This is a genomic window from Novosphingobium lentum NBRC 107847 (genome assembly GCF_001590965.1).
GTDB classification, from domain to species: Bacteria; Pseudomonadota; Alphaproteobacteria; order Sphingomonadales; family Sphingomonadaceae; genus Novosphingobium; species Novosphingobium lentum.
Map to the genome: position 1 here is coordinate 56,186 of NZ_BCTW01000019.1, position 41,200 is coordinate 97,385.

Genomic DNA, 41,200 nt, shown 5'->3' on the forward strand with positions numbered 1-41,200 from the left:
GCGCATCGAAATCATAGTTCATCGCGGCAACCCCAGGATGCGCTCGCCGATGATGTTGCGCTGGATTTCGGACGATCCGGAGTAGATCGAAAACGCGCGCGACTGGAGGTAGCTCAACTGGAAGCGCCCTCCCCCCACTGCCAGCGGATCATGGCCCGCCAGCGGCGCCAGCGGCCCCAGCGCGTCGATCGCGCGTTCGAAAAAGTCCTGCGCCACGTGGCTCCAGTACAGCTTGTTGGCCGACGCTTCGGCGCCGCGCGCCATGCCGTTTTCATACTGGCTGAGCTGGCGCAGCGCGCTGAGCCGCATGATGTCCAATTCGATCACCGACTGCGCCAGCTTCTGCCGCACATTCGCCTGCTCGATCACCGGGCGGCCATCGCGTTGCAGGCCGGACAGCGTTTCGAGCAGCAGTTCCAGTTCCTGCTTGAAGCGGATCTGGCGGCCCAGCGCATCTTCGGGACCACGCTCGTGCGCCAGCGTGGTCATGGCGATGCGCCAGCCGCCATTGATCTCGCCCACGACGTTTTCGACGGGCACGCGCACATTGTCGAAGAACGTCTCGTTGAATTCATTCTCGCCCGAAATCTGCTTGAGCGGGCGGGTCGATACGCCGGGCGATGTCATGTCGATCAGCAGGAAGGTCAGCCCGGCGTGCTTCTTGACCGATGGATCGGTGCGCACCAGCGCGAAGCACCACTGCGAATACTGCGCATAGCTGGTCCAGACTTTCTGCCCGTTGACCACGAAGTGATCGCCATCAAGTTCGGCCCGGGTGCGGACGGACGCCAGATCCGATCCGGCCCCGGGTTCGGAAAATCCCTGGCACCACACTTCCTCGCAAGCGATGATCCGGGGCAGGAAACGCTGCTTCTGGGCTTCGGTGCCATGCGCCAGCAGGGTCGATCCGGCCAGGTTGCGACCGATGATGTTGATGCCTTCGGGCACGCGGGCGCGCGCCAATTCTTCGGCATAGATCGCCTGCTCCACCTGGCTGGCATCGCGGCCGCCATATTCGCGCGGCCAGTGGATGCACGCCCAGCCACCGCGATGGAGCGTCTTTTCCCATTCGATGCGGAATTGCGCGCGCGCATCCTCGCCTTCCGGCTCGAACACCGTTTCGCCCCAGCCCGCCGGCAGTGCGCCAGCGAGCCACGTGCGCAGCGCGGTGCGGAACTCTTCTTCGGCAGGCGTTCGCGCAAAATCCACCGATCAGCCTCGCGCCGCTGCGGCGGCAAAGTCGGGCGCGCGCTTCTCGATGAAGGCCTGCACGCCTTCCTCGTATTCAGGCGTCAGGTAGGCCACCGTCTGCGCATAGCTTTCGTATTCGAGCATCTGGTCGAGCGTCGCCGAGGCCGACTTGTTGAGCAGCGTCTTGGTCATGGCGATGGCGGTGGGCGCGCCGGAGGCGATGCGGGCGGCCATCGCGCGCGCTTCGGCCAGCAGATCGTCATGCGGCACGACGTAATTGGCGATGCCCAGCGCCAGCGCTTCGGCCGCATCGACCTTGCGCGCGGTGAAGCACAGTTCCTTGGCGCGGTTGACGCCGATCACCCGCGACAGGAAGAACAGCCCGCCCAGATCGGGCACCAGCCCGACTTTCGCGAAAGCCTGGACAAAGCTCGCCTTTTCGCTGGCGATGATGAAGTCGCACGACAATGCGATGTTGAACCCGGCCCCGGCCGCCGCACCGTTGACCGCCGCTATCACCGGCTTTTCGAGGCGATAGAGCGGTTCGAGGACGTCCTTGAGGATCCAGCGATGCCTCGCCCGGCGTTGCAGCGGGGTCATGTCGGCCTTGCGCGCCTTCAGGTCCGCGCCCGCGCAGAAGCCCCGACCCGCGCCAGTAAGGATGACGCAGGCGACATCGCGATCAGCCGCGACCTGCGGCAACAGTCCTTGCAGTTCGGTGTACATCTCGTCGGTGGTCGCGTTCATCGCGTCGGGCCGGTTGAGCGTGAGCGTGCCGATGCGGTCGCTGACGTCGTAGGTGATCGTCTGGTAGCTCATGGTCGCCTTTCAGTCAGCGCCGGGCGGAGGAACATGGGCGAGGTCGTCGGCGGTGGATTCGGGGATCGCATACCATTGCTCGGGCATCCGCACGGGGATGCGGAAATCGTGCGCGGGCACGACGATGTCGCAATTGTCGAGCACCCGCTGCATCGCGCGCTGCCAGTCGCGCTCGCTCTCGCTGCGGATGTTGCCGGTGATGAATGCGCCGGTCAGCGACCGCTGCGGACGATCGGTCGCCCGCAGATCGGCGGGAAACCAGTAGCGGTAGTGGTCGCCCAGATCGGACACCAGCGCGACGCGGCCCTTTGCCGTGGTCACCACAACCACCTGCATGCCCTCGGTGTGGCTGGGCACGCTCAGCAGGCGGATGCCGGGCAGAAAATCGGTGTCGCCGTCAACCAGGCGAAGCTGCGCCGGGCGCTTGCGCTCGGTCAGGTTGGAGAGCGTCGATTTCCAGTAGTAAATCCGCTGCGACGGCACCGGATCGACCGCCGCCATCAGTTCGCCGCGCTGCACCACCACGCACGCGTCGGGAAACAGATCGAGATTGTCGGCATGGTCGAAGTGCAGGTGCGTCAGCAGGATGTGGCTGATGTCACCGGGGGCCAGCCCCTCCTTCGCCAGTTCCTCGCACAGCGCGGCATGGCCGCCGCGCGTTCCCGTCACCCGCAGCCGCTGGTGGACGGTGGCGATGTCCGCCATCCCGCTGTCGACCAGGATGTTCAGCCGCTTGCCACCAACATCGCCACGCAGCAGCCAGACATGCACCGGATCGCGCAGGAGCGCGCCACCATGCGGCAGGTACAGCTCACCGATACGGAGCGAGGTGACGGTCCACAGGCTCACGCGTCGATAACCTCGAACCGTTCGATGTCCGACACAGCGCCCTTGCGCTCGCCCTTGGTCCAGATCGCCCGCACCCGCGTGCCGGGCTTGATCGACTTTTTCGCGGATTCGAGATCGTCGATATCGATCATGTGGATCATCCGGGTCGAAGCGCCGTCGAGCACGATTTCGGCGTAGACGTACGGCACCGGTCGGGTTTGCCCATAGACTTCCATGTTGATGATCGAGCACGCGCGGATCGTGCCGGTATCGGCGCAGGCCTTCCACGTACCGGTGCGCTTGTGGGTGATGTCGTCGATCTCGCGCGGAGGCAGCAGCGCATCGTCGCCGCCCGAACCGCGCACGCCCATGACCCGGCCGCCCTCGCGGATTTCGTCGAACATCCGGCCGTAGTAGGGGCCGTAGGCATGCTCGTAGTTGAGCGCCATCGCGTAGGGGATGACCCCGAGCGGCTCCGCTGGCCCCACCAGCGGCTTTACCTCGCCCTGCGGCGCATCGGGTGCGGGAACGAAGCCTTCGATCGCCAGGATCGAGGTGCCCTTGTCGTCATCGCTCCACCGCGCGGCGACGCGCATGCCGACCGCGATCGCCGGCAGGTCGGCCAAAATGCGGTGCGGGAATTCATTCGCACAGCCATCGAGCCGGATCAGGCCGATGACATCGGTGCCGACCCGGGTGAAACCGGTCAGCGTGCCCGTTTCCGGTGCCTGGACGAGCGCTTCGGGTTCCTCGCCATCGAGCGACGAGAAGTCCTGCGCGGGGCAGACCACAGAGCCATCGGCAAACCGCGAGCCGACGATCCGCCGGTTGGGCATTTCGGCCAGGAACGTCCCCGCGCAGCGCCCCGGGGTCAGCGTATATGGCAGCGAGATCACGCTGTGGAACGTCGGCAGATCGATGGGAGAGGTATCCGGTGCATACAACATCTGCGTTCCTCCTCAGGCGCTCAGCACGGCGCAGCCGCGCAAGTTGGCCCAGCCGCCGCCGGATTGGACGAGCGCCATCTTCGCGTCCTTGATCTGGTGGGTTTCGTTGCGGCCCATGATCTGCGTCGCGGCCTCGATCAGCCGGATCACCCCGACCGCGCCGATCGGGTTGGCGCCCATGCAGCCGCCCGATGGATTGACCGGAATATCGCCATCGAGCTGCGTCGCGCCCGACGCGACGAGTTCGGCGGCCTGCCCCGGCGGACACAGGCCAAGGCTTTCGTAATAGTTGAGCTCGAAGCAGGAATAGGGCTCCTGCACCTCGACCACATCGAACTGGCGGCGCGGGTTGGTGATACCGGCGGCGCGGTAGACCTGGCGCGAGGCGATCGCGAGCGGTTCTGACAGCAATAGCGATCGTTCGGCGGCATTGTCCGCTTCGCAGCAATAGGCGATCCCGCGGATCCACGCCGGACGCGACGTGGAATGGTGCGCGACCTTGTCGTTCGCCAGAACGATCGCTGCCGCGCCGTCGGAAATCGGCGGCACATCGAGCAGCTTGATCGGCCAGCACAGCGGCTTGGACTTGAGCACGTCCTCGACCGTCACCGCCTTCTTCTGGTGGGCGTAGGGGTTGGCGAGAGCGTTGTTGCGGTTCTTGGCCGCAACCATCGCCGCCGCTTCCTCGGTATGGCCCAGAACATCCATCCGGGCGCGCCAGTACGCGGCGGAAAAGCCCATGATGCCGACCGCGAATTCGCGCCCCCAGAACGGATCGTACAGCGTCGAGATCGAATACTGCAGCTGCCCTTCGGACAGCTTGTCGTACGCCACCACCAGCGTTCGATCAGAATAACCGCCCGCAACCTGATAGTACCCCGCCAGCGCGCCCGCGAACCCGGCACCGCCGCCGCTGGTCAGGCGCACGACCGACTTGCCTTGCGCGCCGATCGCATCGACCACCCACTTTTCGGGCTGGTTCACTGCGGCGAACAACACGGGACCGCTGGCGATGACCACGGTATCGATGTCGTCCATCGACAGCCTGGCATCGGCGAGCGCGCGATCGACCGCTTCCCGGACCAGCCCCGCCTGGCTGACGTCGGTGCGGCGGCGGGCGTGGTTCGTCTGTCCGACGCCGACAATTCCTACTTCACGGCCCATGATCAAACCTCGAGAGTGAAAGCGCAGTTGGTCTGCATCGCAACACCGCCAGTGCCGTGGACAAGTGCCTTTGCCGGACCCGCCAGCCCTGCGCGAGCCGGCGCGGCGAGCTGCTTCGCCGCTTCGGCCAGGCGCACCAAGCCCGTCGCCATGATCGGATCGGCGGGCAACGCACCGCCGGAGCGGTTCACCTTGTCGTCCATCGCGGCGTCGATCCCCCTGCCCGCAGCGGCAAGCCCCAGACCTTCGAGCGTCAGCAGTTCGCCGATCACCGAGCTTCCGCTGATTTCGACCACATCGGCTGCGGCTCCGCTGGCCCACCCGGCCTTGCCGCACGCCATGGCTGCGGCCTTTTCGACCGAGTCCAGCCGATTGACGCTACGTGCGGCAAAGCTGTGCGTTTCCAGACTGGTGCCCATGCCGGTGACGTAGACCGGCGGACGACCGCTGCGGCGGGCAATGTCGCCATCGCACAGCAGCACCGCGACCGCGCCGTCGACCGGCCGCGAGATCATCAAGTTTGTGAGCGGCAGCGCCGCCTCGCCCGAACCGAGCACGGCGTCTGCATCGGGCGCCTTGCCCATCGCCACCTTGTCGTTCGCCGCAGCCGCTGCCCAGCGGCGTGCGACCACATCGGCAAGCGCGCGATCGGTGATGCCGTGCGCGGCGAGATAACGCTGTGCCTGAATGCCCAGCGCCGCCTTCTGGCCGAACCCGACCGGGCGCTGGTAGAACGGATCGACCATCGACGACCAGTAAAGGTCGACGTCCGATTCCGACGGCTTGGAATAGGCGACGATCAACCCGACCGACGAGGCGCCCGAACGGATCTTGTTCACGCCATACAGCGCGGCCCACAACCCGTCCTCCTCGACCCGCGCCTCTTCCTTGTGGTGCGCGCCCAGCGCGCCGAGGAAGCCGCAGTTCGAAATCGACCGGCCATCGAGCACGTCGCTACCCGAATCGATCACGAAATCGACGTCGTCGAGCGTGAGACCGGTGCCCTTGAACACATTGCCGACCACCGCCGAGATCAGGTCGATATGCTGCGCATCATTCCACGCGGGACGTAATTGCGTCTGCGCGGAGGCCAGCACCGCCACCTGACTATAACCCATCAGAAACCCCGCTCCAGCGATCCCGAACATCCGACCAGCGACATCGCGATCCGATTCAACACTCCATCGACACTAGGTCCATGGAATTCGACCTGTCAAAGAAAATTCGACAGTTTGTCGGAAAATTGTTCGCGAGTGTTATGACGCTGGTTTATGGCTCGCTCCGCCGTTAGCATAGTACATCCGGCGTTTCGGGACCGGGGTCAGACCCGAATCATAATCGGATCGACCGGTAAACGGAGAGGGATCTGCATGGCACTCGACGTCACCGGGCGGTATCGCTACCCGTCGCCCGATCAGCGCTGGCTGGACCAGCGCACCGAGGATGTGATCGACCCCGACCAGCCGATCATCGACCCGCACCATCATCTGTGGGTGCAGGATGGCGCACCCTACCTGCTCGACCAGATCCGCGCCGATACCGAAGACGGCCACCGCATCGTCGCGACCGTGTTTGTCGAGGCGCACTACGGCTATTCCGGCGATGGCCCGGCACACCTCGCCCCGGTGGGTGAAACCGCCAAAGTCGCCGCCATCGCCGCCGACGGCCGAAAGCACAGGGCAGCCGCGCGCATCGCCGAAGCGATCGTCGCGCGTGCCGACCTGACCCTGGGCGACCGGGTGCGCGACGTCCTCGATGCCCATGCGCTCGCCGCCGGTGGTGCGTTGCGCGGCATCCGCCACAGCGTGTCGAACGACCCCGCCTTTCCCGACGGCATCGTCGTGCGCCCCGCCCCCGCCGGATTGCTGGGCGATGCCCGCTATCGCGAAGGCCTGCGCGCCCTCGCCGCCGCCGGGCTGAGCTACGACGCGATGCTTTATTCAGGACAGATCGGCGAGTTGACCGCGATGGCGCGCGCGCTGCCCGATCTCGCCATCGTGCTCGATCACGTGGGGTGCGTGCTGGGCGTCGGTCCTTACGAACATGCCGCGCCGGAACAGTTCGCCCGCTGGCGCCGCGACATGGTCGAGCTGGCGGCCTGCCCCAATGTCGGCGTGAAAGTCGGCGGGTTCGGCATGATCATCACCGGCGCGCGCTGGCACGAAGCGGCGCTGCCACCCACCTCGCAAATGCTCGCCGACAGCTGGCGGCCATGGGTCGAAAGCTGCATCGAACTGTTCGGCGCCAGACGCTGCATGTTCGAAAGCAATTTCCCGGTCGACAAGGCGATGGTGTCGTACCGCACGCTGTGGAACGCGTTCAAGCGACTGGCCCGTCAGGCCAGCGATGACGAACGCCACGCGCTGTTTGCCGGTACCGCGGCGCGGACCTATCGCATCACCGATCCCGCGCCCGGACTGCGGCCATGACCAACCGTGTCACCGGCCTGCTGCGCCAGGCGCGCGAACGGCCCGATGCCACCGCGATCATCGACCACGGCCGGCCCATCGCCTTTGCCGAGTTGGCCGAACGGGTGTTGGCGGCGGCAGGGGGACTAGCCGCGTTCGGCATTGTGAAAGGTTCGCGGGTCGGGCTGATGATGCCGACCCAGCCGGAATTCATCGTGGTCCAGCAGGCGCTGTTCCTGCTCGGCGCGGTGGTTTCGCCGCTCAACGTGTTCTACCGGTCCGGCGAAGTGGCGCACGCCGTGAACAGCTGCGAACTGCAGTTCGTCGTCATCGCCGACGCCTTGTGCGATCGGCTGGCATTGGCTGATCGGGCAGCGATGCCGTCGCTCGTGGCGGTGATCGTCGCCGATGCCGCTGGCCCGCCGGCGGGGTTCGTCGCGCTGGCGGATGCTTGCGCGCAGTCGCAGCCGATCCGCGATCCGGTAGCCGTTGCGGATCATGATCTCGCCATGCTGCTGCACACCAGCGCGACCACGGGCAAATCGAAAGGCGTGATGCTCACGGCGGGCAATCTTGCCGCCAATTACGATCGCACGCCCGGCTGGCTGGGGCTGGACGCCAGCGGCGTGATCCTGTGCGCGCTGCCGCTCTACAACACCTTCGGCCTCAACCAGTGCATCAACGCGATGACGCACACTGGCGCCGCGCTGGTGCTGCTGCCGCGCTTCGATGCGGCTGCCTGCATCGCCGCGATCCGCGACCACCAGTGCACATTCATGCCTGCGGTGCCAACAATGCTGCAAAAGATTGTCGATCATCCGGGACTCATGCCGGGTGACCTGGCCTCGCTGCGCCGGGTGATGACCGGTGGCGCGCCCGTGCCCGCTGCGCTGCTCGCTCGAGTGCTGGCGATCGCGGACGACCGTGTCGAAGTGCTGACCGGATATGGCCTGACCGAAGCCACCGCGCTCGTCACGCTCACCCGCGTCACGCTGGGCGACGACGGTGACGTCGTCCGGGGCCGCACGATCGGACGCGTGCTCGATGGCATGGAACTGGGCGTGGTCGACGATGCCGGCCGGGCCGTTGCCAGCGGCGAAATCGGGGAGTTCGTGGTGCGCGGGCCCAATCTGATGGCCGGATACTACCAAGCGCCTGCCGACACGGCGGCGGCGCTGCAAGGCGGCTGGCTGCACACCGGCGATCTCGGCACGATCGATGCCGATGGTTTTGCCTTCATCGTCGATCGCAAGAAGGACGTGATCATCCGCGGCGGCCAGAACATCTACCCGGCCGACATCGAGGAAGTGCTGTACCGCGTGGCGGGCGTCGCCGAAGCCGCCGTGATCGGCGAACCCGACGAGATGTTGGGCGAAGTGCCGGTCGCGTTCGTCGCCTTGCGCGCGGGCGACCGCGTCTCGGGTGAAACGTTGCTGGAGGCGTGCACAGCGGAACTCGCCCGTTTCAAGCTGCCAAGGTCGATCCACATCCTGCCCGAACTGCCCAAGGGCCCGACCGGCAAGATCCTGCGGCGCGCGCTGCGCGGCGCCGTACCAGCGCCCTGACGGCGCTACATCAGGCCTCTGCCCGAATAGCTGTCGAGCGGGCGGTTTTCCTGCGCCAGCCCGTGGCCCACCCGCGCGCCCGAATTCCAGCGTACGGTGGAATTGATCGCCATGGTGTTGCTGTAGCAGGCCCACGGGGTCTGGTTCACCACGGTCCCGGTAAAGCGGTATTCGCGGCCCGCAGGATCGGTCAGCAGCATGTCGTATCCGACGGGGAACACGCCATCGCCGCGCAGTGCGAGCAGGCGACCGCCGTTCAATCCGCGAACTTCGCCATCGACCAGGACATAGCCATGGGCAAAGCCGAACTGCGCCTCACCGGTGGCGAACGGATCGAGCGTCCAGATCGTGCTGAAAGCATGGTCGGTGTCGAAATTGCCGTTGATCCAGCCCATTGCGCGCATGCCGCTTTCGTTGCGCGGGCCCCAGCTGTGATCCATCGTCGTGACGCAATCGACCGGATACGTCGTGCCGCGAATCCGGGCGGTGCCGGTGACGTGCACGGTCATGTCGTAATGGTTGGCATAGCTTTGGCCGAAGCCGCTGAGGTTCGGGTCGGTCGATGCCAGCGGATCCATCGCCGGATCGTGAATGTCGAACGGCTCCATCACGCCGCGCACGTCCCAGTGAAACGCAGTGTCGTCGCTGCCGGTGTAATCGATGCGGTAATCGCGTGGTGCGTTGACCGCTTTCAGCGAAAGCCCGTTGATGAGCGTGAAGTCATCGAAACGTGCGGGCAGCGGCATATGCTGGCGGAAATCGAAATAGCGCGACTGCACGGTATAGCGCTGGATGCGGTCGATCGCCTCGATATCGCAGACCATCACGCCCAGCCCGGACCGGGCGACCAGGTACGTCCACACGGTCAGGTTGGCTTCGGGAATGTGGATCGAAAGCCAGGTCGTTTCGGCCCAGTCGTAAGCAACATCGGCCGGCGTGTGGAATTCGACGTCGCGCGCAGTAATCATGGCCAGTCCTCTTGCGGCAGGGCCGGCCGACCGGGTCGCGCCAGGCGACCCGGTCCTTCCGCACCCGTCAGTACTTGATGGCGACCGTGACACCGTAGGTCGCCGGTTTGCCGGCGAAACGCGCCGACGAATCCGACGCCGGGATGACGGCGGTCCAGTAGTACTTGTTGAACACGTTCTTGCCCCACAGCATCACGCGCCAGCGGCCTTCGGGGCCGTCGAAGCCAAGACGCGCATCGACCGTGGCATAGCCGTCGATCGTGTAGGGCGTGTTCGAAACGCCGGGCGCGAGCCGATAGCGCGGACCCACCGGGATCGGGGTGTTCCCGCCACCGATCGCGGCGTCCTGCTTCGATCGCGCGCTGACGGTGAAGCCGAAGAACGGCGTCGCTTCACCGCCCGGGTGAACCTTGTAATCGACGTTGATCGAGCCCGAATACTTCGGCGTGTAGGGGATCGGATTGCCCGACAGATCCTCGCGGTTGTCTCCGGTGGGGTTGAAGTTGGCGTTGCTGGCGCCTCCGAAGATGTCGTAGCCGAAGAACTTGTCGATCTTGGAATTGAGGTATGTCCCCGCCAGTTCGATCGTCAGTCCGGGCGTCGGGCGCAAGGTCAGGTCACCCTCGAGACCGTAAATGCGCGACTTGGGCACGTTGACCAGCGTGTCGAGCGTGCCGAAGATGAAATCGAACAGCTTGCCGCGGATCTGCTTGTTTTTGTAGTCGTAGTAGAACCCGGCGGCGTTGAACTGCACCTTTCCATCCGCCAGCGTGGCCTTGAAGCCCGCTTCATACGCCGTGACCGATTCCTGCGTTACCGGCAGAGCCGAGATATACGCAGCAGCGGCCAGTGCCGGGTAGCTGCCCGCCTTGTACCCACGGCTGATGTTGGCATAAACCAGCAAGTCCTTCGACGCCTTGTAGTCGAGCCCGACGCGCCACGAGAAGTTGTGCTCCTTCAGCGTGGAACTTAGCGGAATGCCGGGGATGCCGATGCCGGCGATGCCTGCCGACTGCGGGCTGTTGATCGTCACGCCGTTGGGAATCGACGCTGCCGGAACGGTGGAATTGAGCGTGTAGCTGTCGCCCGGGCCGATCGGCGTGAACGGCAGGCCGCCGATGCCGCCGATGATGTTGAACAGCTTGTCGACGTTGCCGTTGCTCTGCGTGTACGCGGTGTTGAGCGCATCGATCTTCGAATTGGTATAACGTCCACCCGCCTTGAAGGTCAGCTGGGGGGTGATTTCGAATTCGGCGTTGGCAAATCCCGCATAGTTGCGGATGTCCTGGTTCAGGATATCGCCGCTGGCGTTGATGTAGAGGTTGTTGGGATAGTAGTTCGAGTTGGCGAAATAGCGCAGCAGCTGGTTTTCGAACGTCTTGCTCTTCTCATAATTGCCGCCCAGCACCCAGCGGAACCGGTTGTGCGGATCGTTGGACAGCCGCAGCTCTTGCGTGAAGCTGGTGATCTTGCCGGTCCCGAGCTGAAGGTCATAGGCCACCAGTGCCATGCCATCGCCGTCGGTGCGCTGCTTCTGGGTGTAATGCGAATACGAGGTCAGCGAAGTCAGCGTCAGCGTGCCCAGTTCGATGTCGGCGCGGCCGGCCAGCTGCCAGAACTTGCGATTGCCGAACGGCGTGAAATCGGTCGTCGTCGCCGAACCGATCGGGATCGCGCCGCTGGGCCCGGCCGTGCTGGTCTGTGGATCGAGCCTGATACCCGACCAGTCCGCCGAACGCGGGTTGAGCGACGCAAACGGCGTGGTCAGCTGACCGGACAGGCCGCCCGCAACATACGGCGGCGAGATATAATTGCGCAGCGGATCGTTGATCGGCGCGGCGCTGATCGGGCCGGGACCCGTCGCGGTCACCTGTTCGTGAATCGCGATCAGCTGCTGCGCCTGCGGCTGGCTCTTGTCCTGCCACGCGTTGCCCGACAGGTTGATCTTCACCGTATCGGACGCCTTGATGTCGAACTGCAGGCGACCGGCGTAATATTCCGACTTGCCGTTGGTATCGCCGGGGCGCGTCACGCTCTGCTGCCAGCCATCCGAGTGGAGCCCCGTGACCGACAGACGCGCGTTGACCATCTCGCCCAGCGGGCCGCTGACGTAGGCATTGCCATCGACCTGGTTGAAGCGGCCATAGCTGAGATCGGCACCTGCGTGGAGTTCGTCGGTGGGCTTGGCGGCGATGTAGTTGATCGCACCACCGGTCGAGTTCTGGCCGAACAGGGTGCCCTGCGGACCCTTGAGCACTTCGACGCGCTCAAGATCGTAGGCGGAATGGCTGGCGAGTACGGGGAAGCTCAGCGGCACCTGGTCCATGTAGACGCTGACCGCGGGATAGACGCCCAGCGAGCTTTCGTTGAAGCCGACGCCGCGCAACGTGAAGATCGGGGTGTTGGTCGTGCTCGGGGTGTAGACCAGCCCGGGTACAGTCCCGGCGAGGTCTTCCAGCGAGACGACCTTGCGTTCCTGCAGCGCCTGCGCGCCCAGCGCGGTGAGCGTCATGCCGACGTCGTTGAGGTTCTGTTCGCGCTTGTTGGCGGTAACGATGATCTCGTTGCTGCCGGTGGCGGCGCCCTCCGCTTCCGGAGCTTCGGCCATGGCCGGCATGCTGCTTGCCAGAAGCGCCAGCATCGAACCGCAGGCGAGCATATAGGACCGAGTCATCATCTGAATTTCCCCTCCACATGGATTGTCCTGCGTTGGCTGCAAGACTTTTCCGACGTTTTGTTAGTTAAAATATCGTGCGGCGATGTCAACCTGAAATGCCTCACAAGTGCAATATAATATACTGATTTACCATTATCCTGCCTTGCCAGACCTCCTTGCGGGCCGGCATCGCGCCATAACGCGCGGAATTGTAAGGCCGGATCGGCAGACGGATCGTGCCACCCGGCGCACTCCGACTGTTGCCGGTCAGCACCGATTTGCAGGCATCGCAATCCGCTGCTCGATATATTCGGACGCGCCGTCCAGGCGGGCTGCCAGCAGAACCTGAAAACCCGCAAGCCAATTTACGATTGTAAGAATTCACCGAAAATGATTCGACTTACGGCTTTGACCCGGCAATTTACCTCGCAAAGCCAACTGTTACCGGAGACGCCCGTGCCTGCTCGCCTGTCCGATCCGCTTGTCCTGCCTTGTGGCACCGTGCTGCCCAACCGCCTGGCCAAGGCCGCCATGACCGAAGGTCTCGCCGACGTTGAAGGCCGCGCGACGCAGCGCAACGTCCGCCTTTACGAGCGATGGGGCGCCAGCGGCGCCGGCCTGCTGCTGACCGGCAACGTGCTGATCGATCACCGCTTCCTCGAACGGCCGCGCAACGTTGTGGTCGAACGCGGCCGCGATACCGGGATGCTGCGCGAAGTTGCGCAGGCGGCCACCGCGCACGGGGCGCAGTGCTGGGTACAGATCAATCACCCCGGGCGACAGGCCGGGCTCGGCGCCGAGCAGTTCGTCGGTCCGTCGGCGGTCCCGGTGGCAACCGGCAGCGCGGTGATGACCCGCGCGCTGTCGACCGCCGAGATCGGCGATCTGGTCGATCGGTTCAGCTATGTTGCCGAAACGGTGCAGGCCTGCGGGTTCACCGGGGTGCAAGTCCACGCCGCGCACGGCTACCTCAACTCGCAGTTCCTGTCGCCGCTGACCAACTTGCGCACCGATGAATGGGGCGGATCGCTGGAAAATCGCGCGCGCCTGCTGCTGTCGTCGGTTCGGGCGGTGCGCAAGGCGGTCGGCCCGGATTTCGCCGTGTCGGTCAAGCTCAACTCCGCCGATTTCCAGAAGGGCGGCTTCACCGAGGACGAGTCGCTGACCGTGATCGGCTGGCTCGAGGAGGCTGGCATCGATTTGCTCGAGATTTCGGGCGGCAACTATGAATCGATGGAGATGGTGGGGTTCAGCAACGATGGCTCGCCGCAGCCCGAAAGGCGTGCCAGCACCGTGGCGCGCGAGGCCTATTTCGTCACGTTTGCCGACCGGATCCGCCCCCATACCCGCGTGCCGCTGATGGTCACCGGCGGCTTTCGCTCGCGCGCCGCGATGGACGCGGCGCTGGTTTCGGGCGCGCTGGACGTGGTCGGGCTCGGCCGCCCGTTCTGTGCCGATCCGGCGGTGGCCACCCGGCTGCTCAGCGGCGCAATCAGCGAAGCGTCGTTCCCCGATCGCGCGCCGCATATCCCGCGCGAGGCGATGCCCGAAGCCGACGACATGACGCATTTCATCGCGCAAGTGCAGAGCGGCATCTGCTACAATTACAACCGCATACGCGACATGGCCGATGGCACCGCGACCGCCAGTGAAAGCGACTGGCTGCATAACTTGCGCAACCACGAAGCGGTCGAAGGCACCGGCGCCGCCGACTATCACGCGCGGTTCGGCGGCTGACTGCCTTGCAATCCGAATATTTTTCGGGTTATCGTCGAAAAAATAAAAATCGAGAGGACAGCGCTCCATGGAAATGGTCTACACTCCGGTCTGGCAGGATCCCGGCGTCACCCGCAGCGCGCACCAGTTCGTCCAGGACGAAATCTGGCTGATGGAGCAGGTGGAGAGCCTCGGCTTCGACTTGTGCTGTTCGCCCGAACACCATTTCGACATCGATTATTCGGCCTGCCCCGACAACTTCATGCCGCTTGCGTGGCTCGCTGCCCGCACCAGCCGGATCAAGCTGTGCCTGGCCGCCGTGATCCTGCCGTGGAACGATCCGCTGCGCGTCGCTGAAAAGCTGGCGATGCTCGATCACCTCAGCGACGGGCGCTGCGTCGCCGGGTTCGGCCGTGGCCTGTCGAAGATGGAATACGCCCACTTCGGCATCCCGATGGACGAATCGCGCGGCCGCTTCGATGAAGCGCTGCCGATGGTGCTCGGTGCGCTGCGCACCGGCGTGATCCAGGGCGACGGGCCGTTCTACAGGCAGGTGCCCACGCCGGTTCACCCCCAGCCGCGCGCCAGCCTTGCCGATGACTTCTGCTCGGTGGGCATGTCACCCGATTCGGCCACTGTCGCGGGCCAGATCGGTGCCCGGTTGCTCAGCTTCATCACCAAGCCGACGGCCGACATGATGCCGCTGTTCAACTGCTACCTCGATGCGTTCCGCGCGCACCACCCGCACAGGACCCCGCACATCATCATGGACGATTTCTATCTCGTCCGCGACAGCGCCGACGAGGCGTTCGAGCTGGGGATGAAGTACACCGCCAACTACTATCGCACCGTCGTGCGCCATTACGAATTCGACGGCGATCATTTCGCCAAGACCAAGGGCTACACCGCCTACGCCGAAGGCGCGGAACAGTTGCGCGCCGCCGGGATCGATGCCGCCGCCGAAGCCTATGTGAAGTGCCAGCTCGGCGTGGGGTCCCCAAGCCAGATCCTCGAGCGGCTGGAGGAACGCTTCGCCTATCTCGGCGCGGAGATCAGCATGGCCGGGTGTTTTTTCTACGGCGGGATGACGCGCGACGAGGCGCACACCTCGCTCAAGCTGTTCAGCAGCGCGGTGATGCCGCAGGCGCGGTCGATGGCGGCCGCGCACAGGCAACGCGCGGACGCCGCCTGATGGTCAGCCCCGAGCACGCCCGGGCGCTCGACTTGTTCAAGCGCACCATTCCCGGGGTGGACGACCCCATTTCCGAATGGCGGCGGCTGTTCGATGACATGTGCGGCAGCTTCGCGGTACCAGACGCCGCGACGATCGAGCCGATCGATGCCGATGGCGTGCCCTGCCTCAAGGTTGCCATGCCCGGCGCGGCGGCCGACAAGCTGCTGATCCACTATCACAGCGGTGGCTACGTGATGGGCTCGGCCAAGGGCTATCGCGAATTCGCCTGCCGGTTGTCGGCTGCGACCGGGGCGACCGTGCTGCTGCCCGATTACCGGCTTGCGCCCGATCATGCGTATCCCGCCGCCGCGGACGACGCCTTGACTGCCTACAACTGGGCGGCGCGCCACTGGCCGCCTGCCAGCATCATCGTCAGCGGCGATTCCGCCGGTGGCGGGCTGTGCGTGGCGACGCTGATGGCAGTGCGCGATGCCGGCGGGCCCGTGCCTGCGGGCGGCATCGCCATCTCGCCGCTGCTCGATCTGGCGGGCGAGGGTCAGTCCTGCGACACCAACAAGGCGCTCGATCCGCTGATCGACCGGAACATGATCGTGTCGATGGGCCAGGTCTATATCGGCGATATCGATCCGCACGACCACCCCCGCGCCTCACCACTGTGGGGCCGCCACCACGGGCTGCCACCGCTGTTCCTGACGGTCAGCAACACCGAAGTGCTGCGCGATGATGTCGTGCGGCTGGCGGAAAGCGTGGGCGCCGCAGGGGGCAGCGCACGCACCAGCTATCCCGAAGGCATGGTCCACATCTGGACGATTTTCCCGTTCCTGCCCGAAGCGGCGACCAGCCTGGCCGAGATCGGCGCGTTTGCCCGGCAGCAATGGGCGGCGGCCTGATGGCGACGCCTGCACAGCCGAGCGGGGCGTCGTGGAGCGGCCGCATCCTCGGCCTGTCGTTGCTCCTGATCGGCGCGGCGATCGCGCTGGGCGGTGCATACCTGATCACGCTGGGCGGATCGGCGTATTACCTCGCTGGCGGGGCTGCGACGGCCGCAGCGGGCTGGTTCACCCGGCGCGCACGGCCGATGGGCGGGCTGCTGTATGGCGGGTTCCTGCTGGTGACGCTGCTGTGGTCGCTGTGGGAGGCGGGCTTCGACGGCTGGCAACTGATGCCACGAATGATCGGGCCGGCGGTGTTCGGGCTGGCGTTCGTGTTGCCCGGCATCCGTCGCGCGATGGGCCGCGCCGCGTGGCTCCCTGCAGCGGTGGGTGCGGTGATGATCGCGGTCACGCTGGCCACCGCGATCGGCCCCGGCCCGAACGATGTCGCCGCCGTCACCTTGCCGATGCAGCACATCGCCACGCCCGGCACCGACGGCGAATGGGCGGCCTTCGGGCGTGACGCGGCGGGCACGCGGTTCTCGCCGCTCGCGCAGATCACCCCGGCCAATGTCAGCCGCCTCCAACCGGCGTGGACGTTCCACACGGGCGTGGTGCAGGGCGAGATGAAAAGCCCGCTGGAAGCGACCCCGATCATGGTCGGCGGGCTGCTGACGCTGTGCACGCAAACCAACGTGGTGATCGCGCTCGATCCCGAAACCGGCAAGCAGGTGTGGCGTTATGACCCCAAGGTCGATCCGACCGGGGCCTCGACCGTCACCACCTGCCGCGGGGTCGCGCATTTCAGTGCGCCGGGGGCCAGGGATTGCCCCGAACGCATCATCACCGCGACGTTCGACGCGCGACTGATCGCGCTCGACGCGCGCACCGGCCAGCTTTGCGCCGGGTTCGGCAACGGCGGCACGGTCGATCTCAAGCAGGGCCTGGGCACGGTCCTGCCTGGCTTCTACTACGTCAGTTCCGCGCCGACGATCGTGCGCGGCAACATCGTGCTGGGCGGGTGGGTCGCCGACAACCAGAGCACCGACGAACCATCGGGCGTGATCCGCGCGTTCGATGCCGTAACCGGCAAGTTCGCGTGGGCGTGGGACGCCGGCAACCCGGCCAATGCCAAGGGTCCCCCGCCGGGCCAGTGGTACACCCGGTCCACCCCCAACAGCTGGGCACCGATGAGCGCGGACGAGGCGCTGGGGCTGGTCTTTGTGCCCACGGGCAATTCCACCCCCGACCATTTCGGCGCTCAGCGATCGGCCGCCAGCCTGAAATACGGCAGCTCGGTGGTGGCGCTCGATGCGGCAACCGGGGCGCTCAAGTGGTCGTTCCAGACGACGCACAATGATCTGTGGGACTATGACGTGCCCGCGCAGCCAACGCTGTTCGACGCCACCATCAACGGCCAGCAGGTGCCTGCACTGGCGCAGGCGACCAAACGCGGCGAACTGTTCCTGCTCGATCGCCGCACCGGCGTTCCGCTGACCCGCGTCGACGAACTGGCCGTTCCCCAGCGCGGCCACGTGCCCGAGGAAAAGCTATCGCCGACCCAGCCGTTTTCCACGGGCATGCCCAATTTTCGGGGCGAACGGCTGACCGAGCGGTTGATGTGGGGCATCACCCCGATCGATCAGCTGTGGTGCCGCATCCGCTTCCGCCAGTTGCGCTACGATGGACCGGCCACGCCGCCAGGTCTCGATGAGGCGTTGCTTTATCCCAGCATCGGCGGCGGCCAGAACTATGGCGGCGTCGCGATCGATCCCGAACGCGGGGTGATGATCGTCAACACGCTGTACTACGGCACGATCGCGCAGATGGTGCCGCGCGCCGAGACCGACCGCCTGCACGCCCACGCCAAGGGCATGCACGACTGGAGCCTGCCTTTGCCGATGAAGGGCACGCCCTACGGCATCCGCCTGTCGGGCCTGCTCTCCCCGCTCGACATCCCGTGCCATGCGCCCCCGTTCGGGACGTTGCACGGCATCGACCTGAAAACCCGCAAACTGTTATGGTCGCGCCCATTCGGGACGACTCAGGACAGCGGACCGCTCGGCTTTTCGCTCGGCCTGCCGCTGCCGATGGGCATGCACAATTTCGGCGGGGCGATGACCACGCGCAGCGGTCTGACGTTCATCGGCAGCGTCAAGGAGCACGCGTTCCGCGCATTCGATACCGCCACCGGCAAGGAACTGTGGAAGGCACGGCTGCCCGCCAGCGCCAACGCCAATCCGATGACCTACACCAGCCCGGCCAGCGGGCGGCAGTTCGTGGTCGTGGCGGCGGGCGGGCATGTGAACCTGCAATCCATGCCGCTGAGCGACACGTTCGTCGCCTATGCCTTGCCGCGATCGGCCAAGTGACCATGCTGCGCGATCCGCTGGCGCTGAAAGAGCTGTTCATCGCCCGGTCGGATGCCGACGATGAACGCCTCTGGGTTCCCGTCAGCCCGATCACCGCGTTTCGGCCGATGTTCCTGTCCGCCTCGCAAGGCTACTGGATCTCGCTGACGCGCGTGCGCGGGCATGGTGTGATCTCGCGCCACCGGCATCCCGGGCTGGTCCATGGCATGACGCTGAAGGGCAGCTGGCGCTATCTGGAACACGACTGGGTCGCGCAGGCGGGCAGCTACATCTTCGAACCGCCGGGCGACGTCCACACGCTGGTAGTCGATGAAGGGCCCGAAGAGATGGTGACGATGTTCCAGATCCACGGCGCGATGGTCTATCTCGACGATGCCGGTGCGGTCACCGCCGTCGACGATGTGTTCACGCGCATCGAACAATGCCGCGCCCACTTCGCGGCGGTCGGGCTGGGAGCGGACTATGTCGATCAATTCGTCCGTTAGGGGCGTGCGCCTCATCGTCGCGGCGCTGGCGGTGACGGTCGCCACTGCGGGCGCGAACGGCAAGGACGCGCGCTCGCCCGGCCGCACCGCCTATCTCGCCAACTGTGCGGGCTGCCACGGCGAAAGCCTTGTCGGCCAGTTCGGCAAGCCGCTGACCGGGCCGGATTTCGTCGCCAGGTGGGTGGCCAAACCGGCGGAACTGCGCGCCTACATCGGCAAGGCGATGCCGCCCTCCAACCCTGGCGGGCTGCCGGCCCAGACTTACGACGCCATCGTCGCCTACCTGCTCGCTGCCAATGGCACGACCGCCCCGGCGGGGCACGAAGCGGCGACGCGCACGGTCAGCGAAGTGCCCGGCCCGATGCCGCCGGTGCTCGCCTCGGTCGACAACAGGGACGCTGGCTACAAGGCCGCGCTGCAACGCCGCGCCGACCGGCTGGCCCGGCTCTCCCCCGTCACCGACGCCATGCTGCGCGATCCCCCGACTGGCGACTGGCTCGCGTTTCGCCGCACCGACGATGCCCACGGTTTCAGCCCGCTCAAGGCCATAGACCGCGGCAATGTCCACGCGCTGACGCTGGCGTGGGCGCAAGCGCTCGATCCGGGCACCAACGGCATCACCCCGCTGGCGCATGACGGCGTGATCTTCGTCAACAGCAACGGCACCGTCACCGCGACCGACGCCGTGACCGGCGACCAGTTGTGGTCGTTCGAACGGCGGGTCGATACGGTGATGATCGGCCCGCCGGTGAGCCAGCCGGCAGGCATGGCGCTGGGCGGCCAGACGCTGTTCGTGCCGACCAACGACCACCACATGATCGCGCTCGAAATGCGCACCGGCAAATTGTTGTGGGACCATGACGTCACCGGGTTCCACAAGACGCTGAAAATGTCGGCCGCGCCGCTGATCGTCGGCGGCAAGGTTATCCAGGGCATGTCGGGCTGTGCCGGCGGCGGTGAACCGGGCGGTTGCTTCATCGTCGCGCTCGACGCCGCAGATGGCCACGAGCTGTGGCGCCTGAACACGCTGCAGCGCCCCGGCAGCGGGGCCGACAGCTGGAACAACGCCCCGCTCGACCAGCGTTTCGGCGGGTCGGTGTGGGCGACGGGCAGCTACGATCCGGAAACCGGGCTGGTCTATTTCGGTGCGGGCCAAACGTACCACACCACGCCCCTGCTCGCCCCTGCCCCGAAATCGAAAGCGTCGGCGGCGGGGCTGTACACTGACAGCACGCTGGCAATCGACCCGGCCACCGGCAAGCTGGTGTGGTATTACCAGCACCTGCCGCGCGACATCTGGGACCTCGATTTCGCGTTCGAACGGACGCTGGCGACCATCCCGCTGGGCGGGCGCATGCGGCACGTGGTGATGACCATGGGCAAGATGGCGCTGATGGACATTCTCGATGCGCGGACGGGCGAATACCTCGGCTCGCGCGATCTCGGGCTGCAGGACGTCGTCACCGCGATCGACCCCAGGACCGGTGCGAAGACCACCAATCCGGCGTTCGATCCGGTTGCGGGCAAGGCGGTCAACGTCTGCCCGCACGCGGTCGGCGCGCGCAACCGCCCGGCGACCTCGTTCGATGCGGGGTCGGGCCTGCTGTATGTCACCCTGTTCAAGGGCTGCATGTCGCACGTGTGGACGCCGGGGCTGGAGTTCGACGTGAACTGGGGGATGCAGCTGCCCAAGAATTCCGACGGCAACTTCGGCGAAGTGGTCGCGCTCGATGTCGCCACCGGCAAGAACCGCTGGGTGCACGAGCATCGCGCCTCGGAATCGAGTGCCGCGCTCGCGACGGCCGGCGGCCTGTTGTTCGAAGGCGGTCGCGACTTCGCCTTCCGCGCCTCGGACAGCGCGACGGGCGAGGTGCTGTGGCAGACCCGGCTGAGCAATTCGCCCAGTTCGGCGCCGATCACCTTCACCGCCGGCGGCGACCAGTATGTCGCGGTGACGACGGGTGGCGGCAACCCGCACGACGCGACCGTCAGCCTACTGACCCCGGAAATCGATCCGGTCCGTGGCGGCACGATGCTGTGGGTGTTCAAGCTCGGCCAGTAGGATGCCGGCTGGAATTTCGGCTTGAGGCGGTTGGCAGAGATGGTCAGTCCCGCCGCAACCAGCCTCCCGTGCCGAAAACGGTGTTCTCACCGCTTTACGGCAGTCCATGACGCATCGGTGACCGGCTCGTCCTGCCGACTGAAGCGATCTGGCCGGAAGCCTCGTGGGCCCGGACCGCCATGGCCCGGACCCGCGTGACGATCAGAACTTGACGCCGGCCGCGATGCCGTAGCGGCGTGGCTCGAGCGTGAAGATGTTGGTGAACAGCCCCGACGACTGATCGGTGACGTACAGGCCGGTGGTGGCGTTGTTGTCGCCGATGTTCTGGATGAAGCCACGGATGAACCAGCGGTCCTCACCGCCGTTGATCTGCACTTGCGCGTTCATCACCGTGTAGCCGGGGATGCGATCGACGTTGCCGTTGAAGATCGTGCCGTAGCTGTTGCCGGTATAGGCGATGTCGAACCGGGGCACGATGCTCATCGCACCGGCCGGGATCGCGTATTGCACGCCCGCCGACCACTTGAATTCCGGCGCCTGCGGCAGCTGGTTTCCGCGCAAGTTGACCGGCACGCCGGACGTCACACTGATGCCTCCCAGTGCGTTGGCTGCTGCGCTCCCGGAATTGAGATTGAGCACGTTGCAGATGCTGAAGGCGCCGGTGGTGCTGGTGCCGGGGATCGGCGTGGTCGGCTTGAGCCCGATCGATGCGTTGACCGCGTTGACGAAGCCGTTGGCGGCGGCCGCGCTGCCCACCTTCGACTGGACCGCGCAGTTGGAACCCAGCGTCAGGTCCTTGATGATCACCGCATCGGACCGGCCGCCCGACACATCGCGCGGATTGATCAGGAACTGGTCGCCCGCAACTTTCGACTTCAGGTACGACGCGCTGAGGTTGATCTGCAGCCGGCGGACCGGGGTGATCAGCGCTTCGGCCTCTACGCCATAGATGTTGGCGCTGATGTTGTCGTTGACCGAGGTGCGCGACACGATGCGGCTGAGCTGCAGGTCCTTGTACTTGTAGTAGAACGCCGAAAGGTTGAGCTGCAGCGCGCCGAACGTGTTCTTCGACCCAATTTCGAACGAGTCCACCGATTCAGGCCGGAAGCTGGCGTTGACCGCCCCGACCGACAGCGGCGGGTTGATGCCGCCCGACTTGTAGCCGCGCGCGTAGGACACGTAGAGCAGGTTGTCCGGCGTGATCTGGTAGTCCAGCACCGCGCGCCCGGTGAGCTTGTTGAAGCTGACCGTGCTGTCGGCAAACGCCTGGACCCCGGCGATCGACTTGTCGAAATCGGCCGTCGCGTAGTTGAGCGCCTGGCTGATGTCGGTCGCACCGAACGGGGCATAGATCGCGTTGCCGCCGGTGAACTCGGTCGAAAGACCGTCGCTCAGCAGCGTGGTGCGGGCATGCAGGAACTTCTTGTCGTGGTTGTAGCGCAGGCCCAGCGTGAGCTTCAGCTTGTCGTTGAACTTGAAATAGCTTTCGCCGAAAATGCCGAAGCTGTTGAGCGTCGCCTTCTCCTGGTTGTTGCGATAGAACGGCGAAGGCCGGAACACCGGAACCCCGCCTGTCCCGCCCGCCGCCCCTGCCGCCGCGCCGAGGATGCCCGAGGCATAGTCGAGGCCGAAGCTGTTGACGTAGTAGTTGTTCTGGTCGGTCTCGCCGCGCAGGTATGTCGCGCCGAGCAGGAAGTTGAACATCCCGTCGAACGAGCTGGCGATGTGCGCTTCGGCCGACCACTGCTTGAACGTCTGGCTCGATTCATCGAAGTCGAGCGACGACGGTGCGCAGATCTTGGCCCCGCCCGCGCCATAGACGCCGACGTTGTTGGGATCATTGGTCGACTGGCACACGTTGCCGCCCGGGCCGTTGGGGATCAGCGCGGCCGCGATCGGCGCGAAGAACTTGCCCAGCCCCGGCGCGCCCGAGAATGCCGCCAGCGCGAACAGCCCGGGGTTGTTGGTCAGGGGGCGCTCGACCGCCAGATTGTAGTCGGTGCGGCTGACGATGGTGTTGCGCGAATAGCCGCCGATCACGTCGAGCTTGAGGTGGCTGCCCAGCTCCTGCGAAATCCGGCCCTGATAGATTTCCTCGGTGGCGTAGTAGGTTGGTGCATAATCGACGTTGACCGTGCGCACGTCGGTCGGGTTGACCGCTGCGGAAAACGCATCGGGGGCATAGATGCTGCCAAGGCCCAGCGGCGCAAACTTGGGGCTGACCGCGATGCCGAAGAATTCGTTCGACGACAGCAGCGAGGCCAGCGTCGAGTTGGCGTTGGTGGTTTCGTTGGCCAGCTTGTCGGGCAGGCAGCCCAGCACGCCGGTGGGATCGCGATGGCACAGCTGCTTCTGGATGCGGCTGCGATTGTCGTTCTCGTGGAAGTAGTAGCCCATCAGGTCGATCGTGGTGTTCGGGCCCGGCTCCCACCGCAGCGAGCCACGGATCGCGTAAAGATCGCGCCCGTCGATCGCGCTGTTGGTGAACAGGTTGTGGGTGTAGCCGTCGCGCTTGTTGTACAGCCCGCTGATGCGGACCGCCACGGTGTTGCCCAGCGGCACGTTGACCATGCCCTTGATCTTGTACGAATTGTAGTTGCCGTACTCGCCCTCGCCCGATGCGGCGAAGGTTTCCATCTGCGGGCGCGCGGTGATGACGTTGACGACACCCGACGTGGCGTTGCGGCCAAACAGCGTGCCCTGCGGCCCGCGCAGCACTTCGACGCGTTCGAGATCGAAGAACTCGGTTTCGAACAGCCGGCTCGACACCAGCGGCATGTCGTTGATGTGGATGCCGGTGGCGGCATCGCATGACACGCCGACGCAAAGATCGCCGATGCCGCGAATGGTGAAGCTGGAACTGGTGAAGTTGGTCTTGGTGAAGGTCACGTTGGGCAGCGTCAGCTGCAGGTCGCTCGAATTCGAGATCTGCTTCTTTTCCAGCGTCTCTGCCGAAAACGCCGAGACCGCGATCGGCACGTCCTGAATGGATTGCGCCTGGCGCTGCGCGGTGACGATGATCGGCGCAGTATCGAAACCTTCTTCCGAAGCAGTCGATTGCGCGAAGACCGGGTTGGACATGGCACCGACACAAACGCCGGCCAACAGAAGCAGCTTGCCCCTCATAAGATCAGTCCTCTCTCTCCAGCGGTGCCCGATCGTTTGGCGGGCTACCGGAACAGAGGACATAACGGCCTGATTCGGTTGTCAACCGTCATTTGCAAATCGCGCCTTGCCGTAACGGCAGGTAGCGTCCGTCCGAGGCGCGGAAGCCACACTTTGGCGAGAATCGGTCGTTTTCGACTGTGAATTTGAGTGTGAACATAGCCATTGCAATTCACATCACAGTGTGAAATACCGTGGCCATGGCAAACGATCTCATCGAAAAAATCCGCAACCTCGTCACCGAGGGCGGCATGTCGCGGTCCGGGCTCGCGCGTGCGGCCGGACTTCACGCCAACTCGCTGCGCGACCTGACGCTGCCCGGCTGGAACCCCACCGCCGACACGCTGCTGAAGCTGGAGCGGGTGCTGACCGAAAGCGACGATGTCCCGTCGCTGGTGCCGATCGAGGAAATCATCGACGAAGCGCGCAATGGCCGCATGTACATCCTGGTCGATGATGAGGACCGCGAGAACGAAGGCGACCTGATCATCCCGGCGCAGATGGCCACGCCCGACGCGATCAACTTCATGGCCACCCACGGTCGCGGGTTGATCTGCCTGGCGCTCGGTCGCCAGCGGGTTGAGCAGCTCGGGCTGGAACCGATGAGCCGCAAGAACGGCACGCGCCACGAAACCGCGTTCACCGTCTCGATCGAGGCGCGCGACGGCGTGACCACGGGCATCTCGGCGGGCGACCGCGCGCGCACCGTGGCGGTGGCAATCGATGCCTCCAAGGGGCAGGACGAAATCGTCACGCCGGGCCATGTCTTCCCGCTGATCGCGCGCGACGGCGGCGTGCTGGTGCGCGCCGGCCATACCGAGGCGGCGGTCGACATCTCGCGCCTGGCCGGGCTCAACCCCGCCGGCGTGATCTGCGAGATCATGAAGGACGACGGCACGATGGCGCGGATGGACGACCTCGTCCCGTTCGCCCGCCGCCACGGCCTGAAAATCGGCACGATCCGCGATCTGATCGAATATCGCCGCCGCCATGATCATCTCGTCCAGAAGGTCTCGGACGTGCCGTTCTCGTCGGATTACGGCGGCGACTGGCGCATGATTACCTATCGCAACAAGATCGACGGCAGCCAGAGCTTCGTCCTGCAAAAAGGCCAGGTGGTGGCAGGCGAGCCGACCTTGGCGCGCGTCCACACCATTTCGGTGTTCGACGACATGCTCGGCCGCCCCGGCCCCAAGAAGCGCACGCTGCAGCGCGCGATGGTCGAAGTGGGCAAGGCGGGTGCGGGGCTGCTGGTGCTGCTGATCAGCCCGGCCGAAGGCGATCCCGAACAGGGCGGCGGCATCGCGCCGGACATGGACTTGCGCAGCTATGGCATCGGCGCGCAGATCCTTGCGGATCTGGGCGTGCACGACATGATCCTGTTGACCAACGCGCATCGCAACGTTGTCGCAATCGAAGGCTACGGCCTCAACATCGTCGGCGAACGGCCGATACCGGCGGAGTAAGTCAGCATGGCCAAGATCCTCATCGTGGAAGCGCGCTTCTACGACCACCTGAACGACATGCTGATCGCGGGCGCCAAGGCCGCGATCAAGGCGGCGGGCCACAAGTCGGAGGTGATCACGGTCCCCGGCGCGCTGGAAATCCCGGCGGCGATCGCGCTGGCCGACCAGAGCGACATGTACGACGGGTTCGTCGCGATCGGCGTGGTGATTCGCGGCGAAACCTATCATTTCGAGATCGTCGCGGGCGAAAGCGCGCGCGGGATCATGGCGCTGACCATGGACGGCGTGCCGATCGGCAACGGCATTCTCACGGTCGAGAACGAAGCACAGGCGCTGGTGCGCGCCGATCCTGCGCAGAAGGACAAGGGCGGTGAGGCGGCCAAGGCCGCGCTGGCGCTGATGGCGTTGCGCGAAAAGCTCGCCTGACCACCAGCTTGCGGTTTCGGGGAACGAAACCGGCGCGGGGATGATTGGTCTCCCGCACGCCAACGGGGGATTTTACGCCATGAACGGACCGCTCGAATGGTTCGGCGCGATCGGGGCGATCATCGCCGCCGCCATGATCGCGGCCGACCTTGGCCGGCGCTGGACCGGCTGGGGCTTCGTGCTGTTCGTCGCGACCTCGATCGCGTGGGTAACCTCGGGCCTCGTCAACGGCACGATGCCGATCGCGGTGCAGAACGGCCTGCTGCTCGCGGTCAACGCCTGGGGCGTGTGGCAATATTTGCTCAGCCCGAAGAAGAAGCGCGAGATCGACCGGGCCGAGCAGATCGAGGCCGAGGCCAAGGAAGAGGTCGCGGCCGAAACCGCCTGACCCCTGCCCTGCCCCCTTTCCCCGGCGGCAATTTCTACCAGACCTTCACGCGCTTTTCCGGTGCCAGATACAGCTTGTCGCCCGGCTGCACGTCGAACGCCTTGTACCACGCATCGAGGTTGCGCACCGTCAGCGCGCGATACTGGCCCGGCGCGTGGCCGTCGGTGGCGAGACGCCCGCGCAGCGCCTCGTCGCGGGTCTTGGTCGCCCAGCTTTGCGCGAACGCGATGAAGAACCGCTGGTCGCCGGACAATCCGTCGATCACCGGCGCCTCCTTGCCGCCGAGCGAGGCGTGATAGGCATCGTACGATGCTGACAGGCCGGCCACGTCGGCGATGTTCTCACCCAGCGTCAGCTTGCCGTTGACGTGCATGCCGGGGAACGGGGTGTAGGTGTCGAACTGCTGCGCCAGCGCGTCGCCCGCCGCGTTGAACCGCGCCAGGTCCGATGCGGTCCACCAGTTGCGCATCGCGCCGGTCGAATCGAACGCCGCGCCGTTGTTGTCGAAGCTGTGGCTGATCTCGTGGCCGATCGTCGCGCCGATCCCGCCGTAGTTGTAGGCCGCGTCGGCGGCCGGATCGAAGAACGGGCGCTGCAGGATCGCGGCGGGGAAGTTCAGCGCGTTCTGCACCGGCAGGTTGACCGCGTTGACCAGCTGCGCGTTCATCCACCATTCGCGCTTGTCCAGCGGCTTGCCGATCTTGGACAGTTGCTGCGCGTAGTTGGCCTTTTCCGCCGCCTGCACATCGGCATAGGCGTTGTCGGGCGTCACCGTCAGGCCGCCATACTCGACCCACTTTTCGGGATAGCCGACGCCGACCTCGATCGTCTCTACCTTCTTGAGCGCTTCCTGCTTCGTCGCGGGCGCGAGCCAGTCGATCGCGCTCACGCGCTTCGAGAACGCCGCCTTGATGTTGGTGACCATGCCCTGCACTTCGGCCTTGGCCGACGCCGGGAAATACTTGTCGACATACAGCTTGCCCATCGCATCGCCGAGCAGCGCGTTGACTGCGCCCAGCGCGCGCTTGTCGCGCGGGCGCTGCGCGGTCGTGCCCTGCAACGCGGTGCCGTAGAATGCGAAGTGATCGTGGTCGATCGTGCTGGGCAGCACCGATGCGTTGCTGTTGATCTGGTGGAACGTCAGCCAGTCCTTCCACGCCTCCAGCGGTTGCGAGGCGACCAGTGCGGACAGCTTGGGGATGGCCCCGGCGTGGTAAGCGGCAAACTTCTGCTGGTTCCCCAGCTGCGCCGCCGACAGGAACGCGTCCCAGTCGATGCCGGGGGCCTTGGTGGCGAAATCGGCCTTGGACCACACCGCCGCCGAATGCTGGAAATCCTCGCTCTGCTCGCGCGTGGCGTGGGCCTGCGCGATCTTCGTCTCGAGGTCGAAAATGCGCTGCGCCTTCGCCGGCGCATCGGCGATGGCCGCGTCGGTCAGCACTTGCGCGATGTGGGCTTTGTACTTGGTGCGCAGTTCGACCATCTTGGGGTCGGCGGACAGGTAATATTCGCGCTCGGGCATGCCCAGCCCGCCCTGCAGGATGTACGGGACCACCTCGCCACCCGCCAGCGCCTGCGTCACGAACACGCCGAACAGGTTCTCGGTCTGGAAGTTGGTGGCGTTGAGCGGATCGACGTCGGCGCGAATCTGGCTGCCCAGCACGCTCGACAGCGACTTCACGTCGTTGATCGCGGCAAAACGGTCGAGCTCAGGCTGGACCGGCTTCATGCCTGCCGCGTCGATCGCGGCGGTGTTCATGAACGCGTTGTAGAACGCCTTGATCCGCGCGCCGTCGCTGTCTGCCGCTGGGTCGGACTTGAGCAAGTCGGCCATCAGTTCGCCGATCTGCTTTTCGGTCTGCTGGTCGGCGATGAAGAAGCCGCCCACGCTTGAGCGATCGGCCGGAATCTCGGTGGTCTTCATCCAGTTGCCGTTGGCATAGCCGTAGAAATCGTCGCCCGGCTTGATCGTCTTGTCCATCGCCTTGGGATCGATCCCCAGCGCGTTGCCCGCGCTGGCGGTGGCGGTCGGCGTGGTCCCCGCCATCTTGCAAGCGGCAGGCCCGGCGAGCACCGAGGCGCCCAGCAGCAAAGCGGCAAACATGCGGCGACGGCGCGCGGATCGATCAATCATCTGTGACGGCATCCTTTATGGGCGCGCGCCGACGTCCCGCGCGCGCGCTGGTTTCATTGGCAACCGTTTAGGAGCGCAAGGATGAACCGCCAACAACCATTTGTCGGCGGTCATCGGGCGTTGGTCGAATGCTAACGTTCGAACGCGATGACACAGCCTCGACCCGCTCATCCCGAGCGAAGTCGAGGGATGCTTCGCCACGTTCAAACTGTAGCGCACGTGTCTCGACTTCGCTCGACATGAGCGGGGATAGCGTGGAGCAACCAAATGCCGGCAGGAACTACCCGGCCAGCCGACCGAACGCCCCCGCGCCGGCATACTTTGCCGCACTGCCCAGCTCTTCCTCGATGCGGATCAGCTGGTTGTACTTGGCCAGCCGGTCCGACCGGGCAAGGCTGCCGGTCTTGATCTGGCCGCAGTTGGTGGCGACCGCGAGATCGGCGATCGTCGCGTCTTCGGTCTCGCCCGAACGGTGCGACATCACCGCAGTATAGCCCGCGCGCTGGGCGATGCTGACCGCTTCCAATGTTTCGGTCAGCGTGCCGATCTGGTTGACCTTGACCAGCAGCGAGTTGGCCAGCCCCTTGCCGATGCCCATGGTCAGGCGCTTGGGGTTGGTCACGAACAGATCGTCGCCGACCAGCTGGACTTTGTCGCCCACTTTGGCGGTGATCGCGGCCCAGCCCTCGAAATCGTCCTCGCTCATGCCGTCCTCGATCGAGCGGATCGGGTAGGCGGTGGTCAAGTCGGCGAGGTAATCGGCCATCTGCACCGGCGACAGGCTGAGGCCTTCGCCGCTGATCTCGTACTTGCCGTTCTTGAAGAACTCGGTCGCCGCGCAATCGAGCGCCAGCGCGATCTCGCTGCCCGGCTTGAACCCCGCTTTCTCGATCGAGGCCATGATGAAGTCGAGCGCGTCGCGCGTGCTGGCCAGGTTGGGCGCAAAGCCGCCTTCATCGCCCACCGCCGTCGCCAGGCCCTTTTCATGAAGGCCTTTCTTCAGCGTGTGGAAAATCTCCGATCCCCAGCGCACGGCTTCGGCCAGGCTGGGTGCGCCGACCGGCATGATCATGAATTCCTGGAAATCGATCGGGTTGTCGGCATGTTCGCCGCCGTTGATGATGTTCATCATCGGCACCGGCAGGACATGCGCCGAAACGCCGCCGACGTAGCTGTACAGCGGCAGCCCGCGCGCGTCCGCCGCCGCCTTGGCCACGGCCAGGCTGACGCCGAGGATGGCATTGGCGCCAAGCCGCGCCTTGTTCTCGGTGCCGTCGAGCTGGATCATCGACAGATCGACATCGCGCTGGTCTTCGGCATCGAGGCCGAGGATCGCGTCCGAAATCTCGCCGTTGACGGCTTCCACCGCCAGCCGCACGCCCTTGCCCATGTAACGCGACTTGTCGCCGTCGCGCAGTTCGACCGCCTCGTGCGCGCCGGTCGATGCACCCGATGGCACGGCGGCACGGCCGAAGCTGCCGTCGTCGAGCAGTACGTCGACTTCGACCGTGGGATTGCCCCGGCTGTCGAGAATTTCACGCGCGTGAATGTCAATGATCGCGGTCATGGTAGGGCTCCCTGGAAACGAGCTGGGTAGGCCGGCTGGGCCGGCTACCTTACGGATTCGGCGCTTTTCGCGGCGTTGCTCCGGCTCCTATCGGCTGGAACCATGGCAGGCAAGCAGCGTTGCATGGCCGAGAAGAACATGGGGCGGACCGGGATGGTGCAGTGCAACTTGCGATTGCCGCGATCCGTTCTATCTAATGGACTTGGCTCTTGCGCCACAGGCGCGGGGCGGACCAGGGCAAAGGAACGACACGATGGCCGATACCACTGAAACGACCGATGGCACCGCCGCCAAGAGCGCAGCCACTGCCCGCAAGAAAATCGCCGAAGCCACCTCCAGCGTCGAGACGGCCATGACCGACGGCATCGGTGAGGCCAAGTCGCGCTTCAACAAGGCCATCGAGGAAGCCAAGGCCGGTGCCGAGGCGCTCAAGGACGAAGCGCTGGGCCGCACCACCGCTTACAAGGAAAAGGTTGCCGGCAGCGCCAGCGACTGGACCGAAGATGCCAAGGTCTACGCTGGGCAAGCCAAGGACAAGGCCGCCGATCTGGCCAACCAGGGCAAATCCAAGGCCAGCGACGCGCTGACCGGCCTGGGCAAGACGCTGGCCGATACGTCTTCCACCATCGATGAAAAGCTGGGCGTGCAGTACGGCGATTATGCCCGCAGCGCCGCCCGATCGATCCAGGAAGCGGCCGCCAAGCTGGAATCGAAAGATCTCAACGAACTGGGCGAAGAAGCCAAGGAGCTTGTCCGCAAGAGCCCTGGCGTGGCGATCGGCATTGCCGCTGTCGCCGGTTTTATGCTGTCGCGCTTGTTCCGTGGGTCCAGCGATTGACAGCAGCGGTTCGCGCCGGTCTTGCTGTCGGGACATGAACGAACTTTTGTCGCCTGAAACCGCCGTTGCAGATGGCGCGGACAGCGCCGTGGCGGAAGCTGCGGAGCCGCCCGCGCTGTTCGACAGCCTGCGCGCGCTGATCGACGATGGCCAGACGCTGGCCGAAGCCGAGATCGCCTTCCAGAAAGTGCGCGCCCGCTATGTGCTCGGCCGGGCCAAGGGCATTGCCGCGCTGGCGGTGCTGGGCCTGTTCCTGGCGTTCTTCACGCTGGTCGCGCTGGTGGTGGGGCTGCTCCTCGCGCTGACGCCGCTGGTCGGCCCATGGGGCGCGCTGGCGATCGTCGGTGCGGCGCTGCTGGCCGGCACGGCGCTGTGCGCGCTGGTGATCGCGCGGCGGGTTGCGCGGATCAAGGCGGTGCTGTTCCACAAGGGGCCTGACGCATGAGCATCGCGGCATGAGCGAAAGCAGCGATGCCGCCAGCCTGGCCGAAGCGCGCGACTTGCGCGAGCAGGCGTGGGCGCTGGTCAAACATGACATTTCCGGCCTGCGCGAAGGAATTGGCGAACGCCCGATCGGCCGGCGGATCAAGGATGCCGCCGCCGAGGAAGTGGTCGAGGCGATCGACACCGCGCGCGAAGTTGCCAGCGAACACAAAGCGATAGTGGCGGGAACGATGCTGGCGCTCGCGGCTTGGGTACTACGAGGTCCGATCGGATCGGTCCTGCACGGGTTTTTCGGGGGCGAAGAACGGGGCGGGCATGATGAGGAAGGACAAGATAGTGACTGACAAGCGCACACGCCGCGTTCGCGACAGGATCGAAGCCGCGCACGAGCGCAACGAAGCTGCTGCCGCCGCGCAGCAGCCACCCAAGTCGCGCGTGCGCCAGCTGGCGGAAGATCACCCGATCGCCATGCTGGCTGGCGGGATCGTGGTCGGCGCGCTGGTCGCCCGCTTTGTCCCAGTCGGGCGGCTGCTGCCGGCCGGTCTGGGTCGCAAGGTGCGGCGCAATGCGCTGTCGCTGGCCACGGTCGCCACCGAACTGGCCGCCGCTTACGGCGCCGGAGCGGGCGAATTCGCCGCTGTCGCGGGCGCCAAGGCGGCAGACTTTGCCTCCGAAGCCGGACGCGAAGGCCGCGAGCGGATCGAGGACCTGGGCGAAGTGGTCAGCGAAGCGGGCACCGAAGCGCGGCGTCGCGCAGCAGACTTTGCCGAAGTCGCGGTCAACGGCGCGCGCGGCGCAGGTGTTGCAGCGATGCGTCGGGTCGGCGAAATAGCGTCGCGCGTGCGCCACTGATCGGGCATCGGCGCGGGCCCCGGGCTTGCGCCGACGGCCTCATCCTGTCAGGGCGCGGGCGATTTCTCTCCCCAGGAAAGTGTCGCCATGCAAAAACTCCACCTCGTGATGGGCGGACGGGTCAAAGATCCGCAGGGCCTTGAATTCACGGATCTCGACGCCATCGATCTCGTCGGCGTCTATCCCGATTATGCCACCGCCGAAGAAGCGTGGCGCGGCAAGGCCCAGCGCACGGTCGACGATGCCGAAATGAAGTACGTCATCGTCCACATGCACAAGCTGCTGCAGCCCGATCTGCCGGTAGCATAGGAAACCAACAAGGCGCGCGATCCATTCCGGTCGCGCGCCTTGATTTTGTCCGGCGAGTCCGTGCCCATGCCGCCCCAGGCGACCGGACACGCCCCGAATACGGGGTTGCCGTGATCAGATGAACTCTATCTTCTCAACCACATAGAAGCGGTCCCCCGACGGCACCGTAACTTCGATCTCTTCCTCGACCTTGCGCCCGATCAGGGCGCGGCCGAGCGGGGAGTTGTAGCTGATCCGGCCGACTTTGGCATCGGCTTCGGTCTGGCCGACGATCTGGTAGCGGACCGGCTTTTCGGCATCGTCGAGCAGCGTCACGGTCGCACCGAACACGATGCGATCGCCCGACAGCGTGGTCGGGTCGATGATCTGCGCGCGGCTGATCCGATCCTCCAGATCGCCGACCATCGCCTCGACCTGGCCCTGCCGTTCCTTGGCCGAATGGTATTCCGCGTTTTCCGACAAATCGCCGTGCGCGCGCGCTTCCTCGATCGCTTCAACGATGCGGGGCCGCTCTTCCCGCAGTGCCTTCAGCTCGGCAGTCAGCTTTTCATAGCCTTCCTGCAGCATCGGCATCTTTTCGACACTCGCCATTCGTAAACCTCTTGCCTGCCGCTCCGACGGATCGATCGGGGAAAGTCCTTCCCTGCCGCCGAATGCTCCCGCATCCGAACCGGCACCTGATCGTTCACAATGTCGGAAACGCGTGGATCAATGACTATAATAGTCCTGCAGCGACCGCACCGCAAGGTCGGCGCTGCGCAAAGCCTCGATCGCCTCGGATGCGGCAACCGAAGCCGCCGCCGTGGTGAAGTACGGAACTTTGCCGTTCAGCGCGGACCGGCGGATCGACGCGGAGTCCTTGTGGCTCTGCCAGCCTTCGGTGGTGTTGAAGATCAGCGCGATATCGCCGTCGATGATCCGGTCGACGATATGCGGGCGGCCTTCCGCGACTTTGTTGACGCGTTCCACCACCACGCCGGAATCGGCAAGGTAGCGCGCGGTGCCGCCGGTCGCGACGATGCGGAAGCCCAGCCCCGCCAGCCGCTGCACCGCCGGCAGCACGATGGCCTTGTCGGTATCCTTGACCGAGACGAACAGGTTGCCGCCCTGCGGCAGGATGACCCCTGCCCCCAGTTGCGACTTGGCGAATGCCACAGGGAAATTCGCATCGATTCCCATGACTTCGCCGGTAGACTTCATCTCGGGTGATAGCACCGGATCGACCCCGGGGAAGCGCGCGAACGGGAACACCGCTTCCTTCACCGCCATGTACGGAATGTCGCGGATGATCGGCGGCAGGTCCTTGAGCTTTTCACCCGCCATGATCCGCGCGGCGAACTTGGCGATGGGCTGGCCGATCGCCTTGGCCACGAACGGCACGGTGCGGCTGGCGCGCGGGTTGACCTCGATCAGGTAGACCTCCTGGCCTTCCGGGCTGTCCTTCACCGCGAACTGGATGTTCATCAGCCCGCGCACTTCCAGCGCCCGCGCCAGCAGCACGGCCTGGCGTTCCATCTCGTCGATGATCTCGCGCGAGAGGCTGTAGGGCGGCAGGGTGCAGGCGCTGTCGCCCGAATGGATGCCCGCTTCCTCGATGTGCTGGAGTACGCCAGCCACCACCACGTCGTCGCCATCGGCCAGCGCATCGACGTCGCATTCGATCGCGTCGCGCAAGTACTGGTCGATCAGCACCGGGCTGTCGCCCGATACACGCACCGCGGTGGCGATGTAATCGTCCAGCTGCGCCAGGCTATCGACGATTTCCATCGCCCGCCCGCCCAGCACATAGCTTGGCCGGATCAGCACCGGATAACCGATGCGCTCGGCCACCGCGACCGCCTCGTCGCGGCTGCGCGCGATGCCGTTCTCGGGCTGTTTCAGGCCCAGCTTCTCGACCAGCTTGGCAAACCGCTCGCGGTCTTCGGCCAGGTCGATCGCGTCGGGCGAGGTGCCCAGGATCGGGATGCCCGCGTCTTCCAGGGCCTGCGCCAGCTTGAGCGGGGTCTGCCCGCCGAACTGCACGATCACGCCGACCAGCTCGCCGGTGGACTTCTCGACATCGAGGATTTCCAGCACGTCCTCGGCGGTCAGCGGCTCGAAATACAGGCGGTCGGACGTGTCATAATCGGTGCTGACCGTTTCCGGGTTGCAGTTGATCATGATCGTCTCGAACCCGGCGTCGCCCAGCGCGAAGCACGCGTGGCAGCAGCAGTAATCGAACTCGATGCCCTGCCCGATGCGGTTGGGCCCGCCGCCCAGGATCACGATCTTGCGCCGGTCGGTCGGCACCGCCTCGTTCTCCGCATCCCCGAACATCGGCGCTTCGTAGGTCGAGTACATGTACGGCGTGATCGCCTCGAACTCGGCGGCGCAGCTGTCGATGCGCTTGAACACCGGGCGCACGCCCAGCTTGTGGCGAAGGCTGCGCACTTCGGCCTCGCTGGTGGCGCCGGCCATGGCGCGCAGCGTGTCGTGGAGCAGGCCCGAGCGCTTGGCCTGCGTTTCCGCCAAGCCCCCGGCCACCCCGACCGAGCGCACCGCCAGCGTGGCGAGGCGCTTGTCCGAAAAGCCCATCGCTTTCAGCCGGCGCAGGCCAACGGCATCGTTGGGCAGCCCGTCACGCGAAATGGCCTGCTCTTCGGCGATGATCTCGGCGATCTGGCGCAGGAACCACGGATCGTATTTGGTGACCGCATGGACATCGTCCACGCTCAGCCCCTCGCGGAAGGCCTGACCGACCACCAGAATGCGCTCGGGCGTCGCACGGCTGAGCGCGGCGGTAAGCTCGTCGCGGCTGGCGCCTTCGAGTTCGACCACGCGGTTGAACCCGTCAAGCCCGGTTTCCAGCCCGCGCAGCGCCTTCTGCATCGATTCCTTGAAGTTGCGGCCGATCGCCATGACCTCGCCCACCGATTTCATCGCGGTGGACAGCAGCGGCGAGGAGCCCTTGAACTTTTCGAACGCAAAGCGCGGAATCTTGGTGACGACGTAATCGATCGTCGGCTCGAAGCTGGCCGGGGTGGCGCCGGTGATGTCGTTCGTGATCTCGTCGAGCGTGTAGCCCACCGCCAGCTTGGCCGCGACTTTGGCGATGGGAAAGCCGGTGGCCTTGGACGCCAGCGCCGATGACCGCGACACGCGCGGATTCATCTCGATCACGATCAGTCGCCCATCCTTGGGATTGACTGCGAACTGTACGTTGGAACCACCTGTTTCGACGCCGATTTCCCGCAGGACCGCGATCGATGCATTGCGCATGATCTGGTATTCCTTGTCGGTCAGCGTCAGCGCCGGGGCGACCGTGATCGAATCGCCGGTGTGCACGCCCATCGGATCGACATTCTCGATCGAGCAGATGATGATCGCGTTGTCGGCACGATCGCGCACGACTTCCATCTCGAACTCTTTCCAGCCGAGCAGCGATTCCTCGATCAGCACTTCGGTGGTGGGCGATGCTTCCAGCCCGCCGCGCACGATGGTGAGGAATTCCTCGCGGTTGTAGGCGATGCCGCCGCCGGTGCCGCCCATGGTGAAACTGGGCCGGATGATCGAGGGCAAGCCGGTGCGTTCGAGCACGGCCAGCGCCTCGGCCTCGGTTTGCGCGATGCCGGAACGGGCGGATTCCAGCCCGATCTTGTCCATCGCGTCGCGGAACTTCATCCGGTCCTCGGCCTTGTCGATCGCCTCAGCATCGGCGCCGATCATGATGCAGCCGTACTTGGCGAGCGTGCCGTCCTGCGCCAGCGCGAGCGCGGTGTTGAGCGCGGTCTGCCCGCCCATCGTCGGCAGCACCGCATCGGGGCGCTCCTTCTCGATGATCTTGGCGACGATCTCGGGCGTGATCGGCTCTATATAGGTGGCGTCGGCCATGTCGGGATCGGTCATGATCGTCGCCGGGTTCGAATTGACCAGGACGATGCGATACCCCTCTTCCTTCAACGCCTTGATGGCCTGCGTGCCCGAATAATCGAACTCGCAAGCCTGGCCGATGACGATCGGCCCGGCGCCGATGATCAGGATCGAGGAGATGTCAGTGCGTTTGGGCATAGTGTGCCTTGTGCGATGAAGGATAAGCCCTCTCACCCTTCAGGGGGAGAGGGTTGGGAGAGGGGGCAGGGTGAAACGCCACGTCGAGACGAGAGCGCGAGCAAAATCGCTCCGCTCTGACATGACTCCGCCGGAGCAGGCGCTGTGGTCGCGACTGCGCGGCAACCGGCTTGGAGTGAAGTTCCAGCGACAAGTCGTGCTGGCGCCGTTCATCGCCGATTTTGCGAGCAGATCCGAACGACTGGTGATCGAACTCGACGGAGACAGCCATGCAGCCACCGAAGCCTATGACACCGCCCGCACCGCGTCGCTCGTGAAACGCGGATACAGGGTGATCCGCTTCACCAACGCCGACGTCCTGAGCAACATCGAGGGAGTACTGCGGGTGATCCTGATCGAGCTTGGGCGCGATCCTGAAGGCCCCCTCTCCCCGACCCTCTCCCCCTGAAGGGTGAGAGGGAGAAGATGAACGCTGGCTCACCCCAACATCCCCACAAACCGCTCGAACAGGTAGAAACTGTCCTGCGGGCCCGGGCTGGCCTCGGGGTGGTACTGGACGCCGAACGCGCGTTTGCCCTTGATCGAAATGCCGCAGTTGGAGCCGTCGAACAGCGAGACGTGGGTCTGTTCCACGGTGTCGGGCAGCGTCGCGGCGTCGACCGCGAAGCCGTGGTTCATGCTGGTGATCTCGACCACGTCGTCAGCCAGTCGCTTGACCGGGTGGTTGGCGCCGCGGTGGCCCTGATGCATCTTGGTGGTCTTCGCGCCTGCCGCCAGCGCGAGCATCTGGTGGCCCAGGCAGATGCCGAACAGCGGTACGTCGCGCTCCAGCAAACCCGCGATCACCGGCACGGCGTAGGCCCCGGTCGCCGCCGGATCGCCCGGCCCGTTCGACAGGAACACGCCCGCCGGATTGAGCCCGAGGATCGTGTCGAGCGATGTTTCTGCCGGAACCACCGTCACTTGCGCACCGGCTTTGACCAGGTTCCTGAAGATGTTGTCCTTCGCGCCATAATCGATCGCGACGACGTGCGGGCGGGTGTCTCGCGGGCTCCGGCCATAGCCCGAACCCAGCCGCCACACGCCGCCTTCCCAGCTTTCCTGCGCATCGCGCGTGACGACGCGAGCAAGGTCCATGCCTTCCAGCCCGGACCATTCGCGCGCGCGCTTGACCAGCGCGTCGATATCGAACTGGCCGGCGGGATCGTGCGCGATCACCGCGTTGGGCGCGCCTACCATGCGGATGCGGCGGGTGAGCGCGCGGGTGTCGATCCCGGCGAGGCCGATCTTGCCTTGCGCGGCCAGCCATGCGGGAAAGCCGCCGACGCTGCGGAAGTTGGACGGTTCGGTCACGTCCTCGCGCACGATGCAGCCGACCGCGCCCTGCACGCTGCCTTCCATGTCTTCGGGATTGGTGCCGACGTTGCCGATGTGCGGGAACGTGAACGTAACGATCTGCGCCGCGTAAGACGGATCGGTCATCACTTCCTGATAGCCGGTCATCGCGGTGTTGAAACACACTTCACCCACCGCCGCCCCGGTCGCGCCGAAGCCCCTGCCCCACGCCACGCTGCCATCCGCCAGCACCAGAACGCCCGTCGCGCCCTTTGGCCCGATCACGGCCGAAGAGTACGCGTGCGTGGTGGCGGGGTCGGCCATGATAGGGGGCGCTCCGTAAGCAGGTTTTCTGGCGATGTCGCTAAGGGGCGGCAGCTAGACCCGACGCGCTGCACCGTCAACCTAGCGGCGGCCAAAAGTTTGTCCTACATTGCCGGTCCGGGCTGCGTATGCCGCAGCCGTCCACAGGAAATGCGAAACACACCATGATCCGCGACTCGATAAAGTCCGCGCAAGTCACCGCCATGAAGGCCGGCGACAAGCCCCGCCTCGCCGCCGTGCGCCTGATCCTTGCCAAGCTGAAGGACAAGGACATCGAACTGCGCACTGCGTCCTCCGTGCCCGACGACGACGTGCTGGTGGTCGACGTGCTGCAGAAGATGGCCAAGCAGCGCCGCGAATCGATCGCGCTGTACGAACAGGGCAACCGCCAGGAACTCGCCGACGCCGAAGCCGCCGAAATCGCGGTGATCGAGGAATTCTTGCCGACGCAGCTGAGCGAGGCCGACACCACCGCAGCGATCCTGGCGATCAAGGCCGAACTTGGCGCGAGCACCATGAAGGACATGGGCAAGGTCATCGCCGAACTGAAGGCGCGCCATGGCAGCCAGCTCGACATGAGCAAGGCCAGCGGGCTGGTGAAGGCGGCTTTGGGCTGATGATGCGGGGGCGTGTCTCGACATCGGCCCACAAGGCGGCAGTTTATGCTCCGCTCGCCGATGGGCTCGACATGAGCGGAAATGGGAGCGGTTTTTCCAACCTCACCCGCTCAACCCACACCTCCACCCGCTTGACTCGAACCCTCACCCGCTCATCCCGAGCGAAGTCGAGGGATGCCGAGCCCGGCTCTGGGTGATGGCATTCTGGGCTTATATGCTGCGCTGTGCCGACGGCAAATATTACACTGGACATACCGATGATCTGGAGCGACGCTTCGCCGAGCATTGCCACGGCGGCTTTTGCGATTTCACATCCAGCCGCCGACCTGTCGAGCTTGTTTGGCAGGAGTGGTTTCAGACGCGCGATGACGCATTCGCAGCGGAATTTCGGATCAAGAGCTGGTCCCGAGCCAAAAAGGAAGCCTTGATCGCAGGCGACTGGGACCGAGTTTCCCACTTCGCCCGGCCACCCAAAGAACGTGTCTCGACTTCGCTCGACATGAGCGGAGGTGGGGTACTAGGGGACGGCTCATGTCCCTGACCCCTCAATGGCTGGACGAACTGCGGTCGCGCGTCACGCTGTCGGGCGTGATCGGGCGGACCACGCGGCTGACCAAGGCGGGGCGCGAGTTCAAGGCGTGCTGTCCGTTCCACAACGAGAAATCGCCCAGCTTCACCGTCAACGATGAAAAGGGCTTCTATCACTGCTTTGGCTGCGGCGCGCACGGCGACGCGATCCGCTGGCTGACTGACCAGCGCGGGCTATCGTTCATGGATGCGGTCAAGGAACTGGCGGTCGAGGCGGGCATGGAAATCCCCGCGCCCGATCCGCGCGCGGCCGCCGTGGCCGAGCAGCAGAAGTCGCTGCATGACGTCATGGCGGCGGCGCAGGCATTCTTCGTCCACAGCCTGACGACCGACGCAGGCGCCGAAGCGCGGCGGTATCTGGCGTCGCGCGGATTTCCGGCGCGCACAGTGGAGGACTTCGGCTTCGGCTTTGCCCCCGACAGCCGCACCGCGATCAAGGACGCGCTGGCGCAGTTTCCCGAGGCCATGCTGATCGAGGCAGGCCTGCGCATCGTCGTGGAGGGCAAGGACCCTTACGACCGCTTCCGCAACCGCCTGATGCTGCCGATCTGCGATGCGCGCGGGCGGCCGATCGCGTTCGGGGGGCGTATCTTGGACGCGGCCAAAGTGGATGCCCCCAAGTACCTCAATTCGCCCGACACGCCGTTGTTCGACAAAGGGCGCACCGTCTATAACCTGCACCGCGCCGCGCCGGCCTCGCGCCAGTCGGGCCGGGTGGTGGTGGTCGAAGGCTATATGGACGTGGTCGCGCTGGCCGCAGCCGGGATCGGCGAGGCGGTCGCCCCGCTCGGCACCGCGCTGACCGAACACCAGATCGAGCGGTTGTGGCGCATCGTCGAATGCCCGGTGCTGTGCTTCGATGGCGATGCCGCCGGCCGGCGCGCCGCCTTGCGCGCCTGCCTGCGCGCGCTGCCGCTGCTGCGCCCCGGCCATTCGCTGCGAATCGCCACGCTGCCTGCGGGGATGGACCCCGACGATGTGGTCAAGCGCGACGGTCCGCAGGCGATGGAAGACCTGCTGGGGTCGGCGCGCAACCTGGTCGAGGTGCTGTGGGATGCCGAACGCGAGGCCGCCCCGCTCGCCACGCCCGAGGACAAGGCCGGGCTGAAAGCGCGGCTGATGACGCATGTCGATACCATCGCCGATCCCGACATCAAGCCGCTGTACCGGCGCGACCTGCTCGAGCGATTCGACGCGCTGGCCTTTGCCCGGCGCGAGCGGCCCGCGTTCAAGCCCGGCGCGCGGAGCAACCGCAGCGGGCCGTGGAAGCCGGCCCCGCCGCCGCTGGCATCGGCCACGGCGGCGCGGCTGCAGTCGCGCGTCGGCAGCGGCGATGCCTTGTTGGCGGCGGTGATCGCCGGGTTCATCGCGATGCCGCACGAAATCGCCCGCCACGCCGAATCGCTGGCGCGGCTGGTGCCCGCCGATCCGATGCTGGGCGCGACGATCGAC

The 41,200-nt window shown here is 65.6% G+C and carries 35 protein-coding genes (1 of these 35 only partly in view); 20 read left to right on the forward strand and 15 right to left on the reverse strand.

Annotated elements, in window-relative coordinates; all coding sequences use genetic code 11:
• The 7 genes in view from NL2_RS16100 to NL2_RS16130 are tightly spaced (at most 12 nt apart) and all read right to left on the reverse strand, a layout consistent with a single transcriptional unit that may run on beyond the window.
• On the reverse strand, positions 1–22 hold the beginning of the coding sequence (locus tag NL2_RS16100; protein ID WP_068076715.1) for an acyl-CoA dehydrogenase family protein. It extends 1,118 nt beyond the left edge of the window; only the first 22 of its 1,140 coding nucleotides appear in the window; its start codon is at positions 20–22; the stop codon falls past the left edge of the window.
• Entirely contained in the window at positions 19–1,209 is a 1,191-nt protein-coding gene (locus tag NL2_RS16105; protein ID WP_068076716.1) for an acyl-CoA dehydrogenase family protein, read from the reverse strand. Before NL2_RS16105 ends, NL2_RS16100 begins: the two co-directional genes overlap by 4 nt.
• A gap of 3 nt (positions 1,210–1,212) precedes the next feature.
• Positions 1,213–2,010, reverse strand: a complete 798-nt coding sequence (locus tag NL2_RS16110) for an enoyl-CoA hydratase/isomerase family protein (RefSeq protein ID WP_068076717.1) — start codon at positions 2,008–2,010, stop codon at positions 1,213–1,215.
• Between the two features lie 9 nt (positions 2,011–2,019).
• A complete protein-coding gene (locus tag NL2_RS16115) occupies positions 2,020–2,859 on the reverse strand; it encodes an N-acyl homoserine lactonase family protein (protein WP_068076718.1) in 840 nt (279 codons plus the stop codon).
• The gene (locus tag NL2_RS16120; RefSeq protein ID WP_068076719.1) at positions 2,856–3,785 is read right to left on the reverse strand and encodes an OB-fold domain-containing protein; all 930 of its coding nucleotides are present in this window, start codon (positions 3,783–3,785) and stop codon (positions 2,856–2,858) included. The genes NL2_RS16115 and NL2_RS16120 overlap by 4 nt, the downstream gene beginning before the upstream one ends.
• Before the next feature lie 12 nt (positions 3,786–3,797).
• Positions 3,798–4,949: a thiolase C-terminal domain-containing protein gene (locus NL2_RS16125; RefSeq protein WP_068076720.1), complete on the reverse strand. Its 1,152-nt coding sequence runs from the start codon at positions 4,947–4,949 to the stop codon at positions 3,798–3,800.
• Positions 4,950–4,951: 2 nt separating this feature from the next.
• A complete protein-coding gene (locus tag NL2_RS16130; RefSeq protein ID WP_068076748.1) occupies positions 4,952–6,067 on the reverse strand; it encodes a thiolase C-terminal domain-containing protein in 1,116 nt (371 codons plus the stop codon).
• A gap of 252 nt (positions 6,068–6,319) precedes the next feature.
• Between NL2_RS16130 and NL2_RS16135 the strand changes: the two genes are divergently transcribed.
• Positions 6,320–7,378: an amidohydrolase family protein gene (locus NL2_RS16135; RefSeq protein WP_068076721.1), complete on the forward strand. Its 1,059-nt coding sequence runs from the start codon at positions 6,320–6,322 to the stop codon at positions 7,376–7,378.
• Complete coding sequence (locus tag NL2_RS16140) at positions 7,375–8,922, forward strand: class I adenylate-forming enzyme family protein (RefSeq protein ID WP_084356144.1); 1,548 nt, start codon at positions 7,375–7,377, stop codon at positions 8,920–8,922. The genes NL2_RS16135 and NL2_RS16140 overlap by 4 nt, the downstream gene beginning before the upstream one ends.
• A 5-nt stretch (positions 8,923–8,927) precedes the next feature.
• On the opposite strand, the gene NL2_RS16145 is transcribed toward NL2_RS16140, so the two are convergent.
• Both NL2_RS16145 and NL2_RS16150 read right to left on the reverse strand, forming a co-directional pair.
• Positions 8,928–9,890, reverse strand: a complete 963-nt coding sequence (locus NL2_RS16145) for a DUF7064 domain-containing protein (protein ID WP_068076722.1) — start codon at positions 9,888–9,890, stop codon at positions 8,928–8,930.
• A gap of 67 nt (positions 9,891–9,957) precedes the next feature.
• A complete protein-coding gene (locus NL2_RS16150) occupies positions 9,958–12,564 on the reverse strand; it encodes a TonB-dependent receptor (protein WP_084356149.1) in 2,607 nt (868 codons plus the stop codon).
• 438 nt (positions 12,565–13,002) lie between these two features.
• Here NL2_RS16150 and NL2_RS16155 point away from each other — a divergent pair, with 438 nt between their 5' ends.
• From NL2_RS16155 to NL2_RS16180, 6 genes are all read left to right on the forward strand, one after another.
• Complete coding sequence (locus NL2_RS16155; protein WP_068076724.1) at positions 13,003–14,283, forward strand: NADH:flavin oxidoreductase/NADH oxidase family protein; 1,281 nt, start codon at positions 13,003–13,005, stop codon at positions 14,281–14,283.
• A gap of 67 nt (positions 14,284–14,350) precedes the next feature.
• The gene (locus NL2_RS16160) at positions 14,351–15,454 is read left to right on the forward strand and encodes an LLM class flavin-dependent oxidoreductase (RefSeq protein WP_068076725.1); all 1,104 of its coding nucleotides are present in this window, start codon (positions 14,351–14,353) and stop codon (positions 15,452–15,454) included.
• Positions 15,454–16,347 (forward strand): alpha/beta hydrolase, encoded by an 894-nt coding sequence (locus tag NL2_RS16165; RefSeq protein ID WP_068076726.1) that lies wholly within the window; start codon positions 15,454–15,456, stop codon positions 16,345–16,347. Before NL2_RS16160 ends, NL2_RS16165 begins: the two co-directional genes overlap by 1 nt.
• Positions 16,347–18,701: a membrane-bound PQQ-dependent dehydrogenase, glucose/quinate/shikimate family gene (locus NL2_RS16170; RefSeq protein WP_068076750.1), complete on the forward strand. Its 2,355-nt coding sequence runs from the start codon at positions 16,347–16,349 to the stop codon at positions 18,699–18,701. The genes NL2_RS16165 and NL2_RS16170 overlap by 1 nt, the downstream gene beginning before the upstream one ends.
• 2 nt (positions 18,702–18,703) lie before the next feature.
• Positions 18,704–19,186: a 2,4'-dihydroxyacetophenone dioxygenase family protein gene (locus NL2_RS16175; RefSeq protein ID WP_068076727.1), complete on the forward strand. Its 483-nt coding sequence runs from the start codon at positions 18,704–18,706 to the stop codon at positions 19,184–19,186.
• Entirely contained in the window at positions 19,164–21,248 is a 2,085-nt protein-coding gene (locus tag NL2_RS16180) for an outer membrane protein assembly factor BamB family protein (RefSeq protein ID WP_169799532.1), read from the forward strand. Before NL2_RS16175 ends, NL2_RS16180 begins: the two co-directional genes overlap by 23 nt.
• A 201-nt stretch (positions 21,249–21,449) precedes the next feature.
• Here the strand turns inward: NL2_RS16180 and NL2_RS16185 are convergent, their stop codons facing one another.
• Positions 21,450–24,329, reverse strand: coding sequence for a TonB-dependent receptor (locus NL2_RS16185; RefSeq protein ID WP_068076751.1), 2,880 nt, complete (start codon positions 24,327–24,329; stop codon positions 21,450–21,452).
• A gap of 284 nt (positions 24,330–24,613) precedes the next feature.
• Here NL2_RS16185 and ribB point away from each other — a divergent pair, with 284 nt between their 5' ends.
• The 3 genes from ribB to NL2_RS16200 all read left to right on the forward strand — a co-directional run bounded on the left by ribB (position 24,614) and on the right by NL2_RS16200 (position 26,693).
• Positions 24,614–25,879 carry a 3,4-dihydroxy-2-butanone-4-phosphate synthase gene (ribB, locus tag NL2_RS16190; protein WP_068076729.1) on the forward strand — a complete coding sequence of 422 codons (1,266 nt, stop codon included), beginning with the start codon at positions 24,614–24,616 and terminating at the stop codon, positions 25,877–25,879.
• Positions 25,880–25,885: 6 nt separating this feature from the next.
• On the forward strand, positions 25,886–26,305 hold the full coding sequence (gene ribH, locus NL2_RS16195; protein ID WP_068076730.1) for a 6,7-dimethyl-8-ribityllumazine synthase: 420 nt from the start codon (positions 25,886–25,888) through the stop codon (positions 26,303–26,305).
• 79 nt (positions 26,306–26,384) lie between these two features.
• Positions 26,385–26,693 carry a hypothetical protein gene (locus NL2_RS16200; RefSeq protein ID WP_068076731.1) on the forward strand — a complete coding sequence of 103 codons (309 nt, stop codon included), beginning with the start codon at positions 26,385–26,387 and terminating at the stop codon, positions 26,691–26,693.
• A 34-nt stretch (positions 26,694–26,727) separates the two neighbouring features.
• Here NL2_RS16200 and NL2_RS16205 read toward each other — a convergent pair whose 3' ends face one another.
• Complete coding sequence (locus NL2_RS16205) at positions 26,728–28,827, reverse strand: M13 family metallopeptidase (protein WP_218006120.1); 2,100 nt, start codon at positions 28,825–28,827, stop codon at positions 26,728–26,730.
• 280 nt (positions 28,828–29,107) lie between these two features.
• Positions 29,108–30,394, reverse strand: coding sequence for a phosphopyruvate hydratase (gene eno / locus NL2_RS16210; protein ID WP_068076733.1), 1,287 nt, complete (start codon positions 30,392–30,394; stop codon positions 29,108–29,110).
• A 253-nt stretch (positions 30,395–30,647) separates the two neighbouring features.
• Here eno and NL2_RS16215 point away from each other — a divergent pair, with 253 nt between their 5' ends.
• The 5 genes from NL2_RS16215 (at position 30,648) to NL2_RS16235 (ending at position 32,837) form a co-directional block, all read left to right on the forward strand.
• Positions 30,648–31,232 carry a hypothetical protein gene (locus NL2_RS16215; RefSeq protein WP_068076752.1) on the forward strand — a complete coding sequence of 195 codons (585 nt, stop codon included), beginning with the start codon at positions 30,648–30,650 and terminating at the stop codon, positions 31,230–31,232.
• A gap of 34 nt (positions 31,233–31,266) precedes the next feature.
• Complete coding sequence (locus NL2_RS16220; RefSeq protein ID WP_068076734.1) at positions 31,267–31,677, forward strand: phage holin family protein; 411 nt, start codon at positions 31,267–31,269, stop codon at positions 31,675–31,677.
• Positions 31,678–31,687: 10 nt separating this feature from the next.
• Complete coding sequence (locus tag NL2_RS16225; protein WP_068076735.1) at positions 31,688–32,020, forward strand: hypothetical protein; 333 nt, start codon at positions 31,688–31,690, stop codon at positions 32,018–32,020.
• The gene (locus tag NL2_RS16230) at positions 32,013–32,528 is read left to right on the forward strand and encodes a hypothetical protein (RefSeq protein WP_068076736.1); all 516 of its coding nucleotides are present in this window, start codon (positions 32,013–32,015) and stop codon (positions 32,526–32,528) included. Before NL2_RS16225 ends, NL2_RS16230 begins: the two co-directional genes overlap by 8 nt.
• An 87-nt stretch (positions 32,529–32,615) precedes the next feature.
• Entirely contained in the window at positions 32,616–32,837 is a 222-nt protein-coding gene (locus NL2_RS16235) for a DUF4170 domain-containing protein (protein WP_068076737.1), read from the forward strand.
• A gap of 114 nt (positions 32,838–32,951) precedes the next feature.
• On the opposite strand, the gene greA is transcribed toward NL2_RS16235, so the two are convergent.
• Positions 32,952–33,428: a transcription elongation factor GreA gene (gene greA / locus NL2_RS16240; protein WP_068076738.1), complete on the reverse strand. Its 477-nt coding sequence runs from the start codon at positions 33,426–33,428 to the stop codon at positions 32,952–32,954.
• Between the two features lie 117 nt (positions 33,429–33,545).
• Positions 33,546–36,884, reverse strand: a complete 3,339-nt coding sequence (gene carB, locus NL2_RS16245) for a carbamoyl-phosphate synthase large subunit (protein ID WP_068076739.1) — start codon at positions 36,882–36,884, stop codon at positions 33,546–33,548.
• A gap of 70 nt (positions 36,885–36,954) precedes the next feature.
• On the opposite strand from carB, the gene NL2_RS16250 reads away from it, so the two are divergent.
• Positions 36,955–37,332 carry an endonuclease domain-containing protein gene (locus tag NL2_RS16250; RefSeq protein ID WP_245647724.1) on the forward strand — a complete coding sequence of 126 codons (378 nt, stop codon included), beginning with the start codon at positions 36,955–36,957 and terminating at the stop codon, positions 37,330–37,332.
• Positions 37,333–37,361: 29 nt separating this feature from the next.
• On the opposite strand, the gene carA is transcribed toward NL2_RS16250, so the two are convergent.
• Positions 37,362–38,543 carry a glutamine-hydrolyzing carbamoyl-phosphate synthase small subunit gene (gene carA, locus NL2_RS16255; RefSeq protein ID WP_068076740.1) on the reverse strand — a complete coding sequence of 394 codons (1,182 nt, stop codon included), beginning with the start codon at positions 38,541–38,543 and terminating at the stop codon, positions 37,362–37,364.
• Between the two features lie 164 nt (positions 38,544–38,707).
• Between carA and NL2_RS16260 the strand changes: the two genes are divergently transcribed.
• The 3 genes from NL2_RS16260 to dnaG all read left to right on the forward strand — a co-directional run.
• Positions 38,708–39,160 (forward strand): GatB/YqeY domain-containing protein, encoded by a 453-nt coding sequence (locus tag NL2_RS16260; RefSeq protein WP_068076753.1) that lies wholly within the window; start codon positions 38,708–38,710, stop codon positions 39,158–39,160.
• Positions 39,161–39,356: 196 nt separating this feature from the next.
• Positions 39,357–39,701: a GIY-YIG nuclease family protein gene (locus NL2_RS20850; RefSeq protein WP_084356147.1), complete on the forward strand. Its 345-nt coding sequence runs from the start codon at positions 39,357–39,359 to the stop codon at positions 39,699–39,701.
• A partial coding sequence (gene dnaG / locus NL2_RS16265; RefSeq protein WP_068076741.1) for a DNA primase occupies positions 39,692–41,200 on the forward strand: 1,509 nt, incomplete at its 3' end. The genes NL2_RS20850 and dnaG, both read left to right, overlap by 10 nt.

Excerpts from the sequence above, each read along its gene's own strand:
- NL2_RS16110 (WP_068076717.1), bottom strand. The coding sequence starts at position 2,010 with ATGAGCTACCAGACGATCACCTACGACGTCAGCGACCGCATCGGCACG.
- NL2_RS16120 (WP_068076719.1), bottom strand. The coding sequence starts at position 3,785 with ATGTTGTATGCACCGGATACCTCTCCCATCGATCTGCCGACGTTCCAC.
- NL2_RS16125 (WP_068076720.1), bottom strand. The coding sequence starts at position 4,949 with ATGGGCCGTGAAGTAGGAATTGTCGGCGTCGGACAGACGAACCACGCC.
- NL2_RS16130 (WP_068076748.1), bottom strand. The coding sequence starts at position 6,067 with ATGGGTTATAGTCAGGTGGCGGTGCTGGCCTCCGCGCAGACGCAATTA.
- NL2_RS16135 (WP_068076721.1), top strand. The coding sequence starts at position 6,320 with ATGGCACTCGACGTCACCGGGCGGTATCGCTACCCGTCGCCCGATCAG.
- NL2_RS16140 (WP_084356144.1), top strand. The coding sequence starts at position 7,375 with ATGACCAACCGTGTCACCGGCCTGCTGCGCCAGGCGCGCGAACGGCCC.
- NL2_RS16145 (WP_068076722.1), bottom strand. The coding sequence starts at position 9,890 with ATGATTACTGCGCGCGACGTCGAATTCCACACGCCGGCCGATGTTGCT.
- NL2_RS16150 (WP_084356149.1), bottom strand. The coding sequence starts at position 12,564 with ATGACTCGGTCCTATATGCTCGCCTGCGGTTCGATGCTGGCGCTTCTG.
- NL2_RS16160 (WP_068076725.1), top strand. The coding sequence starts at position 14,351 with ATGGAAATGGTCTACACTCCGGTCTGGCAGGATCCCGGCGTCACCCGC.
- NL2_RS16165 (WP_068076726.1), top strand. The coding sequence starts at position 15,454 with ATGGTCAGCCCCGAGCACGCCCGGGCGCTCGACTTGTTCAAGCGCACC.
- NL2_RS16170 (WP_068076750.1), top strand. The coding sequence starts at position 16,347 with ATGGCGACGCCTGCACAGCCGAGCGGGGCGTCGTGGAGCGGCCGCATC.
- NL2_RS16175 (WP_068076727.1), top strand. The coding sequence starts at position 18,704 with ATGCTGCGCGATCCGCTGGCGCTGAAAGAGCTGTTCATCGCCCGGTCG.
- NL2_RS16180 (WP_169799532.1), top strand. The coding sequence starts at position 19,164 with ATGTCGATCAATTCGTCCGTTAGGGGCGTGCGCCTCATCGTCGCGGCG.
- NL2_RS16185 (WP_068076751.1), bottom strand. The coding sequence starts at position 24,329 with ATGTCCAACCCGGTCTTCGCGCAATCGACTGCTTCGGAAGAAGGTTTC.
- ribB (WP_068076729.1), top strand. The coding sequence starts at position 24,614 with ATGGCAAACGATCTCATCGAAAAAATCCGCAACCTCGTCACCGAGGGC.
- ribH (WP_068076730.1), top strand. The coding sequence starts at position 25,886 with ATGGCCAAGATCCTCATCGTGGAAGCGCGCTTCTACGACCACCTGAAC.
- NL2_RS16200 (WP_068076731.1), top strand. The coding sequence starts at position 26,385 with ATGAACGGACCGCTCGAATGGTTCGGCGCGATCGGGGCGATCATCGCC.
- NL2_RS16205 (WP_218006120.1), bottom strand. The coding sequence starts at position 28,827 with ATGATTGATCGATCCGCGCGCCGTCGCCGCATGTTTGCCGCTTTGCTG.
- eno (WP_068076733.1), bottom strand. The coding sequence starts at position 30,394 with ATGACCGCGATCATTGACATTCACGCGCGTGAAATTCTCGACAGCCGG.
- NL2_RS16215 (WP_068076752.1), top strand. The coding sequence starts at position 30,648 with ATGGCCGATACCACTGAAACGACCGATGGCACCGCCGCCAAGAGCGCA.
- NL2_RS16220 (WP_068076734.1), top strand. The coding sequence starts at position 31,267 with ATGAACGAACTTTTGTCGCCTGAAACCGCCGTTGCAGATGGCGCGGAC.
- NL2_RS16225 (WP_068076735.1), top strand. The coding sequence starts at position 31,688 with ATGAGCGAAAGCAGCGATGCCGCCAGCCTGGCCGAAGCGCGCGACTTG.
- NL2_RS16235 (WP_068076737.1), top strand. The coding sequence starts at position 32,616 with ATGCAAAAACTCCACCTCGTGATGGGCGGACGGGTCAAAGATCCGCAG.
- greA (WP_068076738.1), bottom strand. The coding sequence starts at position 33,428 with ATGGCGAGTGTCGAAAAGATGCCGATGCTGCAGGAAGGCTATGAAAAG.
- carB (WP_068076739.1), bottom strand. The coding sequence starts at position 36,884 with ATGCCCAAACGCACTGACATCTCCTCGATCCTGATCATCGGCGCCGGG.
- carA (WP_068076740.1), bottom strand. The coding sequence starts at position 38,543 with ATGGCCGACCCCGCCACCACGCACGCGTACTCTTCGGCCGTGATCGGG.
- NL2_RS16260 (WP_068076753.1), top strand. The coding sequence starts at position 38,708 with ATGATCCGCGACTCGATAAAGTCCGCGCAAGTCACCGCCATGAAGGCC.
- NL2_RS20850 (WP_084356147.1), top strand. The coding sequence starts at position 39,357 with ATGGCATTCTGGGCTTATATGCTGCGCTGTGCCGACGGCAAATATTAC.